Source organism: Coleofasciculus sp. E1-EBD-02 (genome assembly GCF_040218245.1).
GTDB lineage: Bacteria > Cyanobacteriota > Cyanobacteriia > Cyanobacteriales > Coleofasciculaceae > Coleofasciculus.
This window is the reverse complement of record NZ_JAVJQN010000032.1, coordinates 1-57,476: the sequence shown is the minus strand read 5'-3', so window position 1 is coordinate 57,476 and position 57,476 is coordinate 1. Positions and strand designations below refer to the sequence as shown.

The window sequence follows — 57,476 nt, the reverse complement described above, 5'->3', positions numbered from 1 at the left end:
TCACCTTTATCCCCGTCGCCTCGGTAAAGGGGGCTACCACTTGTTGGACTTCTTGAATTCCTTTCCCGGTTAGCGTACCCATGAGTGTCACGGTTTTGGTTGACTGTTCTCCTGGAAGATTGCAAGCGGTTAACAGGATTAATAAACTCAGGCATAAACAGGTCAGTTTACCAATTTTGGGAATGAACATCCGTTCTTTCTACTCCAGGGACGCAATGCAGAAATTTTATTTTACTGTGAAAATAGCTTAATGATGGGAACAGTTATCAATCATTCATCTGCGTGTACTCAACCCTAGAAGAGAAATATCAACGTTTGCGGAAAGAACTGATTGGTGGTGGGCTTGCCCTCTTGGGAGTCGCTCTCATTGGTACGCTATGGTACAAACTGGTGGAAGGGTGGTCATGGTCAGATGCTGCCTACATGACGATCATTACTCTGGCAACCGTTGGTTATGGCGAGACAAATCCTCTGGGCGATCGCGGACGCTTGTTCACCATTTCCCTGATTTTAATGGGTCTTATCGCCATTGGTTATATTGTCAATCGCTTTACAGAAGCCCTAATTCAAGGCTACTTTCAACAAGGAATTCGACTGAGGCAACGACGACGCTTGATTGATACCTTAACCAACCACTATATCCTCTGCGGCTTTGGACGTACAGGGCGTCAGATTGCCCTAGAATTTAAGGCTGAGGGGATTCCGTTTGTCACGATCGACTCTCAAGCTGATCAGGTAGAAGAGGCGCGGGAGTTGGGTTACATTGTTGTCCAAGGGGATGCTACTTTGGATAATACTCTACATGCGGTGAGTATCGACAAGGCAATTTGTTTGGTGGCGGCGTTACCCTCTGATGCAGAAAATCTGTATACCATCCTCTCTGCCAAAACCCTCAATCCCAAAATCCGCGCCATCGCCCGGGCGAGTTCTGAAGACGCCGTGAAAAAGCTTCAACGTGCGGGTGCAGATGCGGTGGTGTCTCCCTACATCACCGGGGGTAAGCGCATGGCATCGGCTGCCCTGAGACCTCAGGTCATGGACTTTGTAGATGGGATTATCACCGGGGCTGATCGTTCATTTTACATGGAAGAGTTTCTGATTGATCCCTCAAGCTGTCCTTTTATTGGAAAAACCCTACGGGAAGCCCATTTGCGATCGCAAACCGGGGCATTAGTTTTGGCAATTCGCCGCGCCGATGGCAATCTGATTGCTGGACCTAATGGTGAAACCTCCCTACTATCTGGAGATGTACTCATCTGTATGGGGACAGCCGAACAAATTCGCCTACTTAACCGTGTCCTCAGTCCCCTGCGTTCTCACTGGGTACGACGACCTAAGCATGGTTAAGTAGGTTGGTGCAATATAGCACGACGAGGATACGTTAGGACATCAGTTAGTCCAATAGGGAACAGGGAACAGGGAACAGGGAACAGTAAAGAATGTCCTAACCTGTCTTAGTACCGCTATAAAAGTTAACGGCGGGGATTGTCCTTCGCCTTATGTCATTTGTCATACTTTAGATTTATTATCCATATATTCTCGCCAGTATGTAATCTTTCCTTGGTCAAGTTCAAAGATAATGGCATCCTCAACTTTTGACAGTTCACCTGTTTCTTTGTTCCGTTGACGCCAAATCCATTCTACAGCTCCTTTATTTCCCTGAAGAATTATGGTATTAACGGTAATTTTAGTTTCTGTAACTTGAGCAAAATAATCCTCTGCTGCTGCTTTTATTTGCTGTTTACCTCTGAATCGAGAACCAGGGACAATAAATACACTATCTTCGGCAAAATCAGCGATAAGTTTATCTGAATCCGCCGTTTCCCAAGCTTGCGCTTGCCGTTGGATCAGTTCTGAAATCGTTGATTCGATGGGTTTAATATCTGGTGAGAGCATCGCTATAATACTACCCTTCGATAAATTAGAACAGGAATGCAAATTAGCCGCAACTGCGCTACCTGTAAAGGTAGAGTAACTCAAGATAGCCAACGCGATCGCGCCGAGAATCACGGTGCATGTCAACATTGTCGGTTGGGTTTCGTTCCTCAACCCAACTCCCTTAGTTAGCTGGAACATTTTGTGCAAACTTGACATGTTCCCCATAATCATTTTCCAGATAGAGAGTTGAGCGTCATCAGACTTTTGTTGGTGTGTTGACATGATAATGTATTCAAAATAACGTCGCGGGCGACAGCTTTCACAACATTGATACTGACAGAATTGCCCAACTGATAGTACGCTTTATCATCGTTACTATGCAAAATAAACTCATCGGGAAATCCCTGGAGACGGGCGGCTTCTCGCGGTGTTATTCTCCGAACACGATCATTGTGATAAATTCCTAATCGATTGGCATCGCTAGCAACCAACGTGACTGATATTTTTCGGGGATCTAAAAACTTGTAAACTTCAAAGGAGAAGTTCCCTGATACAGGTTTGTATTTACCATCAACAATTTGTAAATATTTTTTAGCCACGAGTGAGTCAAGAACCTGTTCCAGATGGGGATGATTAAAAAAGCTAGCGATTTGCTCTCGACTAAGCAACTTACCATCTTGATTACGACCGAATGCTTTATTCCGGCGCTTCAAAATAAAACGGTTCATTAACTCAATTTCTTCCGAACTACATTTTCCCCGTAAACCCAGTTCCCATGAGTGCAGAGAATTTCCACCACGATAATCAATCAGCCGCAGACCATGCAATTGATTCAAATTATTGTTTAATCGACTTTTTAGAGCTTCAACAAACTCCGGCAACAATCATATTTAGAATCAGGATTATCTTCTAATATATCAGCCACAGCAACTGGTTTACTCAAGGGATTAAATAAGGATAGCTGTTGACAATTATAAGAATGGGAATCGGGCGGACCTACATCAGAAATTAACTCAAATTTTGGCGAAGCGCCTAAAATCCCGACCATGTACAGGCGAACCCGGTTTTGCGGTAATCCGAAATTAGCACTGTTTAGGAGAAATGTATCAAAGCTATAGCCTCGGTTTTTAAGTTCATGCTTGATTGTTTCTAAAGTTCTACCCCGATCATGACTATAAAGACCGCGAACATTTTCAAAAATCAAGGTTTGAGGTTTACAGGTATCGATTAATCTCAATATTTCAAAAAACAATGTTCCTCTCGTGTCTCCAAATCCGGCTTTCTTACCCGCATAAGAAAAAGACTGACAAGGAAAACCTGCCAATAAAACGTCATGGGACGGTAATTGGTTAATTGCTCGGATATCTCCTAAGACCTCATGGTTGAAATTATTTTTGTAAACCCATTGACAATCTGGACTGATTTCACTTGCTAAAACACATTCAGTTTTATAGTTTAAGGTGTTAGCTGCTTGTTCAAAGGCTAGGCGTATACCCCCTATACCTGCAAATAAATCAATAAACCGGATCTTAGTCATGAGCTACATAGATAATTTTAATTCCTTACTTCTTCGAGACTTTGGAGTCATTATCAATTATTTGTTACATTAATGATGATTTATAATTTTTAAGCTGATTTTTTATATTTTTATATAAAAGGCTAAAATGGCTGGGAACATTAAATATAGTAAGCTTTAGCTTACTTTAGCTTTTAGCCAGGAAATTGATTTCCTGGCGATGCTTTACAATCATGTCGATGTCCATCTGGATAAATGGTTGAACAATCGACATAAGCATTAGAAAAATCAACATTATGACTGCGAAAAAAAATTGCTCCTTTTAACTGAGCTTGACTTAAATTCGCCTGAGTTAAATTAGCACCGCTTAAGTTAGCATAATTCAAATTCGCATCTCTTAGATCAGCATTGCCTAAATCAGCCCCTTGCAAGTTGGTATAGGCTAAATTAGCACCCCGTAAATTGGCATGACGTAATGTTGCTCTTGATAGATTCGCTTGTTGTAAATTTGCCTGAGATAGATTACTCTGGCATAGTTTAGTATCGCTTAACTCAGCCGCTTGCAATTGGGCTTGTTGGAGTTGGGCTTGACTGAGGTTAGAGTAAGGCAGATAACTCTTTTGTAAGTAAGAGCCATTCAAATTAATGCCTTGTAGATCCGCTTCAAATAAGTCTAACTCACTGATATCAATTGCCCTGAAGTCGCGTCTACCCTTAGCATATTGAGTCAGTAACTCTGTTCTACCAATCTTCTCCATCTGCTCTGTGACTCTGGAAGGTTCTGCTTCCTCTTCTCAATTTAATCTGTCTGATCAGGTCACTATAGATTTATGATGAAAACCCTGTATTAATTGTAATGCATTGTAGCGACAGCTACATTTTTCCTGATTTTTTTTTAAGGATTATCAAGATTTATATTTAATGCTTGATCCCAATTGACAAATAACAGTTTGTGTGATATATAAAATCTGGTTTGAGAGTATCAGTCAAGTCTTCAAAATCCGGGCTAATCAACTGGGTCTCTCGGTATCCAAAGGACGATATTTTTTTATCCTATAATCATGAAAGTCGGTTTGGTGTTCTATGTAGAAATGTTTTATTATCGAAGTTGGAAATGATTAACTCATAAGTCAACTACCCCACCCATGCTGCATAGGGACGAGATATACCAGATACGAATTAGGATAACGATAACGATAGCTATATTAAAAACTTCTAGATAAAAGCCAAATCCAATACTATCCTGAAAAAACTATGTCAAACCCACAATTATCGATCGCCCAACATTATCACGAGCGCACAAAATATGATCCGGAGACGATCGCGTCCAAAAATAAGCGATTAGACTGGGACAATCAACCGATACCCTTTAAAGAGTATAAACTAGGAACGACCATTGACCTGAAGCCCTATCTCAAAGAAGATCCCCAGGCGTTCGCCCAGGAACCTGGTAAAAGTTGGTGGCGGTTGTCACGGTTGCTCTTGTGCAGCTATGGTTTAACGGCTAAGATGGCAACCATGATTGGACCTCCGGTTTATTTAAGGGCGGCACCTTCAGCCGGGGGATTGTATCCGGCGGAAGTCTATTTAATTTCCAGTGGAACCTCTATATTAGCTCCAGGACTGTATAACTATCAGTGTCCTAGCCATTCTCTAGTACGCTTTTGGGATAGCGAGGTTTGGTCAGGTCTACAAGAGGCTTGTTTCCAGCATCCTAGCTTAGAGACAACGGAACTGGCGATTATCACCACCGCTATATTTTATCGTTCAGCTTGGCGCTATGAAGACCGCGCCTATCGTCGAGTATTTCTGGATACGGGTCATTTGTTGGGCAATATTGAACTCGCGGGTGCGTTAACCGGGTATCGCCCCTCTCTGATTGGTGGCTTTGTCGATCAGAAGGTGAATGATCTGCTTTATCTTAACCCAGAACAAGAAAGCGCGATCGCAGTGGTTCCCCTTGCTGATCAATTTCAGGGACAAAGCAACCCCTCTCAGCCTACGGCTTTACCGTCAGCGACACAGGTTGACTATCCTGAACTTCCTGATGGGGAATTGCTGGCTTACCTGCATCAAGCGACGCAAATTGAACCGACAGATAAGCAGGAAATCGAATCGCCACCATCTGGGGAATCAGAGTCGGAAAACTTAGGTGAAGATAAGTATAATTTTCCCTTCTGTACCAAAATCTCTACGACTACATCACCGATTCAATGGGGTAGTGTTACCGGGGAAGGATATGCGCCTCAAGCCTTGGAAAATACGATTCTCAAACGGCGATCAACTCGCGCTTATACTGGTGCGCCGCTATCCTTAGATGAACTTAAATTGCTACTCGATTTCACCTATCAACCCAAACACTACAGCGAACAAGGGTTTGATAGTTCTCCTGATTATTTTGACCTGAGTTTAATTGAAACCTTTGTGGCAATTTCTGGAGTGGCGGGTTTAGACGAAGGCTGCTATTATTACGCGCCAAAAGCTCAAGAATTGCGGCAAATCCGCTTTAAAAACTTCCGGCGAGAATTGCATTATTTGTGCTTAGGACAAGAGTTAGGGCGGGATGCCAGTGTGGTTCTCTTTCACACAGCAGACTTGAAAAAAGCTGTCGGGAAATATGGCGATCGCGCTTATCGTTACCTGCATCTGGATGCGGGACATTTGGGACAACGGCTGAATTTAGCGGCGATTTATTTAACGTTGGGGGTGAGCGGTATTGGCGGGTTCTTTGATGAACAAGTGAATGAGGTTTTGGGGATTCCTCCGGATGAGGCGGTTCTTTATATTACTACACTGGGACGTCCCAGGAGTTGATGGTCATTTGTCCTTGGTCATTCGCTAAAAGGTTCTTGTCTAAGGATCGGGTTGAGTTATATTTGAGGACAAAATAAACCTTGACCTGATATCATACACCTTTGTCAGTAAGCCTCGACACTCGCCAAGAACTCAAGTTCTTGGCTAAAAGCTTAAGTCCATTAAAATGGACTAATATAGTAGCACAAGGACAGGTTAGGACATTCTTTACTGTTAAGAGTTCCCTGTTAAGCAGTTTCCTCTTGGGATAAACTGATGTCCTAATGTATCCTCGTAGTGCTATAAATACCTAACACCTATCCTCACGACAAGACAGCAAACCTTATCTAGCTAGCATCTTGTCCGGATTTATCACGAACCTTTTCTATCGTCTTAATTTCATGGATTCGGACTTGGAAATAACTATCTCCATCAACAGAGGTACTATCAATCTGCTCCAGGAGTTCTTTGGGACTCCAGCCTCGTGGTTCCCCATACTTATACTCATAGTACGTCAAATCCCACCATACAGTGGTACTGCGTAGAAATTGTTCCCACCGATAGGGATTATCGAGCATATCTTGAGCGATCGCTTCTTTCGATTCAGCCTCAACAACCTTAAAGTTGCTTTCGTAAATGCCTTCATCACATACAGATGTTATTAAAAATAATGCCATGACACCACCTCAACCAACCTGTTGTCTTGACAACCTATTATGAACGTGAAGGGTCATATCAGGGCGGGTTTTGAACAAACATTATTATCCCTAGCCAAAACAAAATCCCTAAACCCGCCCCTACACAATACTCATTCTCCCCCATCTTCCCCATCTTCCCCAGCTCCCCCAGCTTCCCCAGCTTCCCCAGCTCCCCCAGCTTCCCCAGCTCCCCCAGCTCCCCCAGCTTCCCCATCTCCCCCATCTCCCCCAGCTCCCCCAGCTTCCCCAGCTCCCCCAGCTCCCCCAGCTTCCCCGGCTTCCCCCGCTCCCCCTCACCACAACACTTATTCAGCAGCCCCTAATTAATTGCAAAGGGCGCGATCGCGGTCTGTTACATTGGGGTTAGTCTTCAGATAATCCCCTACCCAGTCACAACTGCGAACCAGGAGATTATCCAGAACCGTTTGATTAACATCCTCCAAATTCCACAAAATAATACTGTTGTCCAAACTGGCAGATGCCAGCGTTTGCTTATCGGGGTGGAAACTCAACCCTCTGATTTCATCCTGATGCCCTTTAAGGGTGACAATTGGCGTGCCATCACGTTGCCAGAGTTTGATCTGTCCGTCTAAACTTCCGGATGCAATGGTTTGACCGTCAGGAGAAAATGCTACCGCATAAACTGGATTATCATGACCTTCAAGCGTATTTAATAAAACACCGTCTTTATTCCAGAGTTGCACGGTTTTATCCTCACTGGCGGTGGCAATTGTCTCACCGTCAGGGGAAAAACTCACGGCTTTGATCGGTTCCTCGTGTGCTTGCCATGATGAGAGGACTGTGCCAGTTTTATCCCAAATCACGGTGTTGTCATCACTGACGGAGGCAATCATCTCACCGTCGGGGGAGAAACTGATATCATTGACGCCACTACGATGTTCATCGAGGGTTTTCAGTAGCGTTCCGTCACGATTCCATAATTTAACCGTCGCATCCTCACTCGCTGTGGCAATGGTTTCACCCTCTGGAGAAAAACTCACCCGATTTATGCGATCGCGATGTCCATCCTCTAGATTTTCTTCCCCTGGCAAAGTCTTCAGGAGTTTCCCTTCTGGGTTCCACAAGCGCACCCGTTTGTCATTACCCACCGTGACAATCGTCTCCCCGTCGGGGCTAACGTTCACATCATAGACGCGATCGCTATTCTCTTGCAGCGTTGCTAACTCTGTTCCATCACTTTGCCAGAGTTTCACTGTATTGTCTGAACTCGCGGATGCCAAATAATTCCCCTGGGGACTAAACCGGACACTATTGACCGAATCCCGATGTCCCTGAAGCGTATCAACAAGCTGATGTTTACCCAGTTGCCACAGTTTCACACTCTTATCTAAACTCGCCGACGCCAGAGTCTGCCCATCTGGACTAAAACTCGTCCCATAAACCGTACCCTGATGTCCAGTTAGCGTTGTCAGCAGCTTACCCTCTCGATTCCAGAGTTTCACGGTTTGGTCATCACTGGCGGTGGCGAGGAGTTGCCCATCGGGACTAAAACTCACCCCACTAACGCCAGCCTCATGACCCGTCAGGGTTAACCGTTCTTCGCCCTCTAGCGTCCAAACCTTGACTGTACCATCCCAACTCGCTGTCGCCAAGGTTTCACCATCAGGGCTAAAACTGACGCCATACACTTCACCCTGATGTCCTTCTAAAGTACCCACCAACGTGCCATCTGGCTGCCAAAGTTTCACAGTTTGGTCATTACTGGCTGTGGCGAGGAGTTCACCATCGGGGCTAAACCTGACGCGATTAACCGCATTATCATGGGCGGGGATGGTTTTAATCACGGTTCCCTCTTGATTCCACAGATTAACCGTTCCATCTAAACTACCACTGGCAATAGTTTGCCCATCGGGAGAGAAACTCACGCCCCGGACTTGCTGAGTGTGTCCGGTGAGGGTACGAACTAATGTACCATCTGGACGCCAAAGTTTTACGGTTTGGTCATTACTCGCGGTAGCAATCCATTCACCATCGGGACTATAACTGACATCCCATACTCTGTCCGTATGACCCTCTAATTGGTTCCGTTCTCTACCCCAAGACACCGTTTGTTGTAGGGCGGTGATTACATTGGCGTTTAACTGAGTATCCTTTTGACTCCAGTTAGCATTTTGCAGTTTACGTCCCGCTTTCAAGGCTGCTAATCGGGCTTCAAAGCCTTGACCAGACGCAAACAACGCTTCTGCGGTTTTACTGTGGCTAATAATCTGCCCGGTATAGGCTTGCATCCTCAGTCGTTCGGCTTTCAAATATTGAACGAACGCCACTCCGCCTAAAATAACCGAAGCGCCTAACGCCACACTAACGCCAGCCAGGAGTCGTCTTTGACCACGGGTTCTGGCTTTGCGTCCCCCATCAATATACTCTCGCTGAAGTTGGGTGGGTTTGGGTTCGATTTCCGCATTGGTTGTCAACCATTGTTCGGCAGCTTCGAGTTCACTTCCTCGGAGTAAAAGGTGGTTATTGCGTTGTTTCTTATCCCACTCTTTCGCCAATTGTTGTAAGCGGGTATGTTCCTTAATATGGTCTAAATCCGTATCTAGGGTTTTGAGAAGGGACTCCAATGACCCATTAAAATTATCGGTTTCGCGGAAGAATACCCAGTTCAGTCTAGCTAATTCTGGATGCACGCCTTTGAGTTGATCATCCCGCAGCACAATTGGGATAATGCGTTTGCAGCGTTGAATCGCGTACTCCAGTTCTTGAGTACAACGTTCCGATTGAATCGCATGGGGACTAATAAAGAAGATACAGGTGTGGGCTGCCTCAATTTCTGTTTCGGTCTGGGTTAGAGGACTTTCTTCCCAATTCACCCAAATATCTCGTTTCTCCCGGTTGAGGGCGTCATAGATTCTCTGAATCGCGTCTTTATCGGGGGCGGAGTAGGAAATAAAAATTTCAGCCATGTTTTGTTATTGGTCAGGGAACAGGGAACAGGGAACAGGGAACAGGGAACACGATATTTCGCAACTGAGTCACTTATGACTTCTTACAAAGGGAATTCGAGTTAGTTTGCAGATAGTCTCCTGCCCAATTACAACCCGATGCGATGAGATTGTTGAGTAATTGGTCATCCAAATACTCTAAATTCCAGAGAATCATGGTGTCGTTTCTATCCGTAGATGCCAGGGTTTTGCCATCGGAACTGAAACTGAGATGGTCTACTCCCGCTTGATGTCCGTTCAAGGTAACGACTTCTGTACCATCGACTGTCCAAAGTTTCACCGTACCGTCTAAACTGGCTGTAGCCAGGAACTGACCATCGGGTCGAAAGGTGACACGATAGACGCGATCGCGATGTCCTTCCAGAGTCTGGAGTAATTTGCCCTCAGTTGTCCACAGTTTCACGGTTTGGTCATCACTGGCGGTGGCAATGATTTGACCATCGGGAGAAAAGTTAACACTACCAACGGCGGCGTCATGTCCCTCAATCGTCTGTAGAGACGTTGCATGCAACGTCTCTCCATCTAGACGCCACAGTTTCACAGTGCCATCTTGACTGGCGGAGGCGATAGTTTGACCATCCGGGCTGAAGCTAACATTTAAGACCATACCCTGATGACCTTCGAGAGTCTGCACCAGTTCGCCGTTTCGCTTCCAGAGTTTTACGGTTCCATCTTGACTCCCGGAGGCAAGATACTCTCCATCGGGAGAAAATTGTACCGTCCAGACGATTCCCTCATGCCCGTTTAGCGTCTGTAATTCTTTCCCGTCTTTTGTCCAGAGTTTCACGGTTTGGTCATCACTGGCTGAGGCAATGATTTCACCGTCGGGAGAAAAACTGACACTTTCCACCCAATTTTGATGTCCGGATAGGGTGTTCAATTTCTTGCCTTCTGGACTCCAGAGGGTGACATCCATTCCCGATGCGATCGCGATTAACTCCCCATTCGGACTAAAACTGGGACTAATACCGGCTTTGGGTAAAGTGTTGACTAAAGGATTGTCAAGTTTCCAGAGTTTCACGGTTCTGTCATCACTCGCTGATGCTAGAGTTTGCCCATCTGGACTAAAATCTACACCAAATACCTGACTACTATGTCCGGTGAGGGTATTGAGTAGGGTTCCCTCTCGATCCCAGAGTTTGATGGTTTTGTCTTTACTACTGGTGGCAAGGCGTTGACTATCCGGGCTAAATGTCACCTGCCAGATGCCATCTTTGTGACCGGTTAGCGTTTGCAGTTCTTCTCCCTCAATTGTCCAGAGTTTCGCCGTTTTATCCTGACTGGCGGTGGCGATGAGTTGACCATCCCCGGAAAAACTCACACTTGTGACCTCTCCTTGGTGTCCTGTCAGGGTTTGTAATTCTTCTCCCTCAATTGTCCAGAGTTTCACGGTTTGATCAGCGCTAGCCGATGCCAAGCGTTGACCATCAGCCGAGAAGCTGACACTGATAACTGGGGCATTATGTCCAGTTAAGGAATTGAGGAGTTTACCCTCTCGACTCCACAGTTTTACCGTCCCATCCTGGCTGGCTGAGGCAATAATTTGGCTATCGGGGGAAAAACTGACGTGGTAAATATCATTATCATGGGCATTAATACTATGTAGATTCGCCCCATCTTTTGTCCACAGGTTTACCGTCCCATCCCGGCTAGCGGAGGCAATCATTTCACCATCAGGGCTGAAGCTGACCTCTCGAACGCGATCGCGGTGTCCTTCTAGGGTTTTGATTAAACTCCCATCTCGCTGCCAAAGTTTAATTGTATGGTCACTACTGGCGGAGGCAATACGTTCACCGTCGGGGCTAAAACTAACGCTGCGAACTTTATTTGTATGCCCGTCTAATTGGTTGGATTGATTCACCCAATAGACAGACTGAAGTAACGCCGTGGAAATTGTTGAATGAAGTTGAGGATCTCGGCTAACCCAGTTGGCTTGTTGCAGCGTTTTAGCTGCCTCTAGGGATTCTAAGAGGGCAGGAAATTTTTGTTGGGAAACAAATAAAGCGTCGGAGGTGGTACTTTGGACAATAAGCTGTTCTTGCTGGGCTTGCACATAAAGTTTTTGCGATCGCTGATATTGCCAGAACGCGACAAGTCCTAAGAGAGTAGACACACCCAGCGCCAAGCTAACTCCAATAATTGACCGTTTTGCCTGACGAGTGACCCATTGACGACTAACCCCAACGTATTCCCGATGCAGAGGTGTAGGAAAAGGTTTTTGTTCAGAACTCCACACCAGCCAGGATTCTCCTGATGTCAGTTCACTTCCGTGTAATAAAAGGCTAGTATTGCGTCCTTTTTTTTCCCATTCCATGGCTTGCACTAACAAGCGCGTATGTTCTTGGGTATCCTCTTTATTGGTATCAATGGCTTGCAGCAGTTCTGCAAACGCCTGTTCAAAATTTGTCCCTTCGCGAAAGTCAATCCAGGGAACTTTTGCCATCTCTGGATGCATATCCTCTGGGTCAACATCCAGATATAGTATCGGCAGAATTCGCTTATGGTGTTTTAGGGAACAGTCTACCTCAACACCGCACTCTTTGGATGCCACTGAATCCGGGCTAATCACAAAGACGATATTATTCGATTCTTCAATTCCTTGATAGATTTCTTGTCGCCAATCAGCGGTTAGGGGAATGCCTTCCCAATCCACCCAAACCTCACGGTTAGCGTTTTTAAATGCCTCCCGCAGTTTCAGAACAAATTCCTTATTGCGCCGGGAATAAGAAATAAAGGCTTCTTTCATAAATTGCACACCCTGAAGTGTCTAGGTTCTATGAATCGGGTTCAGTGATGATCGTTCGTTATTCTTCCGGGATAGAAGCATCGGGGGCGATGAACTGCACTGCCCCTTGGATGGCATTATCTTTGGTGCGATCAGCCGCATCACAGACTAATGCCATCTGGAAGTAATGATCTATTTCCATTTCTAGAGGCAGGTCATTGGGAAGCGTGATTTCAACCTCACCGCCTGCTTCAGGAATCTCAATCATGGTTTGATACACTGGATTCCAACTCTGATCCACTAGGAGAAATTCGGCGGAGGTAACAGTGGTTTCCGGTACTTGCCATGAAAGTGTTGCGGGCGAGTTCAGCGCCACCAAATAAACCCCCTGATCGTTAGTGGGCATCAAGGGGGTAATCGTTACTTCACCACATCCAGCACCGCGCAACCCAGCGCCGCGATCGCGCGATGGTGAAAGTTGGGCAGTTAAAACGTTTACATCTTCATTAGACTGGGCTTGTAGCGGGGGTTGCCAGCCGATTCCCATTACCCAGATTGTCGTGAATACCCCGGTTACCAGACTCAAAGACTTAAAAGACTTTAATCTATCCATTGGTAGATGTATAAACCTTGATTGAGACTTCTCATTCCATAATAATCTAAAATTTTCACTTTTATCTAGAAAAATAATTTTAATGGAATCTTCATCAAAACTTTAAAAACTCTGGGTTTTTTAAAGACAATCTTCATGATTATTCTTTAGTCTCGTCTTTTGAGAGGCAATGGAGTCGGTAATACCTAGTAATATATATATTACAGATCTAAGGGAACTCCTTAGGTCGTTTTGAACGGTTCTGAGTTGTTGTCATTGGTGTGCCAGTAACCATTAACTATCAATCCCCAATCAAACCCATCGAAACTAGCTGTAGCGTCTGGTTGCAGTGGCTATTGGTGACGCTATTGGGTTTTGTGGCAAGTCTATTTTGGATCGAGATTGGCGAAAGACCCGATATTAATATGATTGAGGGGATCATCGGCGGGACGATAATCGGATTCGCCCAATGGCTAGTCTTAAGACGATACCTTTCCTCCGCCTGGTGGTGGATTATTGCCAGTCTCCTCGGTTGGGGAGTCATGGGGTTGAGTTCGTTTGGCGTCATCGGTTGGTTTGCTCCCCGAACGATGCGTCTTTTCCCTCGGTTGGTTTATGGAGTCGTCGATGGCGCAACTCTGGGGCTAATCCTGGGAATGGCGCAATGGTGGGTTCTCAGACAGTATGTTAGCAAAGCGTGGGGATGGATTTTTACCAATACTCTATACTGGGCAATCAGTTTAGCGGTAGGTTGGATTGTCGGTGGACTTTTGCGCCGCTTTACCCAGATGTTTCTCAGCGAAGTTCTGGGTTTAGGGGTAACGTGGATGTTAGTTGCAGGGTTAACGGGAATAACTTTAATTCGATTGCTGGGAAAAGTTCCAACTATCAAGGGTAGTGGTTTTTGACTTCTCCACGCTTTGAAAAACGTGGATTCTGAGACGTTGTTCAGTTTCCCTATTCCCTCTCCCTACCACAAGACTTATTCAGCAAACCCTAATATAAGGGCGGGTTTTGTTGAGCAGTTATCGGTGAAAAGCTTATCTGAGTGACTAAACCCGCCCCTACCGCCCCTACAATTGATTGACTGTAAGCTTGCCAAGCTAATTCTAGGGTTGCCATTTCACTCCAAAAATCATTGGTATTTCGCAATGCTAATAGTCGTGAGGCGCATTCATCCCGGTTGATGACACTGCACGCCCAGGTTACCAGATTTTCAAAGTTTACTGATTGTCCTGTCGGGTAACTCCAACGTGTGCCAAATTTAGCGATTTCCCCATTGGGATAGTACCAGCGAGAGGCGACTTTTGCTGTTTGTCCGTTGGGATAGTTCCAAATTGCGCCAAATTTAGCTGTTTGTCCGTTGGGATACTGCCAATTGTCACCGATTTTCGCCCGTTGTCCATTGGGATATTCAATGATAGCCCTTCCCCAGGTATCGGCTAATCCACAGGCGAATTGTTGCTGACTCTCGACTAATCGCACTAGATTGTTATTTCCTTCAGACAGTCGTGCCAGTCGCGTCATGATGGTGAGATCCAGACATTCCTGGCTGGCGGTTGGCGGTGGAATGGTTTCTACTGCGGAAGGTTGTGCGGTGTCACAGTATTGCGCTTCTAGGGTAGCCAGGTTTTCGTCGTCTAAACCTTGTTGTATCGCGAGGCGGCGTACCTGGCGAATTTGACGGCATTGAGTAGGCGTGGCGTCAGCGCGATCGCTGTTTATGCCAAGCACCAGTAGAGGTAATAGTGATAGTACCACCCGAATCGCCTGTTTCATAGAGACAAATCATCCTTATCTTCGATAATCCCCATATCTAGATTATTTTAAGGGATAAGGGGTCAAACCCCTCATTGGTGGAGAAAAGTCTTCTCGAAGTTTATCGGTAAGTGTCACAGAGAAATGGCTGCTAATACAGATAATACTCTCTGTTGTCCTAATCTATCTCTAAAATCTCAGCATGATGAGGGTTTTCAGATTTATCAAAGTGGCTGTTAGGCGAGGATTCTCATACTTTTATCCACTCATCCTCCGTACATACACGGATTTTAGTTCCGTCAGGCTAAATTAATTCCCGTAATTTACCCGATTCATTAAGGCGGTAGGTCTAAATAAGATTGAATTGTCAATCAAACACATCCTTTGGAGAACTCAATCCAATGATTCGTAAGACCCTAATCGCTTCTACTTTAGTTCTGTGTGGTACTGTTGGTTTCACTTCTGCGGTAAAAGCTGAGACGGAAGATGTTCTATTTGATGGAACTATAGCGAATTCCTGCACCTTTGAAAATAAAGTCGATGGTACTCTGATACAGGCAGTTGGAACCAATACTCTAACCAGCACAGGCGCTACAGCAGGTTCAGTTGACATTACTTGTCAGGGAGCTGCAGATCTAACGATGAGCGCTCCTGTAATGATAAGCGCACCTCCTGAGTACGACGATGCTACCACAACCACAACAGCGACTGCTACGGGTACTACTGCAGCGGGAGCCAATATCACTTTAAATGATACCGATGTCGCTGCAGTTGGATTAACTCTCGGTACTAACAGTCTCACTGTCAATATGGATGCAGCACATCAATCTACTCTTCCTGCAGGAACTTACCAATTTGGTGTCACTTTAACCGCTACACCGTTATAAGGAATTACTTATTTGAGTGATTCCATAGTACGCCTAATTGAATGGGTTTGTTTCTAGGCAAACATCAGGACTATTTTTCCTGGAAACAAACCCTTTACTTCAAGCAATACTCAATTCGGAAATACGGCAAAAATGGTACTTTTTTCTAAAAAAATTAAACCCCCCCTACAAGCAGCTTGGAAAGCATTTCAGTATGGAAGTTGGGTGCTATCCGCTACTTTGCTTTTTGGAGGTTCAGCTCAAGCACAGCTAGGTGCTGCTCCGTTAGTTGTGGAAGTCGAAGCCAATCGGGGTCAGGCACAAACCATGATTAATGTGATTAATACTACCGATACTCCCTTGCGGGCAAGAATTTATACTGAGCCTTTTACTTATGAGCGTGATAGTGGATTTCAAACTCTATCCTCTAGCCCCAACTACCTTGGTTCCTATCTACAGTTTTCTCCACAAGAATTAACAGTACCACCAGGAGTTAGTCGTCGAGTACGGATGAGGGCTTTGCTTGCACCTAGCTTACCTGATGGAGAGTATAGAGCCGTGGTGTTTACAGAAACCTTAAATGAAGACTGGAATGGTAGCGGTAAAAAACTTGGTATCACTGCACGAGTGGGAACAACTGTTTATGTTCGTAAAGGTGATATATCTCCAAATTTAACTGTCAATAGTGCTAGCTTTAATTTAAAAGAAAACCAACTCCAATTACTGGTTCAGAATACAGGTGATGCTTCTGTCCGGTCAAGTGTTAACTGGGAGTTGAAACAGGGAGAAACAGTTATCAAGAGTGGAGAATTGCCTGCCAGTACTATCATTGCCCAGAGCGATCGCAATCTTATCTTAAACAATTTCCAAGCTGGCACATCATCTCTTTCTCCTGGAAACTATCAACTGATTGGAGAATTAACCTGGGGTGAAGATAATAGCAACAAAGTTCCCTTCAGCGTTAATCTAACGATTCCTGAAAACTAACGCATTTATCAAAGCAAGTTGTAAATCCCATTCCCTTTCAGCAGACGTTAATATCTGCCCTATGTTTCATGCCGTACCCCCTCACTCACCGCCAGAAATTATACACCACGTAACTACAGACAAGGCAGATAAAGTTCGCGAATATCCATTTATAATCGCCAACACGCCAGCCTCTCCCAACCAAAATCCTGTTGCGTCTTATTCGATTCCGAGTTCACCTGAATTATTCTTACCCGAATATTCCGACTCAAATTTACCGACTTTGCCAGAAGGGATAGAACCATCCAACGCCGCCAAACTCGGACAACCTATTTCAGTCAGCATCTCTGATAATAAATCAGGACAACCCGAATTATATTCTTCTACTCCTTCTATTCAATTCAATCCCGTCAATCTTGACTTGACTCTCTATCCGGCTGAACCCAATAATTCAACATCGAATAGTTTACCATCCCCAGCAGATTCAAATTCTAGTTTAAATTCCGCTAATTCAACACCGGAACCCAAAAACATCGCCGACGAGGAACCCGCACCCCAACCAGAAGCATTACCCCCCCAAAACCCAGATATCTCAACTCTTCCGCAAACTCAATTTTCAATCGCCCAAGTTCCCGATAATTTCTCCTCCTTTCTGGTAGGCATCAAAGTCAACAACCGTTCAGTAATTACTAGCACCTTAATTCGCGGACAAGAAAATGGGGAAAATGCGATTAACTTTGATCAATGGTTGTTACCTTATGACGCCATCGTCAAAGCCTTAAAATTAACCGCCACCGTTTTACCCGACAATCAAATCGAACTGCGATCGCCAACCCAAGTCGTTCGCCTCAATCCCAGTCAACTCAAGACTGATCCGGAATTAGGCTTAGTGTTTTCCGTGGCGGATGTGCGAACCTTATTCGGCGTGGAAATCGAATTCGACATTATTGATTATGCGGTTTCCATCCAAGCACCCTGGTTAAATCAACGGCGTCAAAGGGGAAAACGAGACGTCATTGTCCAAACCGAAGGATTACCCCGAATTGCCCCGTCTGGGTTCTCTCTTTCCGCTGTCGAACAACGGATTGATGCGAGTGGAACGGCGACTCAATCACCCAACTATCGGGGAAATGTATCTGCTGTTGGCAGTATTTTTGGGGGAAGTTGGTATATCCGCGCCAATCAACCCCAACTCTTCTCCTCGGATACCTGGAGTCTCGCCGAAGCGCGATTTCAACGCCAAACGGATGCGGCGGATTATATTATTGGATCTCAACCCCCTTTCTGGCGTAGTCAAAGTCCAGGAGATTATTGGGGATTCACCACGATTCAACGGAATGGTTTTATCCCCCAACTTCAACTCTACGGCGGTTCTGATCCCCGTCAACGCCTACAAGCCGCGCAAATCGGACGCACGATTTCTGGAACAGCGGAACCGGGAACATTAGTGCGTTTGGTGCGAGGATTAAGTGATGACGCGATCGCAGAAGTTCTGGTGGATTCTTCGGGTGTTTACCGCTTCGAGGATGTGGAATTCGAGAGTCAATCGTTTAATAATTATCGTATTTTACTCTATCCCCAAGGGCGACTCACGGAAACCCCAGAAATTCGAGACGCCACTTTTTCCAATGTACCCGGACAAATCCCCGCCGGATCAACAGCCGTTATTGTCTCTGGAGGATGGCGACGACAATTGTCGGGTTTGAATCAAGAAATATTGGGCAATTTTACCGACGTTCAAGGTGGAGTGATGGGGCGCTGGGGGGTTTCTAATAGCCTGACATTAGGGGCTGGTGCGGTTTACGACGAATCGTTTCGGGGATTAGCAGAAGCCTTTTTTCAGCCAGAAGGCTTTCCCTTAAAAGCCGCCGTCTCGGTTCTAAGTGGTACAGAGGAGTCCGACTGGGATATTAACGCCAACGTACTGTTTGAACCCTCACCTAATTTTACCGCCCGATTCACTAGCGATCGCTTCGCCCAACGGTTGAATGCGTCTTGGCAAGTGTTACCCAGTTTCACCCTATTTGCCAATACCAGCACCAATGATGCAACGGCGGCTGGTGTACAATTCGCCTTAAGCAACAAAAACGCCTTTACCTTTGCCCGTCTCAGCGTCGATACCCAAAGCCGTTTCCGGTGGAACTTGATTCAACGCCTGAATCAATGGGAATTTCGGTCATTGGGGAATGAAATTAGCACCCAATCCGAACTTGGTTATCGTTTCTCTGATAACTTAAGTACGGGTCATTCCCTCGTTCTCGGTTATGATACCCGTAACCAAAATGGTCATAACTATTTAGCCAGCCTCACTTGGCGCTATCGTTCCCCCCAAAAATCGGGGGATGGGAACCCCCTCTGGGATGCCCAACTGGGCTATGGTATCGGTTCTCGCGGTTCGGGAATTGTCGCCTCAGTCGGAACCTCGATTTTACCGGGTTTACGCCTACAAGCGCGATATCAAGGGATAGCCGTGAGTTCCGATAACGCCGCCTTCAGCTTAAACCTCGTCTCCAGTCTCAATCTCCAGCAAGGGATTACCCCCAGAGATACCAAAACCGACTATCTCCGCACCCAAGGCGGACTCTTGATTCAACCCTTTTTTGACCGCAATCAAAATGGTAAACCTGATCCGGGGGAAAAATACTACACCGACTCCACCTTACTCCTAGTGAATCAGCAGTCTCTGGGATCATTACGCGCTGATATCCAAGAGGATCGGATCATCATGAATTTACCCCCTGGAACCTATCGCCTCGACTTTGATCCGGCGGGTTTTCCCTTTGACTGGCAAGTGATCAATGAAGCCTTGGCGGTGGAGGTAGTGGCGGGGAGTTATACACCGATTCTGATTCCCCTAGTTCAGTCTTACACCATATCGGGAATTGTCACCGATAACCAAGGTCAACCCGTGAGTGGGGCGAGAGTTGAAGCCATCCAACCGGATGCTGGTACTCGGTCATTTTCCATCACCAACGATGCTGGCGTTTATTATTTAGAACGGTTACAGCAAGGAACATATCGCCTGCAAATCAACAATCAGCCTGCGTTTCCCCAGACGATTGATCTAAAAAATAGTTCGGAATTTTTCCAAGAACTGAATCTGAATTTACCAACCTCTGTAGATAGCTAATCTAACTATTTTCCTTTACTAAGTACCTAGACATAAATACTATCCGCTGTGCTAATACATGTTAAAAAGTCTCAAATCCTTACTGTTCCCTGTTCCCTGTTCCCTGTTCCCTGTTCCCTGTTCCCTGTTCCCTGTTCCCTGTTCCCTGTTCCCTTTGTTCCACTCAAAGGGATATTAACGGTAGCGTAACCGTAAATCTTGTACCCACATCAACCTCGCTGGATAAGGTAATCGTTCTCCCGTGGGCGTCCACACTATTTTTGACAATTGCCAGTCCTAATCCAGTTCCCTCGATATTACCCACATTCGCCGCCCGGTGAAATGTTTCAAACAGTCGTTTTTGGTCTGATTCAGGAATGCCAATTCCTTGGTCTTGAATCGTGAAAGTCGCTTCCTTGGGCGAACAACACAGAGACAGTCGTACAGTAGACCCTTCGGGGGAGTATTTAATCGCATTGGAGAGCAAATTGCCAATAATATGCCGCACCAGTTTTTCGTCTAAACAGGTGGCAATGCTGTTTGGGGTTTTGGGTGTATTATACTCACAGGTAAACAATTCCTGTAGCATTCTCCTGGATAACTTCAGGTTCGAGTTCATAGATTTGGCGACAGCCAGGACTAATATAGGGAAAAGCCATTGAACCATCGGGACGCAACAAAAATTCGTAAAGCATTCCCGGTACATTTTTCGCTAGCTTTTGCAAGCGTTGTTCGCTTTGCTGGAGTGCCTCCCGCCAGACTGGTAAGGCTGGAAAAGAGTAGAGTCAGCAAGAGTAATCCCAACCCCAGTTGTGTGGGAAGTCGTCGGCGTGGATTGAAGTGGGAGGCGACAAAGCGCCAGCTTCGGGTCAGTTTACCCAGTTTCCAGTTACGTGAACGAGGGCGAGATGAGGGACGGGGACGCAAGGTGATAATCAGGAAAGACTGATTCTATGTTCTCCAATTTGTTCCACTAGACACAACCGTGATTTTACGCAAGTCTGTCTTGAGTTCGTCTCGATTTGTTCAGGATTTAATTAAGTAGAGACGCGCCATGGCGCGTCTCTACTTGCCAGTTAGTCAATAGCCAATTAATTTGGGTAAGGGTGCCTCTACCTATAAGTTCCCCTAAGTGATAAACTAATAAATTTAGAGGAAAACAACGATGAGCCAATCTCCACGCGATCGCGCTTTTGATCCGACTAGCGAAACCCGAGAATGGCATGCTGCTGCTACCCCAGAAAATGCGGAGAAAATAGCCCAAAAGCTAGGCTGGTCTAACTACTCGATCAAAAAAGCACCGAGTAGCTGGGGATTATCCTATATTGTTGTCAAGGAGGATTAATTAATGTTCAACGCCGTTTCCAGAAAGGGCTTAAAAATAAGACAGCAAACAAGTTCCGAGATAGTGCCAGGAACAATCGCTCGATATCGGGGCAATATTGATCGTCTAAAAGAGTTCTTATTAATTCACGAAATTAACCCAGAATATACGGCGCTCAAAAATGCCGATGGCAGTCCCCAGCGTGAACATGATATGGTCAAAGCCGAAGTTCTCAAACCGGAAAATGGTTACTGTGATTACTGCCTATTTTGGGTGGAAAAGAAGCAGTTAACCCCTCTGAACGAAAAGGAATACAGAGAGATTTTGACACATCTGATTTAGACGCCTCATACCGAGTTGCGCTCAAACATAGTAGATAGGAAAAGCAGGGGAAGCAGGGGAAGCAGGGGAAGCAGGGGAAGCAGGGGGAGGGAAATTTATATCTTTGAATGCAACTTGGTATCAGTATGAATTCGTTGTCATTGGTCACAGAACAGGCAATTAAACTTCATCGGTCAGACTATTTTCCTTTAATACTCTCATAGTTCTCGACAAACCATTGATAGGTCAATTCTAAACCTTTCTTTAACGAAATTTTGGGTTGCCAACCAGCGGCATTAATTTTCGAGGTATCCAACAATTTACGCGGTGTGCCATCGGGTTTAGAGGAATCGAATTTTAACTCACCCTCATAACCAACCACCGCCTTAATTAACAGCGCCAAGTCTTTAATCGAAACCTCTTCCCCTGTCCCCACATTCACGAATTGGATATCGTCATAGTGATTCATCAGGAAAACTAAGGCATCAGCTAAGTCATCCACGTATAAGAATTCCCGCAGCGGCGAACCCGTTCCCCAAATTTCTACCGCCTCAGCATTATTAATTTTTGCTTCATGGGTTTTCCGCAATAGGGCGGGGAGAACGTGGGAATTTGCTAAATCGAAATTATCATTAGGACCATAGAGATTTGTGGGCATAGCGGAGATGAAATTTACCCCATATTGCCGACAATAATTTTCGCAAAGTTTGAGTCCGGCAATTTTCGCGATCGCATAAGGTTCATTGGTCGGTTCCAGAAACCCTGTTAGTAGGTGTTCTTCCTGCATCGGCTGGGGACAGTGTTTGGGATAGATACAAGATGAGCCGAGAAATAACAACTTTTCCACACCAGACAAATAGGCGCTATGAATAATATTTGACTCAATCATCAAGTTGTCATAGAGAAACTCAGCCCGGTAGGTATTATTGGCATTAATTCCCCCCACTTTTGCCGCCGCGAGGAAAACGTACTCTGGGCGTTCAGCAGCAAAGAAATCCTCGACAGCTTGCTGGCGTCTTAAATCCACCTCTTGGCTGGTTTTGAGGATAAGATTGGTATAGCCGTTATCGCGTAAACATCTAACAATGGCGCTACCCACTAAGCCACGATGACCGGCTACATAAATTTTTGAATCCTTGTTCATGGTCATATTAGATAGTTGAAAACACTGAATAATCCATAATTCCAGGGCGGATAATATTGATACATTATTGGTTACCGTCTTCTCTAAGTAACTCGCATCCGCCCTTATAAATACGTACTTTTGACCTTTACTCAATCAACAGGTGCGTGAGCAGTGGAATGTTCGTAAGTATTTTCTTTGTGTTTTTCAAACAGGTCTGCCCCTTCACCATTCGATGATTTGCCGAAGGTTCGTAAATCGGCTTCTACCATCAGGGCGACTAACTGTTCAAAGGATAAAGACGGTTGCCAATTTAGCTTTTCCTTGGCTTTTGTGGGATCACCAATGAGTAATTCGACTTCCGCAGGACGTAAATAACGGGGGTCAAACTCTACATAATCTTGCCAATTCTTACCAACACAGTTAAAGGCAATATCCAGAAATTCCCGAATTGAGTGAGTTTCACCTGTGGCGACGACGTAATCGTCAGGTTCGTCTTGTTGCAACATCAGCCACATGGCTTGAACATAGTCTTTAGCATAGCCCCAGTCTCGCTTGGCGTCTAGATTCCCCAGATAGAGTTTTTTCTGCTGTCCACAGAGAATCCGGGCGATCGCCCGAGTAATCTTACGGGTAACAAAGGTTTCTCCCCGACGCGGCGATTCATGGTTAAATAAGATACCATTGCAACCAAATATCTCGTAAGACTCGCGATAATTCACCGTTTGCCAATGGGCATACACCTTAGCACAAGCATAAGGACTACGGGGATAAAATGGAGTGGTTTCCTTTTGGGGAACTTCCTGGACTTTACCAAACATTTCCGACGAACCCGCCTGATAGAAGCGCACATCAATACCTGTGCGATTTCGATAATCCCGAATCGCTTCCAACAGGCGCAGCGTTCCCATTCCCACCGCATCCACCGTATATTCCGGACAGTCAAAACTGACGCGAACGTGAGATTGAGCGCCCAAATTGTAAATTTCTTTGGGTCTAACTTCTTCGAGAATGCGGCGTAAGGTTACGCCATCGGTCAAGTCGCCGTAGTGCAGAAATAATCGGGCAACTTGATTATGAGGATCAACATAGATATGGTCAATGCGATCGGTGTTAAAGGTGGAAGTCCGCCGGACAATCCCGTGAACTTCGTAGCCTTTGTCCAGTAATAACTCACTTAAGTAGGAACCGTCTTGACCAGTTATGCCTGTAATCAGCGCTCGTTTGGGTTGCGTCATCCTTGAATCGTCCTGTGATGCGTATGGGCAACAGTGGTTGACAAAAGTGTTAATCTCCCAACTGGATTTTGGGATCAGGGAAATTATTCCTTAGATTATCCTAAAATTCCCAGCATCGATCAACTTTCTTTTGACTCATAACTTATCAAGCCTACCATGTCAGAGTTCGATGATCTCTCTGGCGCGATTTTGTCATCGTTGTTCAGTCCGGTGTTTGGTTGATTTCCGTCACAACCCAGGAAAATCCTGTCGAGAATAACATTGAACACCGAAGCCATCCCAATACTACGCTGATTTACTGCATTTGAGCCGAGAGGTTTAATTCTGGATTAATCCTCCCATGCTCCCAATGTTTAATTCGTCAGTAAGCCCCATTATTTTTTGGAGCAATCATTACGCCGATAGTTTTCAAAACCAGCCAAAAATCCAGCCAAAAATTTTGAAAATTCACGTAATAAACATCGATTTGTACCCGACGGTTATAGGGAATATCATTGCGCCCTGAAACTTGCCATAGTCCAGTAATGCCTGGTTTTATTGTCAAGATTTTATCCATGTAATGCCCGTACTTATGCATTTCTTCCGGGACTAAGGGGCGAGGTCCGACCACACTCATATCTCCTTTCAAAACATTCCAAAATTGTGGGAATTCATCCAAACTGGTATATCGCAAGAATTTACCAATCCAGGTTACTCTGGGGTCTTCTTTGAGCTTGAAATTTTCTTCAAACTCACAACGAACAGAGGTTGATTCTGTCATCATTTCTATCAACATTTCATCAGCATTTTCCACCATGGTTCTAAATTTAATGCAGCTAAACGGCTTATAGTCTTTACCGATTCGCTCCTGAACATAAAAAATAGGACCCGGTGAACTGATAGCGATTAGGATGGCTAAGAGCAGGTAAATCGGGAAAAACAACGTGAGAATCGATAGGGAAAATACGACATCAAACAGCCGCTTGGCAAAAATTCCGTCTAAGCGATATCGAGACAGACCTTTGGGTCTACTGCGTGGAGCGCGGGGCTGGATACCACGCTTCACGAACGCTCGCAACGTCTTGACGGAGATAAGTTGGCTTTGGGCAGTCATCTTACTCCTTCACTTCACACCACACGTCACGATCATAAAGCCAGAAGCGGTTAGCTAAGGCAATAGCGACCAGGAAACTGGAATTTATGACTCAACATCGTGACAGGTGGTCTCGATAGCAGCCGTCCAGAAACGTCAAGTAGCGATCGCTAAATACAGTTGGCGCAAATTGAGCCGCGTTTAATTGTATCTGTTCGGGACTAAAGGCAGTGGCTCGTGCTTCAAAGGCTTCCACCGCCTCCATCAAAGCCTGGGGACTTTGGTCTAGAAAAAACAGACCCGTACCCTTATCCGGATGTTTCCGGATATCTCGAACGGTTTCCAATGCCCCACCAGCACCATAGGCAATGACTGGTGTACCACAAGCTTGAGCTTCCACCAAGGCAATGCCAAAATCTTCACAGGCAGCATAGACAAACGCTTTTGCCTGTGCCATATACTCCTCGACCACGCGATCGGGACAAAAACCCAGGACTTGCACGTTGGGTTTAGCGAGATGGCGCAGCGCCTGCAATTGCGATCCCTCGCCAATGACGACCAAAGGATATCCCAGTTGATTGAACGCCTCCACGATTAAAGTCACTTGCTTGTAACTAACCAATCGAGAAACCGTCAAGTAAAAATCTGACTTTTGAGCCTGGAAAGAAAACCGTTCCGTATGAACCGGAGGGTAAATTACCTGTGCCTCTCGCCTGTAGCAGCGCCAAATCCGTTGTGCGGTATGGCGAGAGTTGGCAATAAAATAATCCACTCGATTGGCTGAGATCACATCCCATTGACGCAACCGATGCAGCAGATACCGCGTGATTGACCCAGGGAGTCCCCGCCCCATAGCACTGCTGTTGAGGTAATCAAAGGTCAAATCCCAAGCGTAGCGCATCGGTGTATGGCAGTAGCAGATGTGTAGCTGTTGTGGACGGGTGAGGACACCTTTAGCAACAGCATGGGAGGAGGAGAGGATCACATCGTAATCCCGCAAGTCTAGTTGTTCAATGGCTAAGGGTAGCAGGGGTAAATACTTTTGTACCCCCTTCCTCGCCCCAGGAAAATGCTGTAGAAAAGTCGTACCAATCGAGCGTCCAAACAAATAACTGTGGGGATTGGTGGATTCAAAATCAATCAAGGCATACAAATCCGCCTCAACGGACTTAAGGATTTCTCGAACCACCAGTTCAGAACCACCCGTTGCTTTGGGAGTCAGCCACTCATGCACCAAGGCATATTTCAAGAATAGTTACCCTAAATACGTCGTTGCTCATTGACCGGAGCAGTAAGCATTAAGATTATCAACTAATTGCTTTTCTGGAGTCGTTGCTTGCTGTAAACTCATCTGTGCTGTTTCCGCCGCTTGGCGGTCTTTCTGCTCAAACGCCACCGCGAAATTACGCATCGCTTGACTCGTATCGCGATACATGCTAACGAAACTGGCTTGATAGTCTTGCAACGTCTCGTCGGTTACCTCGATCGCGTTCATTTCTTCAGAAGCCTTATCCATGACAGCCGCCGCTTGTCGCATTGCCTCAGCTTGCGGATTGTCCTCTTGAACACCACTGGTCACGACTTTGGCGTCACTGACCGCCTGATTCGCCACTTGAATCATTTGATTACACTGGGCAACCTTGCTCTGACCACAGCTTACTGCCAAGAGGCTAATCACAGCCGTGACACTTAGCCGCAGGAAATTTCGCCGGGGACGATACATGAATGCTCTTAGGTTCATTGAAGAATAAGCCGTCCAACATTTTAACGCTACTCCTAGCTTACTTACTTCTGCTGGGCTTCGATCGCAGCCGCAAGGCGTTGGAGTGTTTCAGTGAGTTCTCCAAGTTCTGCGAGTGACTCATTTTGGTTTTCGGCTAAGGTTTGCACCGCATCACTCAAGGCAAAGAGTTGGTAACCCTGTTGTTGAACTTGATGCCCTTGGTGTTGCACCTGCACAGCCAAAGCATCAACCCGCTTGCCCAGACACTCAACCGTCTCGGTTGTGGCAAGCACCGCCTCGCCAATTTGCCCAACAATGGATTCCAAACGGCTGAGTCTAGCTTCTAGGGCAAGAGTCCTTTTGTTGGTAGAGTTGAGGTTGTTTGTAGCCTTTCCAGTCTGGGTGTGTTTATTCACCGATAATTGTTTCACTGCTTCAAAAAACTTATGTGAACTCCCAGTTTCTAAGAAAATAGCAATTGTCCATACTTTACTAAACTAATGATGACGCCGTTGATGCCACTGCCAAGCATCGCTAATAATTTTACTGAGTTCCGGGTATTTGGCAGACCAACCCAAAATTTTCCTCGCCTTGTCGCTACTACCCACCAAAATCGGTGCATCACCAGGGCGGCGATCGCACTCAATGATTTTAATATCTTTCTGGGTGACTTGCCTGGCTGTGTCAATCACCTGTCGCACGGAGAACCCGTTACCACTGCCTAAATTAAAGATTTCACTCTTGCCGCCACCTAACAAATACTCTAGCCCGAGGATATGGGCATCTGCCAAATCGCTGACATGAATATAATCGCGCAAGCAGGTTCCGTCTGGGGTGGAGTAGTCGGTTCCCCAAATGGAAATCGAGTCCCGTTTGCCTAATGCTGTCCACAAGACTAATGGGATCAGATGAGTTTCTGGGTAATGATCTTCACCCAGTCGTCCTTCAGGATTCGCCCCAGCCGCGTTGAAGAAGCGAAACACAATGGAACGTAACTGGTAGGCGTGATCAAAGTCCGCTAGCATCCGTTCCATCATCCACTTACTCGTGGCATAAGGATTAATCGGATTTTGCGGATGGACTTCGGTCATTGGCACTTGCTGAGGCATCCCGTAGACTGCACAGGTGGAGGGAAACACTAAGGTTTTCACATCAGCGGCGACCATGGCTTCTAAGAGAGTCAGCGTACCACTAACGTTATTGCGGTAGTATTTAGCCGGATAGGTAACCGACTCACCCACGGCAATATAGGCGGCAAAGTGGAGTACAGCGCCAATATTGTGGCTGGCGAAGAGTTGGTCTAACAGAGTGCGATCGCCCACATCCCCGATCACCAATTTCGCTTTCAGGATCTCTTCTACAAACTCTCGATGTCCACAGACCAGGTTATCCAGGACAACGACGTTGTAACCTGCCCGTTGCAGGGCTAATACTGTATGAGAGCCAATGTATCCAGCTCCGCCAGTCACTAGAATTTCCGGTTGGACTTGCGACACGCTCAAACCGCCCCTGTTTCGTTTTATAGACTAACTTTACAAATATTTCCGCTATTTGTCTTTGCTTGAATAGTAATTTGGCTCAAAACGGCTTCTCCCCCCTCTTCTCCATCGCCCCTCTCCCCCCTCTCCCTCATGTTTGTGGACAATGACGAGTATAATGCCCGTGTTAGGGTTATTTGAACCATGCTCTCCCCAAGTGATACGTTACACAAAACCTGATCCCAATCCCCCCTAACTTGTTAATTGTTATTTTGAGGAGTCAGACTAACAAGTAACAATTCCTCGCTCACTGTCCAAACGTTACACCGTCAAAACACAATGTTTTTACTACTGACTCGAATCCTACTCTGGCTGCTGATTGCAGTTATTCTCTACAACCTGTTTAAGAAGGTAATCCCCAAGGAGTATTTTACCTTGCTTGGGGGTTTATTTCTGTTTGGCTTCATTGTTGTGGCGTTTTTCTCTCCCGGCAATGATGCAGTATCAACGATTTGGAACATTCTGTCGTTTTTCTTGAAACCTGTCGGGGCTTCCATCGTGCTGTTGGGTTTTGCCCTCCGCCAAGGGCTGGATAAGTCAAAGAACCAGGTTATGGCAGCCTTACTAATCTTACTCCTCGCCAGCACGCCCTTTTTCTCTAACCTGTTGGCGGCTAGCACGGAACAAACAGTGGTTACGCCTGAGTCGGCGGCGGCTCAAACCGCCTCAGCGATTGTGGTTCTTGGACAAGGCACCACCCAACCCGATGAACCGCCTCGAACCCAAATTCAACTCACCGATACGGGCGATCGCATTCTTTATGCCGCTCAACTGTATCGACAATCTGGCAATAACCCCTTAGTCGTGGTTAGTGCTGGTCCTCGACCTAACCTGGAAGGAAATCAAGACCAAGTTGTCGAAGCCAATGATATCCGCGCCTTACTGGTACAGTTTGGGGTTCCCCAAACCCGAATTGTAGTTGAACCCACGGCTACCAATCTCCGCACCAGCGCCGAAGAAGTTGAAGATATATTACGCGATCAGGGAATAGCAGACAATCGTGTTTTTCTGGTGACTTCAGCCTATAACAGCCGTCGTGCCCAACAGGCGTTTAGAAGTGTAGGTCTCAACAATGTTGTGGCTAAACCGACCGGCTTCTTTACCGTTCAACCGGGAACAACATCCACCATCAACCAATGGATTGAATCCTTTATCCCCTCTGTAGAAGCGCTGACTGTCACGACGCGAATTGTGGAAGAGTTTTACGCCTCGATTTACTATTATTTGCGAGGTTGGCAAGCTCCCGCCGTTGTTTAACCATTTCGCGAATCTGAAAAATCTGCAAGGTGGGAACCCTTCACTTGGCTCAAGGGAACCTGGTTTGTAGGGGCGGGTTTCACCATTATTGTTACTTACCTTACCCAGATACAGCTAAACCCGCCCTATCTTCCCTATCATTCAAGACTTTATCGGATAAGCTGAAAACAGCCTATAACCTCAGGTCGATGACAAGTTCAGTCAATGAGCAAGAAACTAGAGGTTCACTGTTGAGTCCCTAGCTATTTCTCATCGATTATGGAAACACTCAAAGAACACAAAGACCTGTTAGAGGTTGCTGAACATTTTTTTAACGATGGCAAATTAATACAGGCGATTAGTTATGCTACAGCTTCTCTTGACTTGACGATAAGCGTTGCCAAGGCAACTATTTTAGATCTGAAACCTAATCAGGATTCCAGCCTTGAAGAATTTCCCCCTCACCACACCACTTATTCAGCAGCCCCTAACTATGGGTGCAAGCATAGTCTAAAACGGGTTCTTGAAATCGGTTAGCTTTGAAATAGTTTTCATTCACGGACATAGTATCCGTAACTTGACCATTTTCCACATCGCCAACTTTAATTCTAGATAACAACTCGCGTTGGCAATTTCCCGAATATCTGACATACTTGCCATTGGCGTTCACATCAAAGTTAATCGCATTTCCATTACGACTAATGGTATTAAGTCCGACTTCCCAAGGTTGATTATCAACCTGACCTAATTCACCCCCAGACGATGCTTTAGTCTCAGGAACAGGTCGCCACACAACACCGTCAATGGAATTCAAGCAGGCATTTTTACCACTCATATCTTTAAAGCAGTCGCCGTTTTTGTTGAGAATAACTACTTGGTCAACACTATTGAACTGTTTGAGTGTGTTGGTTACAGCTTTTTGGATTCCCGCATCTTCGCCAAGTCCAGCCGTATAGACTGTCCGACAAAATTGAAGTTGGGCAATTCCATTGGAAATATCAACGGTAAAGTTTTCACCACAGGTAGATTCGCCGCGAAAGTCAATCAAGTCAGCAAATCCTTCCTCTTTTTCGGCGGATGTGGGTCCTTGAACAACTTGCTCAATCGCAAATTCAGCAACATCGACGCGGGATGTGGCTCGGGTAACGGGTTCAACGTACCCTATCGTTTGATTGTCGGCGGAAGGCTTGGGTAAAAAGACTTGAATTTGCCTGGGTTCATCTGGATTTTGGCTAATCGTCTGGGGTTGAGGTTGTGAGGTGGCTTCAGAGTTCTCCGGAGGGGTTACAGAGGTGCTGTGCGCTTCCCCAGCCGATGCCGTTGTGAAGGATAGCGCCAAGACAGCACTTATAAATATTGATTGATGTTTTAAATTTATTTTACTCTGACTCATAAAATCAATAGTTCCTGATTTGCCTACTGTTTTATGATTCAAGTAAGTTCAATTTTATTCATCTTGCTAAAGTAATATCATTTTATGCGACGTCAACCTCTGCAAAACGTTTTAACTCAACCTAGGTCAACAGGGTTAACGGTTCAGGTTGTATTTTGGTTCAGTTTAAGCTTAACCATCGCCGCAATTTACAGTGGGTTAGCCCTGCGGGAAGCCTTTAGTCATGCCTATATTGTTCAAGATGATGCCCGCCAGCATGTCTTTTGGATGCAACGGTTTATTGATGGCGAATTATTTCCCCATGACTTAATCGCCGATTATTTCCAATCCATCGCCCCTGTGGGATATACTGCCATTTACCGCATCGCCGCCGCTTTAGGCATCCATCCCTTTCTCTTCAACAAACTCCTACCACCCATTCTCGGCGCGATCGCGACAGGGTACTGTTTTGGTATATCACTCCAACTCTTACCCGTACCTGCGGCTGGCTTTATCACCACAGTACTACTCAATCAAAGTCTTTGGATGAAAGATGATCTCATCTCAGCCACACCCAGAGCCTTTGTTTACCCCCTATTCCTCGCCTTTTTATACTACTTATTACGCCAATCTCTACTGCCTTGCCTAGCCACAATCATCCTACTAGCCCTATTCTATCCCCAATATTTATTAATTTGTGCCGCCCTATTCATCCTACAAATTTTTACCACAAGAAACTCACTTCTACGAACCCCTGCGTCCCTCTGCGCTTACCTCCGCGCCCCTGGAGCGTTTCCCAAAAAAGCAAAGCTACGTTCCCATTACCTATCATTCATAGGTCTAATCCTCACAATAATCGCCATTTCCAGCTACGCCCTAATCCCCGGAAAATTCGATCCAGTCATCACCGCCACTCAAGCCAAACAATTACCCGAATTCTGGGAAAATGGACGCAGTTATTTTTTCAGTCATAACCCCTGGTATTTCTTTTTTCTCGGTTCCCGCAGTGGTTTATTAAATGTAGGTTTCGTTAGACCTGCAACTTTAACCTTAGGAATACTCTTACCCATTCTAGTCCAATATCCCAACTCATTCCCGCTAGTTAAATCGCTTTCTCCTCAGATAAAAGTATTAACTAAAATCTTTTGGGCATCTATCGTAATGTTCATCGTTGCCCATCTGCTCCTATTTAACCTACATCTTCCTAGTCGTTATACCGAACACAGCTTTCGCATTCTTTTATCCGTATCAGCCGGGATGGTTTTAACAATCGTCCTTGATGCTATTTTCAGAATAGAGTTTCATCCCCAAAAACTCAAAAGTCTAATTCTTGGTCAGGGTAGGTCTAGTGACAGCAGGGTGAAAAGAAACAATAATGGAGAAACCCGTCCCTACTCAAAACTTAGAATCTACCACTACCTAACAATCAGCGTCATCACCGCAGCGTTGCTTTTCTATCCCTACTTAGTGGAACCCTTTCCGTTAACCAAATACAAAGAGGGTCATTTTCCTGCTTTGTATCAATTCTTCCAACAGCAACCCAAAGACAGTTTAATTGCTTCAGTATCAGAAGAGGCAGATAATCTACCCACCTTTGCCCAACGCTCTATTTTAGTCGGGCGGGAATATGCGATTCCTTATCATTGGGGGTATTATCGTCAATTTCGCCAACGCACAACTGACCTGATTCAAGCTCAGTATAGTTCAGATTTAGAGGAAGTGAAACAGTTTATCCAACGCTATGGAGTAGACTTTTGGCTATTAGACAATACTGCCTTTACGCCAGAGTATCTAGCCAATCATGATTGGCTGCGAGATTATCAACCTGTCACTTTAGAGGCGCAAGAGAGGCTAACTCAGGGAATCACTCCAGCATTAGCTGGGGTAGTTGAGGATTGTTCAGTATTTCAGATGGAGAGATTTGTGGTGTTACAAACAAGTTGTATCAGTCAATTGTAGCAAACTCAATCCACTCAGCCGTAGTTGGATCAGCAGGCGGTAAAGGCTCACCGTTATAATCTATAGCAAAAGCATAGCCAGCGCGGTCATAAACCCGATCAAGTAGCAAGTGCAAATCGATAATCGGTTCTGTATCTTCGGTTCGCAGAGGCAATGGAAAAGTTGGGATTAAATCTTGGAGGTTGAAGACATACAAATCGGCGCGAGGACGGCGATCGCACTGACTCACCAAAATTCTGTAACTCCCTTGGATATTATCACCAGAAACAGGCATTGGCTTTCCACCTCGGAGGAGATCGATCTCAAGCAGGTGCGTCCGACTTGCCAAAACCTGTTGACGTTTCTCCAAATAGGTTTCCCGTCCTTTTCCAGGGCGCTTATTGCTGGGAGAGAGAACCTCAATGACTGTTACCACTTCTTTGGTGGTGACTTCTCTTACCTCTAGATAGCCTTCTCTGAATTCCAGGGGTACTGGCACAGTGACGGTGACTGGCGTGGAGGGAGGTGTCGCAACAGCCACGTTAGATTGGTTTTGGTTGATTGGAGTACGAGAGTGTTCTACTGTCACATCAGGAATACCCACCAACAGCGCATCATCTCCATTCATCTGGTAAACCCGTTTCTCGATCGCAACTCGATATTTAGGAAGCAGTTGAGGATTCAATGTCTCAGCCAGGATACTGATCAGCAAGTGATGGACTTCCGACCAAAATTCTGGATTCTCTAGATAGGGATTCATCCCTGGAAACGGCGAAGGCATAAGTAGACTAGGGCAGGCATCGTTTTGATAGTTCTATGATACTTTCAGATACAATAAAGGGCTGTAGAGAAAACGGTTTCAGGAGAAAAACGCGAGTGCTAACCCTTGGCGTCAACATTGACCACATTGCCACAATTCGACAGGCGCGGCGCACTGTGGAACCCGATCCCGTGGCGGCGGCGGTGTTAGCCGAATTAGCGGGGGCGGATGGGATTACGGCACACCTGCGGGAAGATCGACGCCATATTCAAGATCGGGATATCCGACTCTTGCGCCAGACGGTGCGAACTCACTTAAATATGGAAATGGCACCAACCGAGGAAATGGTAGCGATCGCACTTGAGGTTAAACCGGATTATATTACCCTAGTTCCAGAACGACGGGAGGAAGTCACCACTGAGGGAGGATTAGATATTGCGGGTCAAAAATCCCGCCTGGGTGAAGTGGTGGCTCAGTTGCAAGATGCCGGGATTCCCGTTAGTCTATTTATCGATGCTGATCCTGCCCAGATCGAAGCATCGGCGGCAATTAACGCTAAGTTTATTGAACTGCATACGGGATCTTATGCCGAAGCCAAAGACGAAGCCAGTCGCCAAACGCAACTGGATCTGTTAGCCAAAGGATGCCAACAAGCGATCGCGGCTGGGTTGCGGGTAAATGCTGGTCATGGTTTAACCTATTGGAATGTCTACCCAGTGGCTTGTTTAGAAGGTATGGAAGAACTTAATATTGGTCATAGTATTATCGCACGAGCTTCGCTAGTTGGATTAGAACGGGCAGTTCGGGAAATGAAGCAAGCCATGCGGAGAAAGGATGAGGGGAGTTAAGTCAAAAATTATGTTCCATACATACCATGACACATTTGTCAATTGTAGGGGCGGGTTTAGCCATAATTGTAGGGGCGGGTTTAGCCATAATTGTAGGGGCGGGTTTAGCCATAATTGTAGGGGCGGGTTTAGGGAATCAATTCAGCTAGTCACCAATAAATGAACAACGAAACCCGCCCTCCCCACCAATAGAATGAACAACGAAACCCGCCCTCCCCACCGATAAATTAACAACAAAACCCGCCCTTACTCAAGTTAAAGCCATGCCCGATAGCGAAGTGAAGGGTCAAAACTAACTCAATTGATCGGGGCGGGTTTAGTTACATCTGGGTCAAAAAGAGATGATAGTCGTAAAACGCGCCCCTACACACTCAAAACCTTCTCAATCACCTGTTCACCAATCACCCAATTAAAACCATGCAAACCTATTACTATCTAGTCGCCAGTCAACGCTTCTTACTTGAAGAAGAACCCTTTGAAGAAGTTCTCAGAGAACGAACCAAAGACTACCAAGATAAGGGAAAAGAGATTGACTTTTGGCTGGTCAAACAACCCGCATTTTTGGAAGCTCCAGAAATGGCGCAAGTTAAACAGGAATGTCCTCAACCTGCTGCCGCTATTATTTCAAGCAACCCCAAGTTTATCACCTGGTTAAAGCTACGCTTAGAATTCGTCAAAACTGGAGAATTTCAAGCACCATCAGATACAATTCCTGACCCCATCGCCTCTTTAGCCTCTGTATCCTAACCGAGGCTTTCAGTCCAACCCCTACTCTAAAAACAATAAGCTGGGGCAGCTAACCAAGAAATGAGTACCCCTAAGATTGAACCCACAATCACTTGAAAGGGGGTATGCCCCAGCAATTCTTTCAGGCGATCCTCATTAAACTCTTTGCCTTCTTGAAATAACTCATCAATAATTTGGTTGAGGATACGAGCTTGCTTACCTGCGGCTTGTCGAACGCCTGCGGCATCGTACATCACAATTACAGCAAAAATCGTCGCGATCGCAAAATCAGGAGACGCCCATCCCATCGTTTGTCCCACACCCGCAGCCAAGGCGGTAACCAAGGCTGAATGAGCGCTAGGCATCCCGCCAGTTGTCACCAAGGTGCGGAGATTAAATTTTCGATCCTTCGTTAACTCGACCAGTAGCTTAAGGAGTTGAGCCACTAAACAAGCAATCAGTGCAACCAGTAGCACCTGGTTGTTTAGGATATTGCCAAAATCCTGCATCGTGTTTCAGTTCAAATTGGTTGTTGATCAACGGATGTTTAAGCAGTCACAAATTACAAGGAGTTGCTCTTGAATTCCCTGTTAAGAGTTCCCTTATTCCTTATTCCCTATTGCCCGACAAAAAACTAATAAGTTCGTGCGGTAATGAAATTAGCCAGAGCAATTAAGGGTTGAGAGCGCTCACCAAACGGTTCCAGTTGGGCAATAGCCTCTTCAATCAACTCTTGAGCTTTAGCTTTAGAAGCCTCTAGTCCCCAGAGGCTAGGATAGGTAGCTTTCTGCGCTTGCAGGTCTTTCCCCGCCGTTTTGCCTAATTCCTCCTGAGTCGCGGTGATGTCCAGGATATCATCGATAATTTGAAACGCTAAACCAATATTTTGAGCATAGCGAGACAGACGTTCTATATCCGCATCGGTTGCACCTGCCAAAATTCCGCCACAGACGACGCAGGTTTCCAGCAACGCTCCGGTTTTATGGGTGTGAATGTAATGGAGGGTTTCCTCTTGAATATCCGATTTTCCCTCGGATTCCAAATCAACCACTTGACCCCCAACCAATCCAGTTGCGCCCACGGTTCGACCTAGACGAGCAATCACTTGCAACACCTGCTTGGCTGGAACTCCCTGAGTTTGAGCGGCGACATATTCAAACGCATACGCCAGCAAACCATCACCAGCCAGAATCGCCATATCCTCACCGTAGACCTTATGATTGGTGAGTTGACCCCGACGGTAGTCGTCGTTATCCATAGCGGGAAGGTCATCATGGATTAACGACATGGTGTGGAGCATTTCCAGGGCGCAGGCGGTTGGCATTGCCATCTCCATCGTGCCACCCATCAGTTCACAGGTTGCCAGACAAAGAATCGGACGCAACCGTTTCCCCCCAGCTAAGAGAGAATAGCGCATTGCCTCGTAAATCTTTTCCGGATAACCTAGGGGCAAAGAACGGTCTAAAGCCGCCTCCACTTGAGCTTGCCGCTCTTTTAGATAGGTCGATAAATCAAAGGCTGGGGATTCCCCATTGGGGGCAGGTCGCCCATCTGTTGCTACCATGCCATCATTCCTTAAATCGTCTGTTCACTGTCTTAACAATTCTACGAGCCTAGGGGCATTATGAGTGAGTTCTGGTATAGCTAAAAACAGTATTTTGCAATAACATTGTCACCGTCATCGGTCCAACACCACCAGGAACCGGGGTGATAAATTGGGTCATGTCCCGAACGGCGTCAAAATCCACATCACCCACGAGGCGGGATTTTCCCTGATCATCGGTGACGCGATTTATACCCACATCAATCACAATGGCATTCGGTTTAACCTGATCCGCCGTAATTAGCTTAGGGCGTCCGGCAGCAGTAATCAAGATATCCGCCTGACGACTCAGTTCAGCCAAATTTTGGGTACGCAAATGGGCAATCGTAACGGTAGCATCAGCTTCGAGTAACATTAGCGCCATTGGCTTGCCCACCAAAATACTCCGTCCGACGACAAGCGCATGTTTTCCTTCCACATCAATCTGGTACTCTCGCAACAGACGCATCACTCCGGCTGGCGTGCAGCTTTGCAGTCCCGTTTCACCTCGCACCAGACGCCCTAAATTTAGGGGATGCAGTCCATCGACATCTTTATCAGGATCAATTTGGTGGAGTAAATAGACGCCATTTAGATGTTCGGGTAAAGGAAGTTGTAGGAGGATACCATCAACGTTTGGGTCTTGATTAAGGCGATGAATGGTTTGCTCAACCTCAGCTTGAGAGACATCAGCCGGAAAATGTTTCCCAAAGGAGGCAATCCCAACTTTGGCACAGGCACGTTCTTTATTCCGCACGTAGGCGGCGCTAGCTGGATTGTCGCCCACCATTAGCACCGCTAATCCAGGTGGGCGTCCATACGTTGATTTGAGCCGTTCTACTTCCGCTTTGAGCTGATCTTGAATGCGTTGAGCCAGGGCTTTGCCATCCAGTAACTGAGGGTAAACAGATTTCATGAGCAGGTTGAGAGACATCTAAGGACTTTGATTATTTTACGGGTAGTGGTGCCACTGACCAGTATTCAATTCTCAAGCATCTAAGCTATAACCGGGATGTAAACCGTTTAGCGTGGGGAACAGTCATGGCAATGTCTGCTCAAAACGACCATCGCTCACGCCTTTGCTCGTCAATTCCAATCCGCCAAAGGTCAACTATGTTTTATCTCCTGCCAATGTGTGCTTTGCTGTTTGGGGGAGGACTGGTAAGTTGTAGCTATGTCCCTACTCCCCCTGGTATGGGTAGCGCTCCTACTGCAAATCTCACCGCAATTAGTGAGATTCAATCGGCTCAGAATGCCAGGGATGTGGTTTACCTGCAAGGTCAAGTGATTAGCCAAGCCCCCTTTTTGAACTCCGGCGCTTATCAAGTTCAGGACACCACCGGCAAAATTTGGGTTGTCAGCAATCAAGAACTTCCCAATGTGGGGGATCAGGTTGTAATTGGGGGACAGGTACAATTTCAAAGTATTCCTATTAGTGGACAGGAAATGGGTGAACTCTATCTTCAAGAAACAGAACAGATCGAACGGAAGGCTGAATGATTTGTCATAAGAAGTCTGCTACAACAACACCAGCTACAACAACATGGTATCAGTAGTGAATAATGAAGAATCAATCGATTGAAGTCGCGATCGCGATTCTCTACCGTTCGGGACGGTTCCTGATGCAGCTTAGGAACGATATCCCAGGTATTCTTTATCCAGGGTGCTGGGGGTTCTTTGGCGGTCATCTGGAACCCGGAGAAACGCCAGAGGTGGGGATGCGGCGAGAATTACTCGAAGAAATTTCCTATTCTCCCCCCCAATTGGCAACGTTTGATTGCTATAATGATGCCCACGTTATTCGTCATATATTCCACGCCCCTTTAACGGTGGAATTGAATCAATTGGTATTACAAGAAGGTTGGGATCTGGGTTTGTTGACGCCCGAACAAATTCAGACAGGTCAGGCTTATTCGGAAGTAGCGGGTCAGGTGCGTCCTCTAGGGCAACCTCACCAGACCATTTTATTAGATTTCTTGGCGAGGAAACCTTACCAATGACCCTGACGCGACTGCGGTTGTCTCATCTTTTACGTTTTAGCCGATATGCCAGCCTTTCGATGAAACTGATGGCGGTGGGGGTAATTATCACCTTGGTGTTCATCCTCATCGCTATTTTTGCCCCTGTTTTTCAAGCATGGGGATGGCTGCAAGATCCCACTGCATCCCTGATTAACCCGATTCACGAACCTCCCGGTGGTGAACACTGGTTCGGTACGACACGCCAAGGGTATGATGTTTTCTCCCGCACCTTATTTGGTACTCAAGCGGCGTTAAAGGTGGTGATTCTAGCAACCAGCTTGAGTTTAATTATTGGTGTTCCCTTGGGGTTAATTAGTGGGTATCTCGGCGGTAGATTAGATCGGGTGTTGCTGTTTTTGATGGATACGATCTATACCTTGCCCGGATTGCTGCTATCTATTACCCTAGCCTTTGTGGTTGGGCGAGGCGTCTTTAATGCCGCGATCGCACTCAGTATTTCTTATGTTCCCCAATATTATCGCGTTGTCCGTAATCATACCGCCAGCGTCAAAACTGAACTATTTATCGAAGCCGCGCAAGCGATGGGTGCTTCTCCTGGGCGGGTTCTCTCCCGTTATTTGTTTCTCAATGTGATTCAAAGTGTCCCGGTTTTATTTACCCTCAATGCTGCCGACGCTATTTTAATTTTAGGTGGACTGGGATTCTTGGGACTGGGGCTATCGGCAGAAACTCCAGAATGGGGACATGATTTGCGTCAAGCGCTGGATGCTTTACCTACAGGGATTTGGTGGACGGCGTTATTTCCGGGTTTAGCGATGACATCTATGGTGGTTGGCTTATCCCTATTGGGAGAAGGGTTAACGGAGATTATTAATCCCCGTGGGCGATAGGGGAGATGAGGGAGATGAGGGAGATGGCGGAGATGGGGAGATGGAGGTAGTTACGCTAAACCTTAGTCAGGGCGGGTTTTGCACCAACGTTATCATCAATAGCGAGAAGAAAATCCCTAAACTCGCCCCTACAAATCAGGTTCCGTAGCGCCGCGAAGGGTCAAAACTTTTCCAGGAACCGGAAATCATCTCATTCTCGTCGAATAATGAAGACATAAGTTTTCAAAGCTGAGAATTTTATCAGCCAATTTGTATGAAATTTATCCAACCCAAGTCTATACGTTTCGCCGCCATGAGTGGGTTACTACTCATTCCCCTAGCTAGTGCGGGGTTTTGGTGGACAAGTTCTGTCGCCCAACTGCCTCAACCCGCTAATGTATCTCAAGATAACCCATCTCTTTCTCCAGTTCATCCCGATGAACCTGTTGACTATACCCTAAATGAACGCTTTTCTCTCTCAAACTCTCTAGAACGCATTCAACAAATTAGAAACGCCCTGTCCAGCTTCCAACAGTTAACCGAAACCAGCCAACCGATTTTAGGCGATCGCCAAATGGCGGAAATTGATCATACTGGCTGGGAAACACAGCATCTGGGTTTTCCCAACTGGGTGGATTCTGTAGAAGGTACGCTTAAAAAACAAGCGTATCAGATCGCTAAACTCGAATTTGAACTCGCTCAAAAACAATTCCAAGATGGCGAAATCTCCCAAGCTGCTTTAGACCAAAAAGAAGCCAATTACCGCCGCGCCGAACAAGACTTCCAAGCCTTTTGGAATTCATTCAACATTGCTGATTAGTATGGTTTAATATAGCCTGTTCCCCCTTCCCTGTTCCCTGTTCCCTGTTCCCCGTTCCCCGTTACCTGACAAATGACAAATGACAAATGACAAATGACGTAATTGGTATTGACTTAGGTGGAACCGCGATTAAGCTGGGACTTTTCCAGAAAAATGGCACTTGCATCCAATCTGTAACGGTGGCGACGCCCCAACCCTCAACTCCAAAAGCCGTGGTTGAGGTAATGGCTGACGCGATCGCACAACTTGATACCAACCATAGCGTAATTGCCATTGGAGTGGGTACTCCCGGACCTGCGGATGCAACCGGACGGATTGCGAGAGTGGCGATTAACCTCAACGATTGGCATGATATTCCCCTAGCGGATTGGTTAGAAGCTAAAACAGGTTGTCCGACGATTATCGCCAATGATGCCAATTGCGCGGGTTTAGGCGAAGCTTGGTTAGGTGCAGGACGTCAGTTTCGCCATCTGATTATGCTGACGTTGGGTACTGGCGTCGGCGGTGCAATTATTCTAGATGAGAAACTCTTTGTCGGTCATCAGGGCGCAGCCGGGGAATTGGGGTTAATCACATTAAATCCAGAGGGTTCACCTTGTAATAGTGGCAATCAAGGGTCTCTGGAACAATATCTGTCCATTGGGGCAATTCGTCGCCGTACCGGAAAAGAACCAACTGAACTGGGGATTTTGGCAAATGAAGGTAATCCAAAGGCGTTAGAATTTTGGAACCATTACGGACGGGATTTAGGCGCAGGACTGGCGAGTTTGATTTATGTTCTTACTCCAGAGGCGATTATTATTGGGGGTGGAGTTAGTGCAAGTGCCAAATTTTTCTTCCCGGCGGCTTGGGCAGAAATTGAACGTCGAGTGTTACCGAGTTCTCGTACAGGTTTACAGTTACTTCCTGCTACGCTAGGTAATCAGGCGGGAATGGTTGGGGCTGCCAAATTAGCACTGCAAATGAGAAATGATGAATTATGAGTTGTTATTGGTCATTTGTCATTTGTCATTTGTCATTTGTCATTTGTTATTTGTCATTTGTCATTTGTCATTTGTCATTTGTCATTTAGTCGGGGCGGGTTTAATTACATCTGGGTGTAACCGAAAAGATAGTTGTGAAACCCGCCCCTACACAATTTCCCCATCTTCCCTATCTCCCCTATCTTCCCCATCTCCCCTATCTTCCCCAGCTTCCCTATCTTCCCCAGCTTCCCCAGCTTCATCGTATCTACGAAGCTGCTCAAGTATTTTCATGTCCGCTGCACTCAAGTCAAAGCACCACCGCAACTCGAACCACACCCGGCGGTGCAACCGTAACAATAGGAAGCTGTGCGAATTTCGTCAATGATATCTAAGCTTCCTGCGGCTAATAGCTTACCCACGGTTAATGTTTCCCCAGTACCAGACTGAGCCGGAATCTCTTCCATCTGATTAAAATCACAGTCGTAAACATTTCCTCGATAATCAATCGAGAGTTCATTTCGACACATCAAATGTTCCACCGTCGTCGGATTAAAATTATCTTCCAGAAACTTCAGATACGGCGTATACAGCTTGGTTCGTTGCAGATAAAACTTCGTTCTGCCAATGGGCAAATTGGTAATCGTAAACAACTGGTTAAACTCAATATCAAAATTTTCCTGAAGGAACCGTTTATAATCCTGTTCCAACTTCACCTGATTCGGCGTTAAGGAAAAATCTTCACTCACGGGCAACACCGGGTTATAAACCAAATCCAGGATTAACTGCGGATTTTTCCCATACCCCAATTGATTTAACCGTTGAATTGCCCGAATCGAATCATTGTAAACTCCTTTCCCCCGCATTTTATCCACATTATCCTCTAAATAGCAGGGAAGCGAGGCAACAACTCTCACCTGATGTTGAGCAAAGTAGTCGGGCAAATCCTGGAATCCCGGTTCAAAGAAAATCGTCAAATTTGACCGCACAATCACCTCCTTTCCCGTTGCCCGCGCTGCTTCAACTAAGGGTTTAAACCCATAATTCATTTCCGGCGCACCGCCAGTCAAATCAACGGTTTGGATTTGCGGAAAGCGATGAATTAGTTCGATAAGTTGGTCACAGATTTCCGGCGTCAGTTCTTCCGTGCGTTTAGGTCCCGCTTCCACATGGCAATGGGTACAGGCGAGATTACAGCGTTTTCCCAAATTGATTTGCAGAACTGTAATTTTGTTTTTAGTTAAAGGTGTACTCAGTTGTTGGCGAAACGGTGTTACCGCTAATGTGGCTGTCTGTGTCACTACGTTAAATCCCTGGAAATGTATCTTGACTTCAGTATCTGACTAGCTAAACCCATATCGGCTAGCTGAGTCTATAATAAATCATTTAGTCTGACCGAGATCAATTAAACAGCAGTTCAATGAGTTTTTGCTGAGAATCAGTCATTCGTCATTTGTCATTCGTCATTCGTCATACTCGCTTTCATCGAGAAGCAATCTACGTCCTTTGTAAGGGTTTGAGGGTTGTTTACAAAACTTAGTGGGCGTGCTGTTTTGTTTTGTCCGACTACTTGTCAATAATCTTTGAAAATAAAAAATAAAAGCTTTACAGTTTTGAGTTAAACCTTCATTACCGCTTCACCAAGACGCTCAAATAAAAGGTTAAGGTTGGGTTAATTCATGCCATTAACTCAGGAGCGAAATGATGAAAGGAGTGAAAGAGAAATCCCGCAAAGAAACAATTTATGATAGTTCTAGATTAACAGGCAAAGCCTTCTTGATGGATGCCAAGCCTCTGAGTAAGAAAAAATTAACATGTCGGTGGATTAAATCATCAGCAAATTCTGGCACTCTAATGGCAATATGGGATTTGTAATTATAATATCATGTCCGGTTGAATATTGCTCAGTTAAGCCAGACTTGAATTTATTTGACCCCGGCTACAGTAAGCTGTTCGGCATTTAAACCTTAATGTCAATAATGGCGAAATCACGTTCAGTGCGAGCATCTTGCTCGCTACCCATTCCTAATTTAAAGGCATGACAGCTTATTGTCTGGCTTCTTACCTTTCCCCTGTTTCCTTCTCTTACCCCAACCCTTATTCAGCAAGTCATAACGATTAGATCGGTTCTAATTGGAGTCGATACCGATACAAGGCGACGGGTTTATCCAACGCCTGAAAATAATCAGGATCTTGAGGGGAAAGGTAAATCGCGGTGATTTGCCATGCTTGAATTTCGGAATCGGGTGATGGTAAGTAGTGATAAGCGGTTGTGGTTTCCACCTGATTTAAATAGGGTTGGGTTGTACCGCGAAAGTATTGGTTAGTGACTTCTGTGGTAATAAAGCGATCGCGGCTGGGGGTTTCTGTGTTTCGACCTGTAACAATAGAGATAAGTTGGCGTCCCGATCGCAATTCGGTGATTTGCCGATTTACAGACGCCGGATCAACCTTAACAGAACGAATGGCGCTATCGCCGAGATAGGCTTGGGCGATATTCAAGCCATTAAATTCTCGATCAGCAACAACGGCGGATTCCGTTTGCTGGGGAAGGGGTATAATGCGATCGCGAGATTTCGATTGCACCTGATCAACCCGTTCAAACCGTACCTGAAACTGCATCGGCTGATTTAAATAGCGGCGATTACTCTGAAATCCCGGCGTGACAATCTCTGGCGCTAAGGGTGCAACTTGTTCCACGAGAGTGCTGGTAACGTTCCAGGTTCCCTCCATCCAATCAGGATAAACCAAATCCCCCATCGCCGCCGTTACTGGGGGTTTACCTTGCCAATTGGGGAATTGCGCCACGCGATCGGCGAGTTGTCCGGCTTGGGCTGGATTTGTCCAAAGGCAGTAGACTAGGATTAAGCCGCATCCGATGAGTCTGGGAAGAATCGCCACAACTGAATTGACCTTTGCTGGGTATCGGTTAACAAGAGAGAGCGCGATCGCACACCTCGGTAGTGAACTTCTATCCAATCATGCCAATTTCTCGGTCTAGATGCGACAACCAGTAGGTGTTTTTTCAGAGGAGTCTAAATTTGAGGCTGTATCCCTTATCGGGTAAGGGTTTGCCGCCTATTTTGCTGTTTAGGGGGTTGTCGCAATGGCTGAAAAGCTTATACAAAAAGGATTTGAGCCTATTTTGTTTAAGGGGTCTTGTCAAAGGCGATGGCTGAAATGCTATAGTTATATGAGGTTGTCGAAATCGCACCTTGAAAACCAAATACAGTATGGGTTCTAAGAGGCTGCACTGGAATTCCTTATTAATCCCTACCAGGGATTGAAACATCTATAGTGCGAATGAGGATATCCCTGACGCGACTGGAATTCCTTATTAATCCCTACCAGGGATTGAAACCTGCGTATTCTTCTGGGCTGTAACGGAAGTCACCATGCTGGAATTCCTTATTAATCCCTACCAGGGATTGAAACGACAAATTGAGAGAAAACCATCAGAAATTAGAAACTGGAATTCCTTATTAATCCCTACCAGGGATTGAAACTCATAAAGAATAGAATAAGCCTTAATTCTCTCGTCTGGAATTCCTTATTAATCCCTACCAGGGATTGAAACTCAGCAAGCTCAAACCCAGCACATAAAGCTATAACTGGAATTCCTTATTAATCCCTACCAGGGATTGAAACATCTAATACAATTGCCTGGAATTCCTTTTGCTTCTTGCTCCCCTCTCCCCAGGGTGGGAGAGGGGCTGGGGGTGAGGGGGTTGTGGCTTAAGTTGACACCAATGGACAATGCCGTGCCCCTACAATTATTTTATTGAAATGTTGGAATTTCCGTGAATTCCTATGAGGGATTAAAATTAGCGCCGGGAATGCGATCGCGTCTGAAACCAGATAATAATTCCCATACTCAGCAGCATAACAGCTTAGTACACTCCTTAAGAACCTCAAACAAACCCTGGCGAATGGAATTTGTGAAACCCGCGCAGGCGGGTTTAGTTTGTGTAGCTGCGGTTTGAACCGCCCTACTTCTCCAACGTCCATCTTGCGATCGCGCTTTCAAATTCCTCTAACGCCTGAACATGTCCCACTTGCCATGACCGTTTTATAGTAACCGGGACAACCTGGGTGATCGAAATGTCTGGAAACGTCGGACTACTATCAGATTGTCTATAGTCTCCTTCAATTAAAATATAAATTATTAACTTGCCACTATCATAAACCCAGACTTCGGGAACGCCAATCGCTTGATAAGCATCCAATGTTGTTTTCGAGGTAACATCTGACTCAATTGCCAAATCCGGCGGTGGATCATCGGGTTCAAGTCGGCGACGACCAATCATTTGTTGATAATTCTGAATGTAGAAACAAGCATCTGGTTCAACGCCTGCGGCACCTTCTTTTTTAAACGTCGTTGAACCAAAGGGTTCATATCGCCTACTTGTCGCCTTAAGCAATAGCTTGACGATATCTGAAATAATATCCTTTGGTTTTTCATGCTCAGGTAAAGCAACTATAATTTCTAACGTTCCCTGGCTGTAAGCAAGTCTGGCGGCACGTTTTTCTCCTAACTCTGACAAAATGGACTCAAATTCCTGCCAGTTGACATTAGGAATTGTCACAGCACTGCCGGGTGCTAATTTCATCTGGCTAATCGGTTTAACAATAGGGGAAAGAGCCGTCATAAGTAAAAATAAACGTATTCAGCAGAAACGCCCCTGAGGACATTTCTACTGAAGTCAGCAAAGCGGTTCTTGACTAGCCGATTTTACCATTTATTCAGGAGTTTTTCGCCAATCCGTTTAGGTTGGCTAGGTTACTATTCCCCAAACAAACTCTTAATCGCATCGCCTAAATTGTCAGACGCCTTTTCCATATCCGACCCTGCATCTTCAGCGCGATTTTTAACCCGACCTGTATCTTGCTCCGCTCGCCCTTGGGCTTGCTTAGCTGCACCTTTAATATCTTCCTTAGCTTTGCCCATATTTCGTTCCATGGTGCCAATATCTTCTTTGGCTTTCCCTTGAATTTGGTCGCTGGTTCCCGAACCGAATACTTCGTCAACGGGGTTACTATCAGCAAGGATAAATGGTGTCGTTTTCACGTTTAAAGCCTGGGCTGTAGGCATGGCATTAAATAATGTGCCTGTCCAAGTCAATGCCACTAACGCCATTGACAAAAGAACTGACAGTATCTTTTTCGCCCGGTATCGTTGAAAATTATCCGAAACTTTATTGATTATCCTGAACATACTTAATTGAGAATTTAGAACTTGAACTCTAGGATGATAACCTATTCAACGCAGTTAAGGATTCACCCATTAGATAGAGATTTTGATGATTTGACCTGATTTTTCAACCAAGTCAACCAGGTTTCTAATCCTGCACCTGTTTTCGCCGAGAGCCGAATAATCGTAACCTGGGGATTGATTTGACGCACGTTAGATTCCAGACGGTTGAGATCAATGTCCAGGTAAGGGGCTAAGTCGATTTTGCTAATTAATAAGCAGTCTGCTTCTTGAAACATGATTGGATATTTTAAGGGTTTATCCTCTCCCTCGGTGACACTTATCAGTGCAACCTTGCCATGTTCTCCCACTTCAAATTCAGCCGGACAAACCAGATTACCGACATTCTCGACAAAAACCAGATCCAATTCTGCTGGATTGTATTCCGCTGCTAACGTGTGAAGTCCTCCTGATACCATCTTTGAGTCAAGATGACAGGAACGTCCGGTATTAATCGCAATCACAGGAACGCCGTATTGACGCAGCCGTTCGGCGTCTAATTCAGTTGTCATATCCCCTTCAATGACTGCCATTTTTAAGTCATGATTCAGGGCGGCTAGAGTACGCTCTAACAGCACTGTTTTCCCCGCACCGGGGCTACTCATGATATTCAGACAGGTAATTCCCCACTGATCAAAATGGGCGCGATTGTGATTGGCTCCCGCTTGGTTAGCGTGGAGTAAGTTAATTTCTAAAGCAGCTTCAACGGTTTGGTGCATTGTTAATTAGGCTGAATAAGTAATAACAAATGACAAATGACAAATGACAAATGACAAATGACAAATGACAAATGACGAATGACAAATGACATCTCTGCCGTCAACTTTAAGTTTACTCACCTCCTTACATTTCAACACAAGATTGAGCATATTCAATGCGATCGATTTTCAGTTCTCGTCCCGAACGAATATCCTCCATCGGAGATTGACAACTAGGACAAGAATAGTGCAATCCGATTTCGGGTTTGTATTCCTCTTGACAGGCGTGACAGAAGGCGACCAAAGGCGTTTCGTGAATAGCTAACTTTACCCCCTCTAAAAAACCCGTTTGAGTCTGTGCCGCAAACGCAAATTGCAAACTAGCAGGTTCTACACAAGTGAATTGCCCTACGGTGAGGTGAATGGTATCAATTTGCGGACGAGAGGGTTGTTCCTCCCACCATTGGCGGACTGTCAAAATTAATGCTTTAGTCATATCGGTTTCATGCACGCTTTATCCCTCACCCAATTTCCTCAATTTCTGCCATTTCCTACTCAAAGTAATTAAACCCATTCCACCATTTCAGCTTGATAATTCATTTGAATGTAATCAGGCTTTTCCTGGCGAGGAAGCTGACCCGATACCACTAAATGACCCATCGTGTCACAAATCACCCGGGTTGCCATGAGAGAGGTCATATCACTAATATCATAGGGGGGTGAAACTTCGACCACTTCTAAGCCACAAACGGGAACATTTTGGACAATTTTCTTAAGCAGATAGAGGGCTTCACGGGGCAGTAACCCACCCGGTTCGGGCCACCCGGTTCCGGGAACAAATCCAGCATCAATACAATCAATATCAAAACTAATCCAGACACAATCTGTCCCATCAGTAGCGCGTTTTATCGCAAAATCGGCTGCCGCATCTAATCCCATTTCTGTAATATCGGTAACGGTGAGAATATTCGTAGCCCGTTCTCGACAAACTTTGACGCCTTGACGCGGAACTTGCCAGCCACCAATTCCCAGTTGAACTAGGTTTTTCGCCGGAGCATTTTTGATATTAGTGGCATGAAACCAGGGACAGGTATGCATCCGTTCATCGAGATCAGTTTCTTGGGTATCGACATGGCGATCAAAGTGAATAATGCCTACTTTTTTATCCCCCAGATGCCGACAAATTCCCCGCACTGTGGCAAATCCAATGGAATGATCGCCACCTAAAATAATCGGGAATGCACCGGAACTAAAAACGTGAGCAATTCCCTTGGAGATTTGGTCAAAGGACTTTTCATTATTCGCCGGGATCGTAAAAATATCGCCCACATCACAGAGGGTAATTTGTTCGCGTAAATCAACGCCTAATTCAAAATTATAAGGCGTATACAAGGCGCTAATCCGACGAATCCCTTGGGGACCAAACCGCGTACCCGGGCGATAAGTTGTACCGGAATCATGGGGAACCCCGATAATCGCCACGTCATAATTGCCAACTTGACGCACATCTTCTAAATAGGGCGCTTTCATAAAGGTATTAATCCCAGCATAGTGGGGCAATTCACCTCGCGAAAACGTAGGAATTGTGCGATCGCGGATACTTTCAGCGGCTTCTAAACCATAGTCTAACCCTTGGTTGACTTCTTGTTGCCAACCCGTTAAGGGTAGCTGTTGTTCTCGTTCTAAAGCACGTTGGGCTTCGCTGGGGTATCCATTGGGGTTGTTATTCGGGGGTTGAAATGGAAATGACTGACTCATAAATTTCTCCAGATTAATGTCACGAAAAAACAGGAAAAATACCCAGGAGACTGACGAATCTTGCCTTCGTCAACATCTCCCGGGCTTTTCTCCCGCCGTGGGGCTACCGATTTTATGATCCATGAGGATGGATGAAAATCTTTTGGGGGTAACCTGCTTCTCTCGGACCAGTCATTTCAGCAGTTGAATCCGAAATCGGAACCCTAGAAGCTTTTTCTATTTCGCTTTATTTATAATTACTATTCTTTGATTGTAGCAAAATGTATGAAAAGTTACAAAAATCTATTTAAATTTGCTTGGGTAAGCGAATCGTAAACTGGCTACCCTTGTCTAAGGGGTGTAAGGGTGTAGGGGTGTAGGGGTGTAGGGTGTAGGGGTGTGGGGGTGTAGGGTGTAGGGTGTAGGGGTGTAGGGTGTAGGGGTGTAGGGGCGGGTTTCACTATTATCGTTTCTTTTGCACCTGGATGTGACTAAACCCGCCCTTCTACTACATAAGCCTCTTGATTCAAATGAAACTGTTGTCCACCCTGAGTCAGATATTACAGCTCATTCTTTTGTCAGACGCGATCGCACCCACAAATCATACAGTAAAAAGCGAGAGGACAGCAATCTGACTCCACTAATCAGCCGGATTTTCGGGTTCGCGGTTTTTCGGCTTCGCCTAAGTGCATAAGTAGGTTGGTGGAAATAAACTTAACTAGATTAAGTTATGTAAACAAGCCTCAAACACTTACTGTTCCCTGTTCCCTGTTCCCTAATCTCCACTGCTAACTTTAATTGTGTCCACCTACTTAGCTTCATCAATGTTAACGCCACAGTCAAAAAAAATTAGTTGTACACCCTAGAGGACTATCATGAATACCAACCCACAACACCATCACTCACTCGCCAACACCGTGGAAAACCAGGAGTCGCCAACGGTTTCCTCCCCAAAAGTGGCGTTGAATGATATAGCTGTTAATGAACCTAAAGCCTATCCAGACCCAGTAGACCCACTTTTTACCAGTTTAAGCTTTTTGGGAATCGGCTTAATTGTAGTGGGTCTTAAGCTCAAGCCTGCAAAATTGAGGAAACTCTTCAGTTTTAGATTCTCTCTACTCAAACGCCATCAACATCCTTGTTGTACAAAATGTAGGTTTTTTAACCAGCAAGCTGAACCAAAGTGTGCAGTCCATCCCCGTATGGTTCTTAGTATCCAAGCCAAAAACTGTTCTGACTATTGGGCGCGTGATAGTCAAAGATTTTACCAGTAAGCCGTATAAATGACGAGGTTTATTGTCAGCTTTCGTCCCAGACTAAGTAGGTTGCTGCAAATAAACTCAACCCTATTAATTTATGTAAATAACCCTCAAACCCTTACAAAGGACGAATGACAAAGGACGAAGGACGATCCCCACCGTTAACTTTAATTGTCCCCACCTACTTAATTTGAGTTAACCTGAGTAGAGGCAATTGCTTAATTGTCTCTACTTAATTAAGTTTATAGCTAGAAATCATAATCTTCCGATAGTTAGATGTCATAACCTAACCCCTCTTTTATGGTGATTATCATAGCTTGTTGATGTTGAAGTTCATTTCATCTAGCTATTGATGGATTTTCTCAATAAACCAGGAAAGTCTGTTTGGTTGAGTAGTTACAAGACCATGAAAAACAAAAAAACATTATGAACAATGCAAACTTTTGGCAACTGTATAGTGAGGCAGTGCTAACCTCGCTGGGCTTTTTCTGGAAAGCGTTATGGGCGTTTATCCTAGGTTATGTTATTAGTAGCGCTATCCAGGTTTTTGTGACCCGCGAACGCATGAAACAAACCATGGGTGAAGCGGGAAAAGGAAGCGTCGCCTTGGGAACGTTTTTCGGCTTTATATCGAGTTCCTGTAGTTTCGCTGCCCTAGCGACAACCAAATCCTTATTTAAAAAAGGAGCCGGTTTTGTTCCTTCCTTGGCTTTCTTACTCGCCTCAACTAATTTAGTTGTTGAGTTAGGATTTATTATTGCCGTTTTCCTCGGTTGGCAGTTCGTCGTCGGCGAGTATGTGGGTGGACTTCTGCTCATTATTTGCATGTGGCTAATCGTGCGGTTTACTCGCCCCACGAAGCTAATTAGAAAGGTACGCAAACGACTGCGGGACAATGAAGGCGAGGCAAATGAGGGAGAAGATGTTCCTAACTGGAAGGAGAAGATTCAAACTCTACAGGGATGGAAACAGGTTGCCCGCAAATATTTCATGGAATGGAAGATGGTTTGGAAAGACGTAACCATCGGCTTTACCGTGGCGGGGGCGATTGCTGTATTTGTGCCGCGATCGTTTTTTCAGTTCCTATTTATCGGTTCTGGACAAGATGGGAATCCGGGATTTTTGGCGATACTGGAAAATACAATTATTGGACCCGTGGCGGCGTTTTTTACGTTTATCGGTTCTATGGGAAATATTCCCTTGGCTTCGGTTCTCTATGCCAATGGGGTGAGTTTTGCTGGGGTAATCGCGTTTATTTTTAGTGATTTAGTTGTGTTCCCGGTGATTCGGATTAATGCCAAATACTATGGCTGGAAAATGGCATCCTATATCCTGGCTGTCTTTTTAGCGGCGTTGGTGGCGACAGCTATTGTTATGCACTATGGCTTTTCCCTATTGGGACTTTTGCCAGAAAGTACGGGGCAGAGTCAAGCCGAGACACAGCGTTTTGCGATTGACTATACCTTCTGGCTGAATCTTGCCTTTCTCGCTGTTACTGGGGTTATGGCTTGGCTGCGTTGGGGTGGCAAAAAGGATGACAAGGGTGGAATGCATCACGGCGGTGGTAAGAAAAGTATCATTGAGCGGGTGCTGTTTTGGCTAGCGATTGTCTCCTATATCTGGTTAGCTGGGGGTTTGATTGCTACTGTTATCAAGTAACCAAACAGGTAACCAAACAGGGGTTTGGAGACCAAACCCCTACAGTTATAAACAGAAAAATTCTTCACCGATGGAGGGATGAATGCCAATGGTATGATTAAAATCTGCCTTGGTTACTCCGGCGTTAATGGCTAAAGCAATCATCTGAATAATCTCAGAGGCACAGTCTCCAACCATTTGAGCGCCCACAATCCGATCTGAGTTGCCATCAACTACCAGTTTTAGCAGGGTTTGTTCCGGTGATTCTGCCCTCATATCCAAAAGGGATTGGAATGTTTTTTGATAACAACGCACCGCTTCACCCAACTGCGCTTTTGCTTGCGCTTGAGTTAACCCGACAGTAGCGGCTTCCGGTTGAGACGAGACAACGTAGGGAACATAGTCATAATCGACAATTCGAGGATGATCACCAAATTCTGTATCGGCGAAAGCTCGACCCGCCGCGATCGCAACTGGCGTGAACCGGGGTCTAGCGGTACAATCCCCTACAGCGAAAATATTCGCTTGACTGGTACTGCTGTACTCATCTACCGCGATCGCTCCCTGCTTAACCTCAACTCCAGCCTTCTCTAAACCTAATCCATCCCAGTTAGGAACGCGATCGCTAATCCAGACAACGGTTTCCACCTCTACGGGTTCATTACTACCCGATAACCTCAAATTCAGACAATCTTGCACCCGCTCAATTTTCTCAACCTGGCTATTGGTGCAAATTCTAATTCCCAACCGCGTCATCTCATCTTGAACCGTTGTCCGCAAAGCGTGATCACAACCGGGCAAAACTTTATCGTCGGATATGACTAGCGTAACTTTTGAGATTAACCCATTCATCATCCCCGCCAGTTTCACCGCAATATAATTACTGCCAATAATCGCTAAGTGTTTGGGTTGATGTTTCAGTTCTAGAAATTTCCGCGTTGTGATTGCATATTCAATTCCGGAAACCTCAGGTTTTATCGCTTTTCGACCAACCGCAATCAAAATTTTATTCGCCTTATACTCCTGTCCATTAATATCTACTGTGTGAGCATCTATAAATTTAGCATGTCCTTTGATCAGTTCAACGCCAGCTTTTTCCAGCTTCTGGATATGCATTTGACACAGATGCTGGATATCTCGGTTTCTGGCTTCCATAAATTGACACCAATCAAAGTTCTTGGACACATGACCCCAGCCATATTCATCCGCCCGTTCAAAGACTTTAGAGAAACCCGCCGCATAGGTCATTAATTTTTCGGGGATACACCCATGCACCACACAAGTCCCACCGACTTGCTCTTGCTCCGCGATCGCCACCCGGACGCCATAGTTAGCCGCGCTTTCAGCCGCTGCTAAACCACCGGGTCCTGCACCAATAACCAAAAGTTCGTAATCCCAGTTCATCATACAACCTATTCAAAAAATACAATCACTATCTTTTCTTTCACATTTTATTAATCAGTGAACTAAAAGCAAACCTTTGCCGAGAGCAATTTTGTCAAGTCAAGTATAGACGAAGATTCCGAATATTTATCAGAGTCATAAAGATCTACTTCCTTAGATAGATAGAATAATTAGACATACAGAAGTTCGCTCAGAATTGCAATTTTTAGTCCCTAATGATACCTCAGAATCTGGAGATCATCATCATAATGGGGCAGAAACTGAACATGAACAGTCGGAACAAGATCACCAAGAAGAGTCAGGACATTCTCATGAACATGAATAGGATTAGGTCATTGGAAATTAGGTAATGTGACAAACCCGAATGAAATTAAAATTAATTTTGTATTTCTGTAGGGGCGACCCGCTTGGTTTAATTCACAACATCAGTCCTCTTAATTGACTCGGGTCGCCCTCTCCTCAACCCTTTGTTGCTGGTGTGAAACAGCTAAAATTGTGGTGGAAATTTTACGATTAAATCGGGCGCACGTCTGTGCGCCCCTACGGTTTCTGGATGTAACTCTAATCCACCAATTAAGGTGTGCCACGCCACTACACTGATCAACGCTTTAACTCTAAGAATGTCACTTCCCAAACCAATCGAGGTTGAGCATATCCAAGCAAGTAGGTTCGCGCTTGCTCTAATTGGTGAATGATCTGGGTATGGGGTTGGTGTTGCCAATACCGATGCTGTAAATAGTCAACTAACCACAATTGGGCTTGGGGATCAAGGGTTTTATCAATTTCCTTAGCCAGTTCTAGCGCCATACGGGATGAGTTGGGCAATTGGTTCAACTTTGCCAGTAATTCTGGGGGAATGGCTTGCAGTTGTTCAAACGCCGCGATCGCTTCTCCGGGACTCCCTTGGGCAATGGCTAATATCGAGGGTTCTTGGAGAATCTGCTGATAACCTGTTTGCTGTAGCACCTGTGCCATGTCGTCTTGTGCCAATCGGGAAAAGGGAATCCGTTGACACCGGGATACTAAGGTGGGTAATAAGGCATCGGGACTGGGCGCGATTAAAATTAATGTGGCGTTTCCGGGTTCTTCTAGCGTCTTGAGCAAGCCATTGGCGGCGGATTCTGCCATGGTTTCCGTCTGTTCTAACACCACAATTTGACGGGAGGCTTCCAGGGGAGAACGTCCTAAAAATTGGCTAATTTCGCGAATTTGTTCCAGGCGGATTTGGGGAGGGGTTTTGCGCTTGAGTCCTTTTTCTGCGGCTTCTTTGGCGGATAGACGAATGCCATTGTGCAGATAGGTGGGTTCAACCCAGAGGAGATCTGGGTGGTTCCCCTGCTGGAGGCGTTTCTGGACTAAGGGTTGCTTCTGGGGGGGAATATCTTGACAAAACAACCGTTCAATGAACCACCGGGCGACTAAAGCCCGCCCGACTCCAGGAGAACCAACAAATAGATAAGCTGGGGCGATGCGGTTGGCTGTCATTGCCCCCTCTAAGAGTGCGATCGCTTGTTTTTGTGCGACTATGGTCATTTGTCATTCGTCATTCGTCATTTGTCATTTGTCTTATGTCATTTGTCATTCGTCCATGACATCGCGTATTTGAATCCGTTGACGTAACACCGCCTGAATGTCTCGTTGTACGGCGTCAGGGCTTTGATTGGCGTCAATCCGGACAATTCGCTGGGGATGATGGGAGGCTAACTGGGCAAACCCTTGTTGGACTCGTTGGTGAAAGGCTAACTCTGCTTGTTCCATGCGATCGGCGACGCCCCGTTCTCTTGCCCGTTGTAAGCCTATGGTGACATCAACATCTAACCACAAGGTTAAATCGCTTTCTAGCCCTCCTGTGGCGATGTGGTTGATTTGCTCAATTAGGGCTAGGTCAATCCCTCGTCCATACCCCTGATAGGCAATCGTTGAGTCGGTGTAGCGATCGCACAAAATAATCGCTCCGGCGTTAAGCTGAGGCTGTAACAATTCTTCAACATGCTGCGATCGATCAGCAGCGTAGAGGAGGAGTTCGGTGCGGTGTTGTAGGGATGAGGACTGTTCTTGGAGCAAGAGTTGACGCAGGTTTATGCCTAAGGCGGTTCCTCCGGGTTCTCGGGTGATGATCACAGGTGGCGGTTTGCGGTAATTGCCCAGTTTGTCGAGTATGCCACTGCTGAGGAACCAATCGCGCGATCGCTGAATTTGGGTGGTTTTGCCACTGCCTTCGACTCCCTCAAACACGATCAGCATTTCTCCTTATCCACGCCTCATCTGATTACATCTCTCCCCATTGTCACCCAAAATCATGTCCTCGAATAAAGTGAAAGATGGGCAGATGTTTGTCCCGATGGAATCTACCGTCAAGAGTATGTATACTTTATTGGTATACCTATCCAGCCAAAGACCACAGCTAGGTAGGTGACTTTAGATAGCCGCCATAGGAGCTTGGTAATCAAGCCCGTACAGGTGGTGTTAGCCTGTGGACTGGTTCAGTGCTGTCACAGCCAGAGTGAAGCAGGAAGTAAGTACCTCCAGATGCCCACTTGTGGGTTGCTTTGGATAGATCTTATGTAATGATCTAGCTATCTGACGCCAAGGGTTAAATATGGCTCGCTACACTTGTTCATTTACGGTTGCAGTTTCTCCCGATCACCTTCAGCCATCGTTGATTGAGGTTTTACAATCCTGCGATTTCGACATTATCTATGATACGGGAGACTATATCATGGCACGGGAGATCCCCGGTCATGTTGCCTTTGCCAAACTCGTGACAGTGGAAGTCTTGATTGACAAATCGATGGCTACCGATCAGGAAATTCGCATGAATTTCGTGATCAAAAATGAAGAGTTGCCCTTACAGGTGGACAACCACTGTCACGATAAGTTTTATGAAGTTCAAGAGGCGGTTGCCCAAAACCGCCATTGGCAACTCTTAGAAAGTGTTGCTGGTTGATATCCTCTGGTTTTAATCCTCTGGTTTCAATCCTCTGGATTTCCCTGATCATAGTTGGGCGAATAATCAGGGTGTCCAGTCATCTGGATCTCCCCCCATCATATTTGGGCTAATCAGGGTGATATCAAACTCATCGGGAGGTCCAGTGGGAACAGAGTCTCGCTTGAGTATGTAATATTTGGCACTAACTTGAGGCCCGAAGACGACTTCGTCCTCATCTTCAAGATCGTGGGCTTGAAGTTTACGACCGTTAATTACGAGTCCGTTGGCGCTGGCTTTACCTTTGAGGTTACCATCGACAATGCGGTAGTAGAGACTGCCGTCCTCTCGTTCTCGCCGCACTAAGGTGGCGTGTCGGCGAGATACAAATTGTGAGAACAAACGAATATCCACATCCGGATCTCTGCCTATAGAATAGACGGGTTCCTCCAAGGTATATTCCTTGCGTCCTTTTTCGTCTTCAATAATTAACAGATGGTTTTGATTGGATTTTGCAGGCATTGAACATCGAAAAATAGGGATAGAGAGTGCAGTTAATTCACTGTCGCTGTGTCTATGCTTTCTTACATTAGCAAACTGCTTAATAATCTTTCCTTAACGTATCAAGAAGAAATGACCGAATTGCCGACCTTCAACTTGGTCTTCCCCCATTCAATCATCATAAGCATTAATGCAGATCATGGCACAGACTCTAATGTTACAATTTTGTGACATTTTTTTACACTGACCCTACTGGAGAGCCTGTAGGCTTCCTTTGGGGTTCTGCTAATTGGCAGTGCTTCCGGCTTTTATCGTGAGGACTATGTATAACTCCTCTCTGGTGATCTTAATAGCTGCGTTACACTCCCGGTTTAGAAGATCCCACAAGTAGGCTGTAAATTCGTACCGATAAAACTTTTTCAATTTGGCTATCACATTCACCCTACTTTCCCGCTGGATACCGGACTTTGTCCTGCTCCGCAGAAACTCCATGCTTAACATGGGCAGGGAGGAAAGCGGGTGATAACCTAAGATTTACCAGCCTTCGCCGCTTGGTAAGCGAGACTTGAAAAGAATCATCCAGACACCACCATTACTTTGTATTCTACTACATAAAGGTTAGGACTGATACATTTACGCGACACAATACGGGAAATTCCCGGACAATGCAGCGATAGCAACACCATCTGAATTGATGGTGAAGGCGGTATCCCGCAAAGCTTTGAGCATAAAGCCCAAAGCGCCATTCATGTCTCGCGGCA

Annotated in this window: 57 protein-coding genes, 1 pseudogene, 1 CRISPR repeat array and 1 riboswitch (1 of these 60 running past the window's edge); of the genes and pseudogenes, 23 read left to right on the top strand and 35 right to left on the bottom strand. The window is 45.7% G+C overall.

The genetic code is table 11. From position 1 onward, the window contains the following. Positions 1–190: the 5' end (the start) of an ABC transporter substrate-binding protein gene (locus RIC07_RS05455; RefSeq protein WP_446393623.1), read on the bottom strand. 1,097 nt of this gene lie to the left of the window's left edge; the window shows 190 of its 1,287 coding nt (coding positions 1–190); the start codon lies at positions 188–190; its stop codon lies beyond the left edge, outside the window. Positions 191–282: 92 nt separating this feature from the next. Here RIC07_RS05455 and RIC07_RS05450 point away from each other — a divergent pair, with 92 nt between their 5' ends. Next, on the top strand, positions 283–1,347 hold the full coding sequence (locus tag RIC07_RS05450) for a potassium channel family protein (RefSeq protein WP_446393622.1): 1,065 nt from the start codon (positions 283–285) through the stop codon (positions 1,345–1,347). Between the two features lie 162 nt (positions 1,348–1,509). On the opposite strand, the gene RIC07_RS05445 is transcribed toward RIC07_RS05450, so the two are convergent. The 3 genes and pseudogenes from RIC07_RS05445 to RIC07_RS05435 form a co-directional block, all read right to left on the bottom strand. Next, positions 1,510–2,160: a nuclear transport factor 2 family protein gene (locus RIC07_RS05445; protein WP_446393621.1), complete on the bottom strand. Its 651-nt coding sequence runs from the start codon at positions 2,158–2,160 to the stop codon at positions 1,510–1,512. Then, positions 2,106–3,415, bottom strand: a pseudogene (gene dcm / locus RIC07_RS05440) (DNA (cytosine-5-)-methyltransferase). Before dcm ends, RIC07_RS05445 begins: the two are co-directional and overlap by 55 nt. A 173-nt stretch (positions 3,416–3,588) precedes the next feature. Next, the gene (locus RIC07_RS05435; RefSeq protein ID WP_446393620.1) at positions 3,589–4,152 is read right to left on the bottom strand and encodes a pentapeptide repeat-containing protein; all 564 of its coding nucleotides are present in this window, start codon (positions 4,150–4,152) and stop codon (positions 3,589–3,591) included. A 496-nt stretch (positions 4,153–4,648) separates the two neighbouring features. On the opposite strand from RIC07_RS05435, the gene RIC07_RS05430 reads away from it, so the two are divergent. Beyond that, positions 4,649–6,208, top strand: a complete 1,560-nt coding sequence (locus RIC07_RS05430) for a SagB/ThcOx family dehydrogenase (RefSeq protein WP_446393619.1) — start codon at positions 4,649–4,651, stop codon at positions 6,206–6,208. A 326-nt stretch (positions 6,209–6,534) separates the two neighbouring features. Here RIC07_RS05430 and RIC07_RS05425 read toward each other — a convergent pair whose 3' ends face one another. The 4 genes from RIC07_RS05425 to RIC07_RS05410 all read right to left on the bottom strand — a co-directional run bounded on the left by RIC07_RS05425 (position 6,535) and on the right by RIC07_RS05410 (position 13,189). Further along, the gene (locus RIC07_RS05425) at positions 6,535–6,864 is read right to left on the bottom strand and encodes a hypothetical protein (protein WP_446393618.1); all 330 of its coding nucleotides are present in this window, start codon (positions 6,862–6,864) and stop codon (positions 6,535–6,537) included. 344 nt (positions 6,865–7,208) lie between these two features. Further along, positions 7,209–9,812, bottom strand: a complete 2,604-nt coding sequence (locus tag RIC07_RS05420; RefSeq protein ID WP_446393617.1) for a WD40 domain-containing protein — start codon at positions 9,810–9,812, stop codon at positions 7,209–7,211. Between the two features lie 73 nt (positions 9,813–9,885). After that, positions 9,886–12,597 (bottom strand): WD40 domain-containing protein, encoded by a 2,712-nt coding sequence (locus tag RIC07_RS05415; RefSeq protein WP_446393616.1) that lies wholly within the window; start codon positions 12,595–12,597, stop codon positions 9,886–9,888. Positions 12,598–12,655: 58 nt separating this feature from the next. Continuing rightward, complete coding sequence (locus RIC07_RS05410; protein WP_446393615.1) at positions 12,656–13,189, bottom strand: DUF928 domain-containing protein; 534 nt, start codon at positions 13,187–13,189, stop codon at positions 12,656–12,658. A gap of 260 nt (positions 13,190–13,449) precedes the next feature. Here RIC07_RS05410 and RIC07_RS05405 point away from each other — a divergent pair, with 260 nt between their 5' ends. Continuing rightward, a complete protein-coding gene (locus RIC07_RS05405) occupies positions 13,450–14,076 on the top strand; it encodes a hypothetical protein (protein ID WP_446393614.1) in 627 nt (208 codons plus the stop codon). Between the two features lie 88 nt (positions 14,077–14,164). Here the strand turns inward: RIC07_RS05405 and RIC07_RS05400 are convergent, their stop codons facing one another. Next, positions 14,165–14,947: a hypothetical protein gene (locus tag RIC07_RS05400; RefSeq protein WP_446393613.1), complete on the bottom strand. Its 783-nt coding sequence runs from the start codon at positions 14,945–14,947 to the stop codon at positions 14,165–14,167. Between the two features lie 380 nt (positions 14,948–15,327). Between RIC07_RS05400 and RIC07_RS05395 the strand changes: the two genes are divergently transcribed. The 4 genes from RIC07_RS05395 to RIC07_RS05380 all read left to right on the top strand — a co-directional run bounded on the left by RIC07_RS05395 (position 15,328) and on the right by RIC07_RS05380 (position 20,077). Continuing rightward, entirely contained in the window at positions 15,328–15,813 is a 486-nt protein-coding gene (locus RIC07_RS05395) for a hypothetical protein (RefSeq protein WP_446393612.1), read from the top strand. A gap of 132 nt (positions 15,814–15,945) precedes the next feature. Beyond that, positions 15,946–16,779 (top strand): P pilus assembly protein, chaperone PapD, encoded by an 834-nt coding sequence (locus tag RIC07_RS05390; protein ID WP_446393611.1) that lies wholly within the window; start codon positions 15,946–15,948, stop codon positions 16,777–16,779. 61 nt (positions 16,780–16,840) lie between these two features. After that, positions 16,841–19,888, top strand: a complete 3,048-nt coding sequence (locus tag RIC07_RS05385) for a carboxypeptidase regulatory-like domain-containing protein (RefSeq protein WP_446393610.1) — start codon at positions 16,841–16,843, stop codon at positions 19,886–19,888. Between the two features lie 48 nt (positions 19,889–19,936). Continuing rightward, on the top strand, positions 19,937–20,077 hold the full coding sequence (locus RIC07_RS05380) for a hypothetical protein (protein WP_446393609.1): 141 nt from the start codon (positions 19,937–19,939) through the stop codon (positions 20,075–20,077). On the opposite strand, the gene RIC07_RS05375 is transcribed toward RIC07_RS05380, so the two are convergent. Both RIC07_RS05375 and RIC07_RS05370 read right to left on the bottom strand, forming a co-directional pair. After that, positions 20,052–20,456 carry a sensor histidine kinase gene (locus RIC07_RS05375; protein ID WP_446393608.1) on the bottom strand — a complete coding sequence of 135 codons (405 nt, stop codon included), beginning with the start codon at positions 20,454–20,456 and terminating at the stop codon, positions 20,052–20,054. The two genes, RIC07_RS05380 and RIC07_RS05375, sit on opposite strands and share 26 nt — an antisense overlap. After that, positions 20,431–20,592 (bottom strand): hypothetical protein, encoded by a 162-nt coding sequence (locus tag RIC07_RS05370; RefSeq protein ID WP_446393607.1) that lies wholly within the window; start codon positions 20,590–20,592, stop codon positions 20,431–20,433. Before RIC07_RS05370 ends, RIC07_RS05375 begins: the two co-directional genes overlap by 26 nt. A gap of 440 nt (positions 20,593–21,032) precedes the next feature. Between RIC07_RS05370 and RIC07_RS05365 the strand changes: the two genes are divergently transcribed. Both RIC07_RS05365 and RIC07_RS05360 read left to right on the top strand, forming a co-directional pair. Beyond that, positions 21,033–21,212 carry a hypothetical protein gene (locus RIC07_RS05365; RefSeq protein WP_446393606.1) on the top strand — a complete coding sequence of 60 codons (180 nt, stop codon included), beginning with the start codon at positions 21,033–21,035 and terminating at the stop codon, positions 21,210–21,212. A gap of 3 nt (positions 21,213–21,215) precedes the next feature. Further along, positions 21,216–21,533: a hypothetical protein gene (locus RIC07_RS05360; RefSeq protein ID WP_446393605.1), complete on the top strand. Its 318-nt coding sequence runs from the start codon at positions 21,216–21,218 to the stop codon at positions 21,531–21,533. 178 nt (positions 21,534–21,711) lie between these two features. On the opposite strand, the gene fcl is transcribed toward RIC07_RS05360, so the two are convergent. The 7 genes from fcl to galE form a co-directional block, all read right to left on the bottom strand. Beyond that, positions 21,712–22,656, bottom strand: coding sequence for a GDP-L-fucose synthase (gene fcl / locus RIC07_RS05355; protein WP_446393604.1), 945 nt, complete (start codon positions 22,654–22,656; stop codon positions 21,712–21,714). Positions 22,657–22,787: 131 nt separating this feature from the next. Next, a complete protein-coding gene (gmd, locus tag RIC07_RS05350) occupies positions 22,788–23,873 on the bottom strand; it encodes a GDP-mannose 4,6-dehydratase (protein WP_446393603.1) in 1,086 nt (361 codons plus the stop codon). A 361-nt stretch (positions 23,874–24,234) separates the two neighbouring features. Beyond that, positions 24,235–24,966 carry a sugar transferase gene (locus RIC07_RS05345; protein ID WP_446393602.1) on the bottom strand — a complete coding sequence of 244 codons (732 nt, stop codon included), beginning with the start codon at positions 24,964–24,966 and terminating at the stop codon, positions 24,235–24,237. A gap of 91 nt (positions 24,967–25,057) precedes the next feature. Beyond that, positions 25,058–26,194: a glycosyltransferase gene (locus RIC07_RS05340; protein WP_446393601.1), complete on the bottom strand. Its 1,137-nt coding sequence runs from the start codon at positions 26,192–26,194 to the stop codon at positions 25,058–25,060. A 27-nt stretch (positions 26,195–26,221) separates the two neighbouring features. After that, positions 26,222–26,668, bottom strand: a complete 447-nt coding sequence (locus RIC07_RS05335; protein ID WP_446393600.1) for a hypothetical protein — start codon at positions 26,666–26,668, stop codon at positions 26,222–26,224. Positions 26,669–26,730: 62 nt separating this feature from the next. Continuing rightward, the gene (locus tag RIC07_RS05330; protein ID WP_446393599.1) at positions 26,731–27,099 is read right to left on the bottom strand and encodes a hypothetical protein; all 369 of its coding nucleotides are present in this window, start codon (positions 27,097–27,099) and stop codon (positions 26,731–26,733) included. 66 nt (positions 27,100–27,165) lie between these two features. Continuing rightward, positions 27,166–28,164 (bottom strand): UDP-glucose 4-epimerase GalE, encoded by a 999-nt coding sequence (gene galE / locus RIC07_RS05325; RefSeq protein WP_446393598.1) that lies wholly within the window; start codon positions 28,162–28,164, stop codon positions 27,166–27,168. 321 nt (positions 28,165–28,485) lie between these two features. Between galE and RIC07_RS05320 the strand changes: the two genes are divergently transcribed. Then, positions 28,486–29,463 carry a YdcF family protein gene (locus tag RIC07_RS05320; protein WP_446393597.1) on the top strand — a complete coding sequence of 326 codons (978 nt, stop codon included), beginning with the start codon at positions 28,486–28,488 and terminating at the stop codon, positions 29,461–29,463. 466 nt (positions 29,464–29,929) lie between these two features. Here RIC07_RS05320 and RIC07_RS05315 read toward each other — a convergent pair whose 3' ends face one another. After that, positions 29,930–30,835 (bottom strand): GerMN domain-containing protein, encoded by a 906-nt coding sequence (locus RIC07_RS05315; protein WP_446393596.1) that lies wholly within the window; start codon positions 30,833–30,835, stop codon positions 29,930–29,932. An 84-nt stretch (positions 30,836–30,919) separates the two neighbouring features. On the opposite strand from RIC07_RS05315, the gene RIC07_RS05310 reads away from it, so the two are divergent. Beyond that, the gene (locus tag RIC07_RS05310; RefSeq protein WP_446393595.1) at positions 30,920–32,773 is read left to right on the top strand and encodes a hypothetical protein; all 1,854 of its coding nucleotides are present in this window, start codon (positions 30,920–30,922) and stop codon (positions 32,771–32,773) included. Here RIC07_RS05310 and RIC07_RS05305 read toward each other — a convergent pair. Further along, positions 32,760–33,533 (bottom strand): DUF4058 family protein, encoded by a 774-nt coding sequence (locus RIC07_RS05305; protein ID WP_446393594.1) that lies wholly within the window; start codon positions 33,531–33,533, stop codon positions 32,760–32,762. The two genes, RIC07_RS05310 and RIC07_RS05305, sit on opposite strands and share 14 nt — an antisense overlap. A gap of 95 nt (positions 33,534–33,628) precedes the next feature. Here RIC07_RS05305 and RIC07_RS05300 point away from each other — a divergent pair, with 95 nt between their 5' ends. The 3 genes from RIC07_RS05300 (at position 33,629) to RIC07_RS05290 (ending at position 35,107) form a co-directional block, all read left to right on the top strand. Beyond that, entirely contained in the window at positions 33,629–34,360 is a 732-nt protein-coding gene (locus tag RIC07_RS05300) for a pyridoxine 5'-phosphate synthase (RefSeq protein ID WP_446393593.1), read from the top strand. A 26-nt stretch (positions 34,361–34,386) separates the two neighbouring features. Beyond that, positions 34,387–34,509: a hypothetical protein gene (locus RIC07_RS05295; RefSeq protein ID WP_446393592.1), complete on the top strand. Its 123-nt coding sequence runs from the start codon at positions 34,387–34,389 to the stop codon at positions 34,507–34,509. A 268-nt stretch (positions 34,510–34,777) separates the two neighbouring features. Continuing rightward, complete coding sequence (locus RIC07_RS05290) at positions 34,778–35,107, top strand: MgPME-cyclase complex family protein (protein ID WP_446393591.1); 330 nt, start codon at positions 34,778–34,780, stop codon at positions 35,105–35,107. A 26-nt stretch (positions 35,108–35,133) separates the two neighbouring features. Here RIC07_RS05290 and RIC07_RS05285 read toward each other — a convergent pair whose 3' ends face one another. The 3 genes from RIC07_RS05285 to folD form a co-directional block, all read right to left on the bottom strand. Next, a complete protein-coding gene (locus tag RIC07_RS05285) occupies positions 35,134–35,595 on the bottom strand; it encodes a divergent PAP2 family protein (RefSeq protein ID WP_006097891.1) in 462 nt (153 codons plus the stop codon). A 125-nt stretch (positions 35,596–35,720) separates the two neighbouring features. Next, positions 35,721–36,650: a geranylgeranyl diphosphate synthase CrtE gene (gene crtE, locus RIC07_RS05280; protein ID WP_446393590.1), complete on the bottom strand. Its 930-nt coding sequence runs from the start codon at positions 36,648–36,650 to the stop codon at positions 35,721–35,723. A gap of 58 nt (positions 36,651–36,708) precedes the next feature. Next, positions 36,709–37,584, bottom strand: a complete 876-nt coding sequence (folD, locus tag RIC07_RS05275; RefSeq protein WP_446393589.1) for a bifunctional methylenetetrahydrofolate dehydrogenase/methenyltetrahydrofolate cyclohydrolase FolD — start codon at positions 37,582–37,584, stop codon at positions 36,709–36,711. 197 nt (positions 37,585–37,781) lie between these two features. Between folD and RIC07_RS05270 the strand changes: the two genes are divergently transcribed. The 5 genes from RIC07_RS05270 (at position 37,782) to RIC07_RS05250 (ending at position 41,322) form a co-directional block, all read left to right on the top strand. Further along, a complete protein-coding gene (locus RIC07_RS05270) occupies positions 37,782–38,168 on the top strand; it encodes a hypothetical protein (protein ID WP_446375710.1) in 387 nt (128 codons plus the stop codon). 62 nt (positions 38,169–38,230) lie between these two features. After that, positions 38,231–38,668, top strand: coding sequence for an NUDIX hydrolase (locus tag RIC07_RS05265; RefSeq protein WP_446393588.1), 438 nt, complete (start codon positions 38,231–38,233; stop codon positions 38,666–38,668). Then, positions 38,665–39,540: an ABC transporter permease gene (locus RIC07_RS05260; protein WP_446393587.1), complete on the top strand. Its 876-nt coding sequence runs from the start codon at positions 38,665–38,667 to the stop codon at positions 39,538–39,540. The genes RIC07_RS05265 and RIC07_RS05260 overlap by 4 nt, the downstream gene beginning before the upstream one ends. Positions 39,541–39,793: 253 nt before the next feature. Then, a complete protein-coding gene (locus tag RIC07_RS05255; RefSeq protein WP_446393586.1) occupies positions 39,794–40,339 on the top strand; it encodes a hypothetical protein in 546 nt (181 codons plus the stop codon). Positions 40,340–40,425: 86 nt separating this feature from the next. Continuing rightward, positions 40,426–41,322 carry an ROK family protein gene (locus tag RIC07_RS05250; protein WP_446393585.1) on the top strand — a complete coding sequence of 299 codons (897 nt, stop codon included), beginning with the start codon at positions 40,426–40,428 and terminating at the stop codon, positions 41,320–41,322. Between the two features lie 147 nt (positions 41,323–41,469). On the opposite strand, the gene RIC07_RS05245 is transcribed toward RIC07_RS05250, so the two are convergent. The 3 genes from RIC07_RS05245 to RIC07_RS05235 all read right to left on the bottom strand — a co-directional run bounded on the left by RIC07_RS05245 (position 41,470) and on the right by RIC07_RS05235 (position 44,196). After that, complete coding sequence (locus tag RIC07_RS05245) at positions 41,470–41,595, bottom strand: hypothetical protein (RefSeq protein ID WP_446393584.1); 126 nt, start codon at positions 41,593–41,595, stop codon at positions 41,470–41,472. Positions 41,596–41,606: 11 nt separating this feature from the next. After that, positions 41,607–42,602, bottom strand: a complete 996-nt coding sequence (gene arsS / locus RIC07_RS05240; RefSeq protein WP_446393583.1) for an arsenosugar biosynthesis radical SAM (seleno)protein ArsS — start codon at positions 42,600–42,602, stop codon at positions 41,607–41,609. Positions 42,603–43,419: 817 nt separating this feature from the next. Beyond that, positions 43,420–44,196: a DUF6816 family protein gene (locus tag RIC07_RS05235; protein WP_446393630.1), complete on the bottom strand. Its 777-nt coding sequence runs from the start codon at positions 44,194–44,196 to the stop codon at positions 43,420–43,422. A gap of 358 nt (positions 44,197–44,554) precedes the next feature. After that, a CRISPR array of direct repeats spans positions 44,555–44,949; the repeat unit is 37 nt; unit sequence CTGGAATTCCTTATTAATCCCTACCAGGGATTGAAAC. A gap of 152 nt (positions 44,950–45,101) precedes the next feature. On the opposite strand from RIC07_RS05235, the gene RIC07_RS05230 reads away from it, so the two are divergent. Beyond that, on the top strand, positions 45,102–45,284 hold the full coding sequence (locus RIC07_RS05230) for a hypothetical protein (RefSeq protein WP_446384474.1): 183 nt from the start codon (positions 45,102–45,104) through the stop codon (positions 45,282–45,284). A gap of 6 nt (positions 45,285–45,290) precedes the next feature. On the opposite strand, the gene RIC07_RS05225 is transcribed toward RIC07_RS05230, so the two are convergent. The 5 genes from RIC07_RS05225 to RIC07_RS05205 form a co-directional block, all read right to left on the bottom strand. Beyond that, positions 45,291–45,950 carry a Uma2 family endonuclease gene (locus RIC07_RS05225; protein ID WP_446393582.1) on the bottom strand — a complete coding sequence of 220 codons (660 nt, stop codon included), beginning with the start codon at positions 45,948–45,950 and terminating at the stop codon, positions 45,291–45,293. Positions 45,951–46,084: 134 nt separating this feature from the next. Further along, complete coding sequence (locus tag RIC07_RS05220; protein ID WP_446393581.1) at positions 46,085–46,516, bottom strand: CsbD family protein; 432 nt, start codon at positions 46,514–46,516, stop codon at positions 46,085–46,087. A gap of 62 nt (positions 46,517–46,578) precedes the next feature. Continuing rightward, entirely contained in the window at positions 46,579–47,271 is a 693-nt protein-coding gene (gene hypB, locus RIC07_RS05215) for a hydrogenase nickel incorporation protein HypB (protein ID WP_446342910.1), read from the bottom strand. Between the two features lie 124 nt (positions 47,272–47,395). Then, positions 47,396–47,761 (bottom strand): hydrogenase maturation nickel metallochaperone HypA, encoded by a 366-nt coding sequence (gene hypA, locus RIC07_RS05210; protein ID WP_446342912.1) that lies wholly within the window; start codon positions 47,759–47,761, stop codon positions 47,396–47,398. Between the two features lie 53 nt (positions 47,762–47,814). Beyond that, on the bottom strand, positions 47,815–49,008 hold the full coding sequence (locus RIC07_RS05205; protein ID WP_446374351.1) for an agmatinase family protein: 1,194 nt from the start codon (positions 49,006–49,008) through the stop codon (positions 47,815–47,817). A gap of 74 nt (positions 49,009–49,082) precedes the next feature. Continuing rightward, positions 49,083–49,226: riboswitch (guanidine-I (ykkC/yxkD leader) on the bottom strand. Between the two features lie 636 nt (positions 49,227–49,862). Here RIC07_RS05205 and RIC07_RS05200 point away from each other — a divergent pair. Together RIC07_RS05200 and RIC07_RS05195 are read left to right on the top strand one after the other, a co-directional pair. Then, complete coding sequence (locus tag RIC07_RS05200) at positions 49,863–50,261, top strand: hypothetical protein (protein WP_446393580.1); 399 nt, start codon at positions 49,863–49,865, stop codon at positions 50,259–50,261. 411 nt (positions 50,262–50,672) lie between these two features. Continuing rightward, positions 50,673–51,905 (top strand): permease, encoded by a 1,233-nt coding sequence (locus RIC07_RS05195; RefSeq protein ID WP_446393579.1) that lies wholly within the window; start codon positions 50,673–50,675, stop codon positions 51,903–51,905. Positions 51,906–51,950: 45 nt separating this feature from the next. Here the strand turns inward: RIC07_RS05195 and gorA are convergent, their stop codons facing one another. From gorA to tmk, 3 genes are all read right to left on the bottom strand, one after another. Then, positions 51,951–53,288 carry a glutathione-disulfide reductase gene (gene gorA, locus RIC07_RS05190; RefSeq protein ID WP_446393629.1) on the bottom strand — a complete coding sequence of 446 codons (1,338 nt, stop codon included), beginning with the start codon at positions 53,286–53,288 and terminating at the stop codon, positions 51,951–51,953. Between the two features lie 600 nt (positions 53,289–53,888). Next, positions 53,889–54,821, bottom strand: coding sequence for a DNA polymerase III subunit delta' (gene holB, locus RIC07_RS05185; RefSeq protein WP_446393578.1), 933 nt, complete (start codon positions 54,819–54,821; stop codon positions 53,889–53,891). Positions 54,822–54,866: 45 nt separating this feature from the next. After that, complete coding sequence (gene tmk / locus RIC07_RS05180) at positions 54,867–55,532, bottom strand: dTMP kinase (protein WP_446393577.1); 666 nt, start codon at positions 55,530–55,532, stop codon at positions 54,867–54,869. 355 nt (positions 55,533–55,887) lie between these two features. Here tmk and RIC07_RS05175 point away from each other — a divergent pair, with 355 nt between their 5' ends. Then, positions 55,888–56,235 carry a hypothetical protein gene (locus RIC07_RS05175; protein WP_006104062.1) on the top strand — a complete coding sequence of 116 codons (348 nt, stop codon included), beginning with the start codon at positions 55,888–55,890 and terminating at the stop codon, positions 56,233–56,235. A 66-nt stretch (positions 56,236–56,301) separates the two neighbouring features. On the opposite strand, the gene RIC07_RS05170 is transcribed toward RIC07_RS05175, so the two are convergent. Then, entirely contained in the window at positions 56,302–56,736 is a 435-nt protein-coding gene (locus tag RIC07_RS05170) for an FHA domain-containing protein (RefSeq protein ID WP_006103925.1), read from the bottom strand. Positions 56,737–57,476 lie beyond the last annotated feature (740 nt).

What these genes read in the sequence shown, in the direction of transcription:
- holB (WP_446393578.1), bottom strand. Translation starts at nt 54,821, where the DNA reads ATGACCATAGTCGCACAAAAACAAGCGATCGCACTCTTAGAGGGGGCA.
- RIC07_RS05260 (WP_446393587.1), top strand. Translation starts at nt 38,665, where the DNA reads ATGACCCTGACGCGACTGCGGTTGTCTCATCTTTTACGTTTTAGCCGA.
- RIC07_RS05305 (WP_446393594.1), bottom strand. Translation starts at nt 33,533, where the DNA reads ATGCCTTCGCCGTTTCCAGGGATGAATCCCTATCTAGAGAATCCAGAA.
- RIC07_RS05420 (WP_446393617.1), bottom strand. Translation starts at nt 9,812, where the DNA reads ATGGCTGAAATTTTTATTTCCTACTCCGCCCCCGATAAAGACGCGATT.
- RIC07_RS05245 (WP_446393584.1), bottom strand. Translation starts at nt 41,595, where the DNA reads ATGAAAATACTTGAGCAGCTTCGTAGATACGATGAAGCTGGGGAAGCT.
- hypB (WP_446342910.1), bottom strand. Translation starts at nt 47,271, where the DNA reads ATGCACCAAACCGTTGAAGCTGCTTTAGAAATTAACTTACTCCACGCT.
- RIC07_RS05310 (WP_446393595.1), top strand. Translation starts at nt 30,920, where the DNA reads ATGCGACGTCAACCTCTGCAAAACGTTTTAACTCAACCTAGGTCAACA.
- gorA (WP_446393629.1), bottom strand. Translation starts at nt 53,288, where the DNA reads ATGAACTGGGATTACGAACTTTTGGTTATTGGTGCAGGACCCGGTGGT.
- RIC07_RS05270 (WP_446375710.1), top strand. Translation starts at nt 37,782, where the DNA reads ATGTTTTATCTCCTGCCAATGTGTGCTTTGCTGTTTGGGGGAGGACTG.
- RIC07_RS05265 (WP_446393588.1), top strand. Translation starts at nt 38,231, where the DNA reads ATGAAGAATCAATCGATTGAAGTCGCGATCGCGATTCTCTACCGTTCG.
- RIC07_RS05285 (WP_006097891.1), bottom strand. Translation starts at nt 35,595, where the DNA reads ATGCAGGATTTTGGCAATATCCTAAACAACCAGGTGCTACTGGTTGCA.
- RIC07_RS05255 (WP_446393586.1), top strand. Translation starts at nt 39,794, where the DNA reads ATGAAATTTATCCAACCCAAGTCTATACGTTTCGCCGCCATGAGTGGG.
- RIC07_RS05375 (WP_446393608.1), bottom strand. Translation starts at nt 20,456, where the DNA reads ATGCTACAGGAATTGTTTACCTGTGAGTATAATACACCCAAAACCCCA.
- RIC07_RS05365 (WP_446393606.1), top strand. Translation starts at nt 21,033, where the DNA reads ATGAGCCAATCTCCACGCGATCGCGCTTTTGATCCGACTAGCGAAACC.
- RIC07_RS05410 (WP_446393615.1), bottom strand. Translation starts at nt 13,189, where the DNA reads ATGGATAGATTAAAGTCTTTTAAGTCTTTGAGTCTGGTAACCGGGGTA.
- RIC07_RS05250 (WP_446393585.1), top strand. Translation starts at nt 40,426, where the DNA reads ATGACAAATGACGTAATTGGTATTGACTTAGGTGGAACCGCGATTAAG.
- RIC07_RS05345 (WP_446393602.1), bottom strand. Translation starts at nt 24,966, where the DNA reads ATGACTGCCCAAAGCCAACTTATCTCCGTCAAGACGTTGCGAGCGTTC.
- RIC07_RS05315 (WP_446393596.1), bottom strand. Translation starts at nt 30,835, where the DNA reads ATGAGTCAGAGTAAAATAAATTTAAAACATCAATCAATATTTATAAGT.
- RIC07_RS05290 (WP_446393591.1), top strand. Translation starts at nt 34,778, where the DNA reads ATGCAAACCTATTACTATCTAGTCGCCAGTCAACGCTTCTTACTTGAA.
- RIC07_RS05205 (WP_446374351.1), bottom strand. Translation starts at nt 49,008, where the DNA reads ATGAGTCAGTCATTTCCATTTCAACCCCCGAATAACAACCCCAATGGA.
- RIC07_RS05425 (WP_446393618.1), bottom strand. Translation starts at nt 6,864, where the DNA reads ATGGCATTATTTTTAATAACATCTGTATGTGATGAAGGCATTTACGAA.
- RIC07_RS05415 (WP_446393616.1), bottom strand. Translation starts at nt 12,597, where the DNA reads ATGAAAGAAGCCTTTATTTCTTATTCCCGGCGCAATAAGGAATTTGTT.
- RIC07_RS05175 (WP_006104062.1), top strand. Translation starts at nt 55,888, where the DNA reads ATGGCTCGCTACACTTGTTCATTTACGGTTGCAGTTTCTCCCGATCAC.
- tmk (WP_446393577.1), bottom strand. Translation starts at nt 55,532, where the DNA reads ATGCTGATCGTGTTTGAGGGAGTCGAAGGCAGTGGCAAAACCACCCAA.
- RIC07_RS05395 (WP_446393612.1), top strand. Translation starts at nt 15,328, where the DNA reads ATGATTCGTAAGACCCTAATCGCTTCTACTTTAGTTCTGTGTGGTACT.
- RIC07_RS05430 (WP_446393619.1), top strand. Translation starts at nt 4,649, where the DNA reads ATGTCAAACCCACAATTATCGATCGCCCAACATTATCACGAGCGCACA.
- folD (WP_446393589.1), bottom strand. Translation starts at nt 37,584, where the DNA reads ATGAAATCTGTTTACCCTCAGTTACTGGATGGCAAAGCCCTGGCTCAA.
- gmd (WP_446393603.1), bottom strand. Translation starts at nt 23,873, where the DNA reads ATGACGCAACCCAAACGAGCGCTGATTACAGGCATAACTGGTCAAGAC.
- crtE (WP_446393590.1), bottom strand. Translation starts at nt 36,650, where the DNA reads ATGGTAGCAACAGATGGGCGACCTGCCCCCAATGGGGAATCCCCAGCC.
- RIC07_RS05195 (WP_446393579.1), top strand. Translation starts at nt 50,673, where the DNA reads ATGAACAATGCAAACTTTTGGCAACTGTATAGTGAGGCAGTGCTAACC.
- RIC07_RS05170 (WP_006103925.1), bottom strand. Translation starts at nt 56,736, where the DNA reads ATGCCTGCAAAATCCAATCAAAACCATCTGTTAATTATTGAAGACGAA.
- RIC07_RS05435 (WP_446393620.1), bottom strand. Translation starts at nt 4,152, where the DNA reads ATGGAGAAGATTGGTAGAACAGAGTTACTGACTCAATATGCTAAGGGT.
- RIC07_RS05335 (WP_446393600.1), bottom strand. Translation starts at nt 26,668, where the DNA reads ATGTATCGTCCCCGGCGAAATTTCCTGCGGCTAAGTGTCACGGCTGTG.
- RIC07_RS05445 (WP_446393621.1), bottom strand. Translation starts at nt 2,160, where the DNA reads ATGTCAACACACCAACAAAAGTCTGATGACGCTCAACTCTCTATCTGG.
- RIC07_RS05220 (WP_446393581.1), bottom strand. Translation starts at nt 46,516, where the DNA reads ATGTTCAGGATAATCAATAAAGTTTCGGATAATTTTCAACGATACCGG.
- RIC07_RS05360 (WP_446393605.1), top strand. Translation starts at nt 21,216, where the DNA reads ATGTTCAACGCCGTTTCCAGAAAGGGCTTAAAAATAAGACAGCAAACA.
- RIC07_RS05225 (WP_446393582.1), bottom strand. Translation starts at nt 45,950, where the DNA reads ATGACGGCTCTTTCCCCTATTGTTAAACCGATTAGCCAGATGAAATTA.
- fcl (WP_446393604.1), bottom strand. Translation starts at nt 22,656, where the DNA reads ATGAACAAGGATTCAAAAATTTATGTAGCCGGTCATCGTGGCTTAGTG.
- RIC07_RS05390 (WP_446393611.1), top strand. Translation starts at nt 15,946, where the DNA reads ATGGTACTTTTTTCTAAAAAAATTAAACCCCCCCTACAAGCAGCTTGG.
- RIC07_RS05200 (WP_446393580.1), top strand. Translation starts at nt 49,863, where the DNA reads ATGAATACCAACCCACAACACCATCACTCACTCGCCAACACCGTGGAA.
- RIC07_RS05385 (WP_446393610.1), top strand. Translation starts at nt 16,841, where the DNA reads ATGTTTCATGCCGTACCCCCTCACTCACCGCCAGAAATTATACACCAC.
- RIC07_RS05320 (WP_446393597.1), top strand. Translation starts at nt 28,486, where the DNA reads ATGTTTTTACTACTGACTCGAATCCTACTCTGGCTGCTGATTGCAGTT.
- RIC07_RS05295 (WP_446393592.1), top strand. Translation starts at nt 34,387, where the DNA reads ATGACACATTTGTCAATTGTAGGGGCGGGTTTAGCCATAATTGTAGGG.
- RIC07_RS05400 (WP_446393613.1), bottom strand. Translation starts at nt 14,947, where the DNA reads ATGAAACAGGCGATTCGGGTGGTACTATCACTATTACCTCTACTGGTG.